49 protein-coding genes (2 of these 49 running past the window's edge) are annotated in these 57671 nt (G+C 40.2%); 41 read left to right on the forward strand and 8 right to left on the reverse strand.

The window, feature by feature from the left end; genetic code table 11:
- The 32 genes from QNM18_RS21310 to QNM18_RS21465 all read left to right on the forward strand — a co-directional run.
- A protein-coding gene (locus QNM18_RS21310) for an oxidoreductase (RefSeq protein ID WP_284138375.1) crosses the window boundary here: on the forward strand, nucleotides 1-243 show its end. Its footprint begins 528 nt before the window's first position; only the last 243 of its 771 coding nucleotides appear in the window; the start codon falls outside the window, past its left edge; it ends in the stop codon at nucleotides 241-243.
- Nucleotides 244-452: 209 nt separating this feature from the next.
- On the forward strand, nucleotides 453-1769 hold the full coding sequence (locus QNM18_RS21315; protein WP_284138376.1) for a hypothetical protein: 1317 nt from the start codon (nucleotides 453-455) through the stop codon (nucleotides 1767-1769).
- Nucleotides 1762-3072 carry a capsular polysaccharide export protein, LipB/KpsS family gene (locus tag QNM18_RS21320; RefSeq protein WP_284138377.1) on the forward strand — a complete coding sequence of 437 codons (1311 nt, stop codon included), beginning with the start codon at nucleotides 1762-1764 and terminating at the stop codon, nucleotides 3070-3072. Before QNM18_RS21315 ends, QNM18_RS21320 begins: the two co-directional genes overlap by 8 nt.
- Nucleotides 3069-4307, forward strand: a complete 1239-nt coding sequence (locus tag QNM18_RS21325; RefSeq protein ID WP_284138378.1) for an oligosaccharide flippase family protein — start codon at nucleotides 3069-3071, stop codon at nucleotides 4305-4307. Before QNM18_RS21320 ends, QNM18_RS21325 begins: the two co-directional genes overlap by 4 nt.
- Nucleotides 4308-4398: 91 nt before the next feature.
- Nucleotides 4399-5565, forward strand: a complete 1167-nt coding sequence (locus QNM18_RS21330; RefSeq protein WP_284138379.1) for a glycosyltransferase family 4 protein — start codon at nucleotides 4399-4401, stop codon at nucleotides 5563-5565.
- Between the two features lie 21 nt (nucleotides 5566-5586).
- Nucleotides 5587-6300: a WecB/TagA/CpsF family glycosyltransferase gene (locus QNM18_RS21335; protein WP_211011933.1), complete on the forward strand. Its 714-nt coding sequence runs from the start codon at nucleotides 5587-5589 to the stop codon at nucleotides 6298-6300.
- 308 nt (nucleotides 6301-6608) lie between these two features.
- Complete coding sequence (locus QNM18_RS21340) at nucleotides 6609-8015, forward strand: mannose-1-phosphate guanylyltransferase/mannose-6-phosphate isomerase (protein ID WP_211011934.1); 1407 nt, start codon at nucleotides 6609-6611, stop codon at nucleotides 8013-8015.
- Nucleotides 8015-9454, forward strand: coding sequence for a phosphomannomutase (locus QNM18_RS21345; protein WP_211011935.1), 1440 nt, complete (start codon nucleotides 8015-8017; stop codon nucleotides 9452-9454). The genes QNM18_RS21340 and QNM18_RS21345 overlap by 1 nt, the downstream gene beginning before the upstream one ends.
- A 667-nt stretch (nucleotides 9455-10121) precedes the next feature.
- Complete coding sequence (locus QNM18_RS21350) at nucleotides 10122-11288, forward strand: nucleotide sugar dehydrogenase (RefSeq protein WP_211011936.1); 1167 nt, start codon at nucleotides 10122-10124, stop codon at nucleotides 11286-11288.
- Nucleotides 11289-12211: 923 nt separating this feature from the next.
- Complete coding sequence (locus tag QNM18_RS21355; RefSeq protein WP_211011937.1) at nucleotides 12212-13336, forward strand: polysaccharide export protein; 1125 nt, start codon at nucleotides 12212-12214, stop codon at nucleotides 13334-13336.
- A 15-nt stretch (nucleotides 13337-13351) separates the two neighbouring features.
- On the forward strand, nucleotides 13352-13786 hold the full coding sequence (locus QNM18_RS21360) for a low molecular weight protein-tyrosine-phosphatase (RefSeq protein ID WP_211011938.1): 435 nt from the start codon (nucleotides 13352-13354) through the stop codon (nucleotides 13784-13786).
- Between the two features lie 14 nt (nucleotides 13787-13800).
- Entirely contained in the window at nucleotides 13801-16038 is a 2238-nt protein-coding gene (locus tag QNM18_RS21365; RefSeq protein ID WP_284138380.1) for a polysaccharide biosynthesis tyrosine autokinase, read from the forward strand.
- Nucleotides 16039-16065: 27 nt separating this feature from the next.
- On the forward strand, nucleotides 16066-17346 hold the full coding sequence (gene tviB / locus QNM18_RS21370; protein ID WP_211011940.1) for a Vi polysaccharide biosynthesis UDP-N-acetylglucosamine C-6 dehydrogenase TviB: 1281 nt from the start codon (nucleotides 16066-16068) through the stop codon (nucleotides 17344-17346).
- Nucleotides 17347-17439: 93 nt separating this feature from the next.
- The gene (locus tag QNM18_RS21375) at nucleotides 17440-18477 is read left to right on the forward strand and encodes an NAD-dependent epimerase/dehydratase family protein (RefSeq protein WP_211011941.1); all 1038 of its coding nucleotides are present in this window, start codon (nucleotides 17440-17442) and stop codon (nucleotides 18475-18477) included.
- The gene (gene rfbB / locus QNM18_RS21380) at nucleotides 18474-19556 is read left to right on the forward strand and encodes a dTDP-glucose 4,6-dehydratase (protein WP_284138381.1); all 1083 of its coding nucleotides are present in this window, start codon (nucleotides 18474-18476) and stop codon (nucleotides 19554-19556) included. The genes QNM18_RS21375 and rfbB overlap by 4 nt, the downstream gene beginning before the upstream one ends.
- On the forward strand, nucleotides 19556-20422 hold the full coding sequence (rfbA, locus tag QNM18_RS21385; RefSeq protein WP_284138382.1) for a glucose-1-phosphate thymidylyltransferase RfbA: 867 nt from the start codon (nucleotides 19556-19558) through the stop codon (nucleotides 20420-20422). Before rfbB ends, rfbA begins: the two co-directional genes overlap by 1 nt.
- 1 nt (nucleotide 20423) lies before the next feature.
- Nucleotides 20424-20822, forward strand: a complete 399-nt coding sequence (locus QNM18_RS21390; protein WP_284138383.1) for a sugar 3,4-ketoisomerase — start codon at nucleotides 20424-20426, stop codon at nucleotides 20820-20822.
- Entirely contained in the window at nucleotides 20819-22009 is a 1191-nt protein-coding gene (locus tag QNM18_RS21395) for a formyltransferase family protein (protein WP_211011945.1), read from the forward strand. Before QNM18_RS21390 ends, QNM18_RS21395 begins: the two co-directional genes overlap by 4 nt.
- Nucleotides 22006-23109 (forward strand): DegT/DnrJ/EryC1/StrS family aminotransferase, encoded by a 1104-nt coding sequence (locus QNM18_RS21400; protein ID WP_211011946.1) that lies wholly within the window; start codon nucleotides 22006-22008, stop codon nucleotides 23107-23109. The genes QNM18_RS21395 and QNM18_RS21400 overlap by 4 nt, the downstream gene beginning before the upstream one ends.
- A 3-nt stretch (nucleotides 23110-23112) precedes the next feature.
- Nucleotides 23113-24363 carry an O-antigen translocase gene (locus QNM18_RS21405; RefSeq protein ID WP_284138384.1) on the forward strand — a complete coding sequence of 417 codons (1251 nt, stop codon included), beginning with the start codon at nucleotides 23113-23115 and terminating at the stop codon, nucleotides 24361-24363.
- Complete coding sequence (locus QNM18_RS21410) at nucleotides 24360-25232, forward strand: glycosyltransferase (RefSeq protein WP_284138385.1); 873 nt, start codon at nucleotides 24360-24362, stop codon at nucleotides 25230-25232. Before QNM18_RS21405 ends, QNM18_RS21410 begins: the two co-directional genes overlap by 4 nt.
- A 244-nt stretch (nucleotides 25233-25476) precedes the next feature.
- Nucleotides 25477-26562, forward strand: a complete 1086-nt coding sequence (locus QNM18_RS21415; protein WP_284138386.1) for a hypothetical protein — start codon at nucleotides 25477-25479, stop codon at nucleotides 26560-26562.
- The gene (locus QNM18_RS21420; RefSeq protein ID WP_284138387.1) at nucleotides 26546-27619 is read left to right on the forward strand and encodes a glycosyltransferase; all 1074 of its coding nucleotides are present in this window, start codon (nucleotides 26546-26548) and stop codon (nucleotides 27617-27619) included. The genes QNM18_RS21415 and QNM18_RS21420 overlap by 17 nt, the downstream gene beginning before the upstream one ends.
- Before the next feature lie 257 nt (nucleotides 27620-27876).
- Nucleotides 27877-28842 carry a glycosyltransferase gene (locus tag QNM18_RS21425; protein WP_284138388.1) on the forward strand — a complete coding sequence of 322 codons (966 nt, stop codon included), beginning with the start codon at nucleotides 27877-27879 and terminating at the stop codon, nucleotides 28840-28842.
- The gene (asnB, locus tag QNM18_RS21430) at nucleotides 28842-30770 is read left to right on the forward strand and encodes an asparagine synthase (glutamine-hydrolyzing) (protein WP_284138389.1); all 1929 of its coding nucleotides are present in this window, start codon (nucleotides 28842-28844) and stop codon (nucleotides 30768-30770) included. The genes QNM18_RS21425 and asnB overlap by 1 nt, the downstream gene beginning before the upstream one ends.
- Nucleotides 30770-31882 (forward strand): glycosyltransferase family 4 protein, encoded by a 1113-nt coding sequence (locus QNM18_RS21435; protein WP_247687449.1) that lies wholly within the window; start codon nucleotides 30770-30772, stop codon nucleotides 31880-31882. The genes asnB and QNM18_RS21435 overlap by 1 nt, the downstream gene beginning before the upstream one ends.
- Nucleotides 31879-32472, forward strand: a complete 594-nt coding sequence (locus tag QNM18_RS21440) for a sugar transferase (RefSeq protein WP_211011953.1) — start codon at nucleotides 31879-31881, stop codon at nucleotides 32470-32472. Before QNM18_RS21435 ends, QNM18_RS21440 begins: the two co-directional genes overlap by 4 nt.
- On the forward strand, nucleotides 32469-33101 hold the full coding sequence (locus QNM18_RS21445) for an acetyltransferase (protein WP_211011954.1): 633 nt from the start codon (nucleotides 32469-32471) through the stop codon (nucleotides 33099-33101). Before QNM18_RS21440 ends, QNM18_RS21445 begins: the two co-directional genes overlap by 4 nt.
- Complete coding sequence (locus QNM18_RS21450) at nucleotides 33098-33943, forward strand: 3-hydroxyacyl-CoA dehydrogenase family protein (RefSeq protein WP_211011955.1); 846 nt, start codon at nucleotides 33098-33100, stop codon at nucleotides 33941-33943. Before QNM18_RS21445 ends, QNM18_RS21450 begins: the two co-directional genes overlap by 4 nt.
- Before the next feature lie 2 nt (nucleotides 33944-33945).
- Nucleotides 33946-35124: a DegT/DnrJ/EryC1/StrS family aminotransferase gene (locus tag QNM18_RS21455; protein WP_284138390.1), complete on the forward strand. Its 1179-nt coding sequence runs from the start codon at nucleotides 33946-33948 to the stop codon at nucleotides 35122-35124.
- Nucleotides 35125-35485: 361 nt separating this feature from the next.
- Nucleotides 35486-37435, forward strand: a complete 1950-nt coding sequence (locus QNM18_RS21460; RefSeq protein ID WP_211011957.1) for a polysaccharide biosynthesis protein — start codon at nucleotides 35486-35488, stop codon at nucleotides 37433-37435.
- 203 nt (nucleotides 37436-37638) lie between these two features.
- Complete coding sequence (locus QNM18_RS21465) at nucleotides 37639-39765, forward strand: YjbH domain-containing protein (RefSeq protein ID WP_284138391.1); 2127 nt, start codon at nucleotides 37639-37641, stop codon at nucleotides 39763-39765.
- A gap of 1082 nt (nucleotides 39766-40847) precedes the next feature.
- Here the strand turns inward: QNM18_RS21465 and QNM18_RS21470 are convergent.
- Nucleotides 40848-42776 (reverse strand): hypothetical protein, encoded by a 1929-nt coding sequence (locus QNM18_RS21470; protein WP_284138392.1) that lies wholly within the window; start codon nucleotides 42774-42776, stop codon nucleotides 40848-40850.
- Between the two features lie 236 nt (nucleotides 42777-43012).
- Nucleotides 43013-43669, reverse strand: coding sequence for a Crp/Fnr family transcriptional regulator (locus tag QNM18_RS21475; RefSeq protein ID WP_211011960.1), 657 nt, complete (start codon nucleotides 43667-43669; stop codon nucleotides 43013-43015).
- 315 nt (nucleotides 43670-43984) lie between these two features.
- Between QNM18_RS21475 and QNM18_RS21480 the strand changes: the two genes are divergently transcribed.
- Nucleotides 43985-44203 (forward strand): YgjV family protein, encoded by a 219-nt coding sequence (locus tag QNM18_RS21480; protein ID WP_023397384.1) that lies wholly within the window; start codon nucleotides 43985-43987, stop codon nucleotides 44201-44203.
- On the opposite strand, the gene QNM18_RS21485 is transcribed toward QNM18_RS21480, so the two are convergent.
- Both QNM18_RS21485 and QNM18_RS21490 read right to left on the reverse strand, forming a co-directional pair.
- Entirely contained in the window at nucleotides 44200-45843 is a 1644-nt protein-coding gene (locus QNM18_RS21485; RefSeq protein ID WP_284138393.1) for an amidohydrolase, read from the reverse strand. The two genes, QNM18_RS21480 and QNM18_RS21485, sit on opposite strands and share 4 nt — an antisense overlap.
- Before the next feature lie 130 nt (nucleotides 45844-45973).
- Nucleotides 45974-46183 (reverse strand): hypothetical protein, encoded by a 210-nt coding sequence (locus tag QNM18_RS21490; protein WP_211011961.1) that lies wholly within the window; start codon nucleotides 46181-46183, stop codon nucleotides 45974-45976.
- A 193-nt stretch (nucleotides 46184-46376) separates the two neighbouring features.
- Here QNM18_RS21490 and proB point away from each other — a divergent pair, with 193 nt between their 5' ends.
- From proB to gltX, 4 genes are all read left to right on the forward strand, one after another.
- Complete coding sequence (gene proB / locus QNM18_RS21495) at nucleotides 46377-47495, forward strand: glutamate 5-kinase (protein WP_284138394.1); 1119 nt, start codon at nucleotides 46377-46379, stop codon at nucleotides 47493-47495.
- A gap of 48 nt (nucleotides 47496-47543) precedes the next feature.
- Nucleotides 47544-48497 (forward strand): GGDEF domain-containing protein, encoded by a 954-nt coding sequence (locus tag QNM18_RS21500; protein WP_284138395.1) that lies wholly within the window; start codon nucleotides 47544-47546, stop codon nucleotides 48495-48497.
- A gap of 126 nt (nucleotides 48498-48623) precedes the next feature.
- Nucleotides 48624-48989 carry a glutaredoxin family protein gene (locus tag QNM18_RS21505; RefSeq protein WP_023397389.1) on the forward strand — a complete coding sequence of 122 codons (366 nt, stop codon included), beginning with the start codon at nucleotides 48624-48626 and terminating at the stop codon, nucleotides 48987-48989.
- A gap of 93 nt (nucleotides 48990-49082) precedes the next feature.
- Nucleotides 49083-50570: a glutamate--tRNA ligase gene (gene gltX, locus QNM18_RS21510; protein WP_284138396.1), complete on the forward strand. Its 1488-nt coding sequence runs from the start codon at nucleotides 49083-49085 to the stop codon at nucleotides 50568-50570.
- Between the two features lie 23 nt (nucleotides 50571-50593).
- Here gltX and QNM18_RS21515 read toward each other — a convergent pair whose 3' ends face one another.
- From QNM18_RS21515 to QNM18_RS21525, 3 genes are all read right to left on the reverse strand, one after another.
- Complete coding sequence (locus QNM18_RS21515) at nucleotides 50594-51040, reverse strand: MarR family winged helix-turn-helix transcriptional regulator (protein ID WP_284138397.1); 447 nt, start codon at nucleotides 51038-51040, stop codon at nucleotides 50594-50596.
- Nucleotides 51040-51519, reverse strand: coding sequence for a glutathione peroxidase (locus QNM18_RS21520; protein ID WP_211011966.1), 480 nt, complete (start codon nucleotides 51517-51519; stop codon nucleotides 51040-51042). Before QNM18_RS21520 ends, QNM18_RS21515 begins: the two co-directional genes overlap by 1 nt.
- Before the next feature lie 74 nt (nucleotides 51520-51593).
- Entirely contained in the window at nucleotides 51594-52457 is an 864-nt protein-coding gene (locus QNM18_RS21525) for a LysR family transcriptional regulator (RefSeq protein WP_284138398.1), read from the reverse strand.
- Nucleotides 52458-52608: 151 nt separating this feature from the next.
- On the opposite strand from QNM18_RS21525, the gene QNM18_RS21530 reads away from it, so the two are divergent.
- The 3 genes from QNM18_RS21530 to QNM18_RS21540 all read left to right on the forward strand — a co-directional run bounded on the left by QNM18_RS21530 (nucleotide 52609) and on the right by QNM18_RS21540 (nucleotide 55461).
- Complete coding sequence (locus QNM18_RS21530) at nucleotides 52609-53763, forward strand: iron-containing alcohol dehydrogenase (protein ID WP_284138399.1); 1155 nt, start codon at nucleotides 52609-52611, stop codon at nucleotides 53761-53763.
- A gap of 170 nt (nucleotides 53764-53933) precedes the next feature.
- Nucleotides 53934-54572, forward strand: coding sequence for a cytochrome b/b6 domain-containing protein (locus tag QNM18_RS21535; RefSeq protein ID WP_284138400.1), 639 nt, complete (start codon nucleotides 53934-53936; stop codon nucleotides 54570-54572).
- 193 nt (nucleotides 54573-54765) lie between these two features.
- Nucleotides 54766-55461 (forward strand): DUF3581 family protein, encoded by a 696-nt coding sequence (locus tag QNM18_RS21540; protein ID WP_211011970.1) that lies wholly within the window; start codon nucleotides 54766-54768, stop codon nucleotides 55459-55461.
- A gap of 14 nt (nucleotides 55462-55475) precedes the next feature.
- Here the strand turns inward: QNM18_RS21540 and argE are convergent, their stop codons facing one another.
- Entirely contained in the window at nucleotides 55476-56654 is a 1179-nt protein-coding gene (argE, locus tag QNM18_RS21545) for an acetylornithine deacetylase (protein ID WP_211011971.1), read from the reverse strand.
- A 168-nt stretch (nucleotides 56655-56822) separates the two neighbouring features.
- Between argE and argC the strand changes: the two genes are divergently transcribed.
- On the forward strand, nucleotides 56823-57671 hold the 5' portion of the coding sequence (gene argC / locus QNM18_RS21550) for an N-acetyl-gamma-glutamyl-phosphate reductase (protein ID WP_211011972.1). Its footprint extends 159 nt past the window's final position; 849 of the gene's 1008 nt are visible here — the first part of the coding sequence; its start codon is at nucleotides 56823-56825; its stop codon lies beyond the right edge, outside the window.

Raw genomic sequence — 57671 nt, forward strand, 5'->3', positions numbered from 1 at the left:
CATTTGAATAAATATGTAGTGTCGTACATTAAAGACAGTCGCTTTAGAGTCAACTGCATTAGCCCTGGTGGGATCTTTGATGGCCAACCAGATGCTTTTTTGTCGGCATACAAATCATACACTAATGGAGCTGGTATGTTAGATGTGGATGAAATGATGGGGTCAATTGCCTTTCTACTTTCTGACGAATCAAAGTTTGTTACTGGCCAGAACATCATCATTGACGATGGGTTTTCCATTTAACTGTCTGTTTCTGGAAATGGTTTTTTAATCTAAGACCTATTAGCTAGTTTCATCAACCGTAAAAGTAGAATATTAATTTGTTGGGGCTTATATAGCCCCTGCGTTTTTTATGTAAAAGGTATTAAGAAAATTAAAAAAGAATCTTAATGTCGTATACTGCCCATAATTACCATACCTATGAATAAAACTGTTGCAATATGTAGAGTACGATGAATATTTCCCAGCTTAATAAAGTAAATTACCAAGAAGTTATGCTGAAAGTGGTATTGTTTCTATTCTTTTTTACCCCTTTTTTATCATTACTGATGTACAGTGCTACGGACATGAAGTTGGTCGCGGCTTTACCTGCCTTGCTGCGGGATATGCTAGTGTTTTCTTTTGTGATATTTGGAGTGATTTATAAGTTCTTTCTAGATAAGAAAGTAAATATTACAATATTGTTTTTCTTTCTCCTGTTAACTTCTATCTCTATTTCTATTCTCGCAATTGAATTTGATACTGTAACTTTTGACGAATTTGTTCGTGTAGTAGCTAATAATATCAGAAGGTTTATATTTCCCTTTTTGGTTTTTTACTTTTTTTTATTTTATTTTAAATTTAAAAACATTGATTTGCTGGCGAAGTTTATAACCGCTTTCTGGATTTTTGGTATTTTTGAATGGCTGATGCCTCTGGCCTTCTGGGAAAAAATGGGCCTATTAGAGTATTGGAATGAATATGCTAATTCAGTTTCTTCTACAGGAAATACTCATGATCAGTTACAAGGTTACCCCAGACTATTTACTTTTGATACTTATTACTTAATCGGGCAAAAATCAAGACGATTGATATCCTTTTATATTGAACCAACAACAACTGCTGCGCTAGCTCAGGCATCAGTCATCTTTGGTTTGCTATTTAAAAGAAAAGCAATTGTGTGGTTGGCGACGATTGCTGGTTTTCTAACATACTCCAAAGGATTTATTATATTCTTTATCCTATTAACACCGATACTGATATTGTATAAATATGCGTCTCTTCGTTTACTCAAATTTTACTGCAACACAATTGCCTTTTTGCTTTTTGGTATGTTATTTGCCGGCTTTTTCATCTTTTTGGCATTTCCGCAGATTGTTCAGTTCGGGTTGTTTGCGCATTTGGAAGGTTTGTATGAATTTTTCATACATTTCAATATTCTTGGTTACGGGATTGGTAACGTAGGTAGTTTTAGGTTTGACTCTATGTGGGGGGGCGTATTCCATCGCGTCGGTGTTGAATCTTCATTAGCTAATTTAATATCTCAGCTTGGTTTGATGGGCTTTATTTCTATCTATGGCTTGTTTGTGTTTTTCTTAAATCGGGTTATAACTAAAAAAGAATCAGTGTATGTATATTTTGGCGTTATCCTCTATGTGTTTGTGTATTCAACAAGCAACTCTTCAACTGGTTACTCAGGTAACTTCCTGATTTATTTGCTTGTCGTAATTGTTTATAAGTATTCTTCTTTAGGCTCTTCAGATTCAAAAAAAGGGGCAGTAAATGGCTAAAGTTCTATATTTAGATAACTTTAATAACTTTGATTTTTTTCTAGAAGTCTCGAAATTTTCTAGTGATATTGACATGGACTTTATAGTTTTTAATGATGAGAAAAATCGTATAGTTAATAGTTTGCCTTTTAAGAGTTATAAACTTAAAGCCAGCTTTTTATCAACATCGGTGAATGAGCTTATTACTGAAGAAGAGTATCGTATTGCTATTAAGAATGATCGACTTCTTAAGTTATTGCCCTGTGGTCTGAGTATTAAGTTGATGCGTAACTATGTAGATCAGGTTGAAAAGATTATTGATTCTAAAAGCTATGATCTCGTGCTGGGAGAAATTTCTTGGGGGTTAGAGTATTTGGTATTTCTGCTGTGTAAGAGAAAGGGTATAAAATACCGTCATTTACTGTATTTACCACTTAAGACAGTGCGTGCAGTAACGTTTGATGCTGACCATAGTATGTCTAGCTTGGCAGAATGTGCTGATTGCCATACAGAAGCTGAGTTTAAAATTAGCTACAGTGACATTTGCCTACGTGTTAAAGAGTGCTTTGAAAAAGGAAATATACCAGCAAAGTACAAGACAATAATTTCAAGTGATTACAGGGAGTGGAAGCCTCTTTGGTGGCTGAGCGCTTTTTCGTATCATATAAACAAGCGCACATATGCACCTTTATATAAAAATAGTGCTGTGACCTTACAAGAAGCACTGAGTGCGCCCTTTAAGAAAGTACTTTACTTTCCTCTTCACGTTCAGCCTGAATCTACGCCAGATTACGTATCACCTTATTATAGTGATCAATTTGAGCTAATTGAAAGAGTGAGCAAGCAACTAGGTGATGAAGTTGTGATCCTCGTAAAAGAGCACCCAAATAAGTTTTCCCCGAGATCTGTTAGAGGATTTAAGCGGCTTAAAAAGAATAAGAATGTTGTGTTTTTGTCATTATCTGAGAATGCAAAGGATATAATGGAAAAAGCCGATTTGGTGCTAACTATAGCTGGTACTAGTTGTTTGGAGGCTGCGAATGTTCGTAAACCAGCAATCGCTTTTTCAAATATATATTACACCTCTTTTCCAGGGGTATTCGATGGCAGACAAGCTTTGGAAAACAACCAGCTTAAACTATTGGTTGAAACTGCACTAAAACATACTGAATTTAGCGACAATGCCAATGGTCTTGTGGAAGAGTTTGGCGTAACTGGCTTTGTACATGAGCCTATGCTGTTTCCGGAGCTATTTGAGGTTCAAAACCTTAAAGCCGTTGAAGATCTCATCATACACGTGTGTAAAAGTAAGGTTGATTCTTGAAAAAAGCAATAAGTGGTGTCCTTGGTATCAAGGTTTTAAATCAGTTATGTGCATTTTTGGTATCTATCGGAATTGCACGGTTTTACGGTGAATACCAGTTAGGCCAATTTGCTTTGTTTACGACACTGGCTATGGTGTTTTGTATTGTTTCTTCTCTTGGTAGCAATATTTATGTACAGCGAGAGCTTTCCGGGGAGTCTTTAGAAGATAATAAGTACTTACTTGCGCAGGCTTGTTTATTTCGAGCCTTTAACACCGGTATTCTTATTATTTTAGCGGGTATATTTAATGCTGTAACGGACTCTTTTGATTGGGGTGAGTTTGCCGTATTTTTTGCAGTTCTATTTTTCTTTCAATTTCTTAATTTTGCAGCTTATCTACTCAAATCTCAAAGTAAATTTGTGGTGTCAGAATTGCTTGAGTGGGGTGTATTCAGACTAGGCATTGTCATTGGCTTTGTTGGCTCTCTGATTTATCTAAATGCTGACATCATTTACATGTCCCTATTAGTCATCCTTGCGTTGACAAGCGGCTTTGTAATTTACAAAGGTCAGCCAAAGCTGGGGTTGGAATCGGCAAACTTTACTTTTGACCTCAGGAAAGTAAAAACCATTGCAGTCGGATCACTCCCATTTCTAGTAACGCAAATCTCCGCGTTATTGCTTATTTACACTGATACGTTATTTATCGCGGCTTTGCTTGGATATGAACAGCTGGCTTATTATGATGTATGTTATAAATTAGCAGCAGTGGTGCTATTCTTAAATGCTTCGATTACATCGGTCATCTCTACCAGAATTAGCCAGCTTTATAAGGCTGGGGAGCTAAGTTCTGTACACAACTTGGTTAAAAAAGTTTGTGTTTACGCGTCACTTGCTGCAATTGTTGGCTTTTTTGTAGCCATGTTGCTATCTAAATTTGCATTAGGCTTATGGGGAGAGGAGTTTATACAGTATAATGATCTGTTTATGCTGTTATTAGTAGGAATTCTCTTGCAATTTGCTCTGAGCGCAACTGCGACGTACCTTTCTATGTCAAGCAAAGCGAAGTTGTGTGCTAAAATTACGCTTTTGTTTGGTACGGTGAACTTATTGCTCAACCCATTGCTAATCTCAATGTATGGGCTTATAGGGGCTGCAACTGCAACGTTGTCAGCTCAGGTGGCAATAACGTTATCATGTGCATATTTCTATTTAAAACAGCGCAAAGCTGAGCTACTCATCGTGGGTAAATAAGCTCGTTTGCGAGAGAGTTTTGTTAAATAAATATTTTCGTAGCTACTGTAGATGTCAACATTGAAGGTAGCTACAAACCTATGGTTTCCTAATGAAAAAAATGCTGTTTATCAGTCCGCGAGAGCCAGTCAATGTAGCAGGCGGCGGGTTATATAAAACTAAAAGGCTGTTAGCTTATTTTTGCGAAAAGTTTCAGGTCAAAGAGTTCTATCTAACTGAATCGAACCCTGTTAGCCAAGAAAATATGTATCAAGTTAAAATCAATGATAAGAAGTATCAGCCTACGCTGGCAAACTTGATAGGCAGCTATATTGAGGGAGTCCCGCTATCCGTATATAGAAACACTCCTGAAGACTTTGATCGTGAGCGATTTAACGAGTTGGCGAGTTGGGCTGATATAATTTTTGTTGATCACTTCTTTATGTATCAATTTGTACCAGACTCTTTTGCTGGTAAAATTATATTTCATGAGCATAATGCAGAATTTAATATTTGGGAAAGGCGTGCTTCAATCGAGGGAAGTATTCTCAAGTCTTTATTGCTAAAGCGCGAGGCAAAGCGCGTTTTTCAATATGAGAAAAAAAGTGCATTGGCATCTGATCTGGTATTCGCTGCGCCAAATGATATTGCTTGCTTGAGAAATGCTGGTTGTGATTCTGCGAGCTTTGCAACAACCTATCACCTAGGTGAAGACAGCCTACTGGATACGGCACCAAATAATTTTAAAGACCTTGGGAATAACTTGGTATTCCTTGGTGGTTTAGACTGGGAGCCAAACTTTAATGGTGTGCTGTGGTTCTTAGAAAATTGCTGGGATACTCTGCGCAGTGAAACGAATGGTGAAGTTCAGCTGCACTTAATTGGTAAAATAAGTGAGCAGCAAAAAGACCAGTTGTCAGAGTATGAGGGTGTAGTGTGTTTAGGCTTTGTTGATGACCTCAATGATGCGTTGTCTCAAGCGAAAGTATTCATATGCCCGTTGCAGTTTGGCAGTGGTATGAAAGTAAAAAATATTACCGCCTGTTATAAAGGCCTGCCTATCGTAACTACTACTATCGGCGCTGAAAGCATTGAGTTTGTCGATGGTGAGAATTGTTTGATCGCTGATCAGCCCAAAGAGTTTGTTAACGCGATTAGTTCATTGTTAGGCAGCAATGAATTATGCGCAGAGATCGGGGCGAATGCTAGGGTAATGTCAGAGAAAGAGTATTCTTGGGATGAAATGCTAAACAGCATGTATCTTGAGATAATTAAATAAAAGGTTTATAGAGTTAATTTCATGTCTTTAAAAGTTTTTGGAATCGATTTTAAAGGGTTGTCTAAAAAAGAAGTAATGAACGTCGACGATGAGTTGAAGTTCGTAACAACGGTGAATGCTGAATTCATCGTTGAGGCCAATAAAAATAAAGACTTTCTTAAAATCCTAAACAACAGTGTGGCAACGTTCGATGGGCAAATTCCCTATATAATTGCCAAACTAAAGTCAGGTAAAAAGTTTGACAAAATCAGTGGCTCAGACCTGATTTACGATGTCATAAAAAAATCTAAAGATCGTCAAGAGCATGTTTTCCTGCTGGGGGATAGAGAAGAAGTCAATCAGCGCGCTGTAGATAAAGCAATAAATGAATATGGCGCTCGCTGCTCGGGGTTTTCGCCTCCATATGAAGCCAATGGGTTTTCTGAGCAATCCAATAACGCTATGTTGGAAAGAATTTCTGATGCTAAACCAACCTACTTGTTTGTTGCATTTGGAGCCAAAAAACAAGAACAGTGGATTTATGATAACTTAGAAGCCTTGAAAAAAATTGGCGTAAAGTGGGTTGTCGGGTGTGGCGGCAGCATCTCATTTTTCTCAGGAGAAATTAAGAGGGCGCCTTTATGGGTTCAGAAAGCGGGCTTTGAAGGGGTATATAGATTAGTCCAAGAGCCTAAACTATTTCGCTTAGTTCGACTAATTAAGAGCCTGAGGGTTTTCTTTTACGTCTGGAAGTAATCTTTTTACGATTGGATATAAGGTGCCTCTGCTGATACTAAGATAAGTTGGCGTTAACCTTAAAGGTTGATATAGCTTAAATTGGGCCTTAAGCCTGATTTTTGGCCTGTTTATAGGAAGGCATTTTCAGCCATTTGATGTGGTACACCTTTGCGATTGCATACTACAAGGCAGTGTTTGCAAAGGTTCACAATATTATTGTTTATTTGGTGTTTAGTTACCAATAAATAGGCAAGTAGTTTTAAGGGTAAGTCTGCAATTTAGTTGTAAGGGTTGGCCCATATTATATTTAAGAAGTTAGGTGACATATGATTTTACCAATTATAATGGCGGGTGGTTCGGGTACACGCCTATGGCCTTTATCACGCGGCAATTATCCTAAGCAATTTTTAAAACTACATGGTGAAAACACCATGTTGCAAGAGACTATTTCTCGTTTGAATGGTCTTGAACACAGCCCAGTTATGTTGATCTGTAATGAAGAGCATCGCTTTATCGCTGCAGAGCAAGTGCGTCAACTTGATGTTAAACACAGTGGGATATTTTTAGAGCCAGTAGGACGTAATACTGCGCCTGCTATCGCGCTGGCTGCTTTCAAAGCTATTGAAAATAATGAAGACCCTTTGTTGCTGGTATTAGCTGCAGACCATGTGATCGAACATCAAGCTGCATTTTTAGAGAGTGTTGAGAAAGCTAAATCTTTGGCGTTGCAAGGTAAATTAGTGACTTTCGGGATTGTTGGAAACACGCCTGAAACTGGCTATGGTTATATCAAAAGAGGCGAAGCTATTGAAAATGGCTTTGTGGTAAATAGCTTTGTAGAAAAGCCAGATTTAAGCACCGCAAAACAATATATTGCAAGTGGTGATTATTACTGGAATAGCGGCATGTTCTTATTCAAAGCCAGTCGATATCTAGAAGAGTTAAAGGCATTTCGTCCTGATATATATTCAGCTTGTGAAAAAGCAGTTGAAGTTCAAAATAGCGATATGGACTTTGTCCGTGTTGATAAAGCGGCTTTTGAAGCTTGTCCAGATGAATCGATCGACTACGCTGTAATGGAGCATACTAAAGATGCTGTGGTTGTTCCTATGGATGCGGGCTGGAATGACGTTGGTGGATTTGCTGCACTGTGGGAAGTTTCCGAGAAAGATGAAAATGGTAACGCATTTATTGGTGATGTTAAGTCTGTAGATACAAAAAATACATTAGTGTTTGGAGAAGATAAGCTTGTTTCAACAGTAGGTGTTGAAGATCTCGTTATTGTTAACACTAAAGATGCAGTACTGGTCGCACATAAAAACGAGTCGCAAAAAGTAAAAGAAGTTGTTAATCAGCTTAAACGTGATCAGCGCTCTGAAGTCACATTTCATAGAGAAGTATATCGCCCTTGGGGTAAGTATGACTCAGTAGACAATGGCGAGCGTTTCCAAGTTAAAAGAATCACAGTCAAACCAGGCGCGAAGCTGTCAGTACAGATGCATCATCACCGTGCCGAGCATTGGATTGTTGTATCAGGTACTGCCAAAGTACACCTAGATGGTGAGGAAAGATTTGTTACTGAGAATGAGTCTGTCTATATTCCCATTACATCTATTCATGCACTGGAAAACCCTGGCAAAGTAGATTTAGAGCTAATTGAAGTGCAGTCTGGATCTTACCTTGGAGAGGACGACATTGTCCGTTTTGAAGACCGATACGGAAGAGTTAAATAATGACAAACGCAAGCCATTTAATTAAGCAAAGCGGAATTGCATTTGGAACCAGTGGTGCACGAGGGCTGGTTGAGCAGTTTACACCAGCTGCGTGTTGTGCCTTCACGGTCGCATTTATCAAAGCATTAGAAGCAGACTTCTCATTTGGGAAGGTGGCTATTGCAATTGATAACCGACCAAGCAGTTCTGCTATGGCGAGATCTATTTCTGCAATGGTACAGGCATTAGGTTATGACGCTGAATTTTTTGGCGTATTGCCCACGCCAGCTCTTGCGCTGTATTCGATGCAAAACCGTATTCCGTGCATCATGGTTACAGGCAGCCACATTCCTTTCGATCGCAATGGTTTAAAGTTTTATCGACCAGATGGCGAAATCACTAAGGCTGATGAGCTTAAAATTATTAATAGTGATGCCGAGGTTGTTACGCCTGAGAATGAGCCTGAACTTGAGACTCTGAGCGCCGCAAAGGAATTGTATATTGAGAGATATACACAACACTTTCCGAATAAACCTTTTTCAGGTAAAAAGCTTGGCGTGTACGAACATTCAAGTGCTGGCCGTGATATCTATAAACAGATTTTTGAATCGCTAGGCGCACAGGTGATTTCACTAGGGCGGAGTGATCAGTTTGTTCCAATCGATACAGAGGCCGTTTCGGAAGAGGATAAGTCTAAAGCGCTTAATTGGTCTAAAGAATTGAAGTTAGATGCTATCTTTTCAACCGATGGCGATGGCGATAGACCTTTAATTGCTGATGAGTTAGGGCAGTGGTTACGCGGTGACATATTAGGCCTTGTGACTGCAAAGTATCTTGGTGCTAAGTTGTTGGCGACCCCTGTAAGTTGTAATAGTGCAATTGAATCCTCAGGTGCATTTAAACAAGTTGTGAGAACAAAGATTGGCTCTCCGTATGTTATTGAAGCATTTAGTGATCAAGAGGAAAGCTTAAAGCCATATGCTGGTTTCGAAGCAAATGGCGGTTTTCTTTTAGGCAGTGATTGTTATTATGCTGATGGCCTATATCATGCATTGCCTACAAGGGATGCGGTACTTCCTGCACTGGTTCTTTTCAATGAGGCGTGGTCAAAACAAAAAGCTATCAGCACAATTATTAGTGATCTTCCAAAGCGATTTACTGCCAGTGATCGAATAAAAGACATCCCGCGTGAAAGTAGTCTTTCTTTAATTGACAAATTAGCAAACTCTGAAGATGTGAGAAATGAGCTTAGACAGGCACTTGTCATTGAAGGTGTTTTGGAATTAACCAATGAAATAGATGGTTTTAGAATGTTTTTTACAAGCGGTGAAATCGTTCACTTTAGACCATCGGGCAATGCACCTGAGTTAAGGTGTTATGCTGAGGCAGATACGCAGAGTCGTGCAGAGGAACTAGTAGAACTTGCTTTGGCGTATATAAATCAAATCTCAAACATCTAAAGCAGAGCCATGGATAAGGTGAACTTGCTTGTTGTAGTTCACTTTATCTTTGCTTGAATTTGAGGGGCTTTAGCACCCATTTTCGGGCTTGGCACTGATGTGGTATGCTCGCAACCCCCTTTCAATTTGTCCAACATAACCTGCTTGGCCAATCGTCATCATGATGGTCAATATATTCAGCTCTATTCGTCAAGAGTCTAGTTTTAAAGGCGCTGTGTTGCAGAGTTACTAAGCTTCATCATTACAACATCAAACTATTCGTTTTGAATATATGCTAAGACCATACGGAATGATAATGCTCTGACCAACCATTTGTCACTCCATTGGCTTGTTGAAACTGTTCGTGTAGCCATAACTCCTTTATTTTTTAAGGACTTTAAGTGGCTATTTGGAATTGATGTGTACTCACAAGGAGTTGCTTTATTATCTCTATCCACGTTAATTATTCTTCACCAGATATCAATTGAGGTGAGGGCTATTTCGGTCTCACTTTATGAAACATGATATCTATTTTCACATTAAAAAAGAGTATCAACCGCTCACGCGTTAACATTTTTGACACTTTCCCCATGCATTATGGAGCTCAATCCTTGATTTATTGATCAAGCCCATTGAAAGCGCAGGCGAATGTAATTTAATTAACCAGTTGGTTGGCAGGGAAGGTGAAATGAAGATAGCTGTGGCAGGTATAGGTTATGTTGGACTTTCGAACGCAGTGCTTTTGGCACAACACAATGACGTTATTGCCTATGATATTGACCCAAGTAAAGCACAGGCGGTCAACAACAAGGTTTCCCCAATTCTTGATCCAGAAATTAGCAATTATCTTGCGGAAGGTAAGCTACAGTTAACTGCTACGACTAACAAAGAGGCCGCTTTTTCCCAGGCGGAATTTGTTATTGTTGCGACTCCAACAAATTATGACCCTACGAGCAATTGTTTCAACACCGCTTCAGTTGAAAGTGTGGTTGAAGACATTATTGACATTAACCCGCGTGCGACCATCATTGTAAAATCAACGGTTCCGGTTGGGTATACAGCGAGTCTAAGAGCAAAATACCAATTTGAACGCATTATCTTTTCTCCTGAATTTCTGCGTGAAGGTAAAGCGCTTTATGACAACTTATATCCGTCGCGCATTATTGTTGGAAGTCAGTGTCAAAAAGCACACCACTTTGCAGAATTAATGAGTCTTGGCGCAAAGAAACGAGATGTTGAAATCCTATTTACTGGCTCAACAGAAGCTGAAGCTGTTAAGTTATTTTCGAATACCTATCTTGCTATGCGAATTGCCTATTTCAATGAACTTGATAGTTACTCAGAAGCACATAAGTTAAATACCCGACAAATAATACAGGGAGTGTGCTTGGACCCCCGAATTGGAGACCATTACAATAATCCGTCGTTTGGCTACGGAGGCTACTGTCTGCCTAAAGACACCAAGCAACTGGTTGCCAATTATCAAGATGTGCCTAGTAATATTATTGGCGCAATTGTAGATGCCAATCGAACCAGAAAAGATTTCATAGCTGAGTCTATTATGAGTAAGAAGCCAAATGTTGTTGGCATATATCGATTGGCAATGAAATCTGGATCTGACAACTTCAGAGCTTCGGCAATTCAAGGTGTCATGAAACGCATAAAAGCGAAAGGGATTGAGGTTATTGTATATGAGCCAATGTATCAGGGAGAACGCTATTTTAATTCTAAAGTGACTGACAATTTGGCGTTGTTGAAACATGAAGCCGATATAATTATTGCAAACCGCATGTCACCTGAACTCATGGACGTTAACGATAAAGTGTATACGCGAGACTTATTTGGTAAGGATTGATGTGAGATGCAGCCTGCGTGAGGTGGAAAGTCGATTTTAAAACTTACTACCTAGCATCTTGAGGTTTAAGTGACACATCATCAATGGCTCTATTAGAATATTCACTGCTTTGGTTTTGCTACTAATGCAGATTTAAGCTCTGAACTTATATGCCGCTGACCAATATTTTTGCATAGTCAGTAGAGCCTCGCTACTTGGCTTAAAACCCGCCTTAACGTAACTTTTTATTGGCTTGCTCAGCAAAAAAGGTCACTCCATGAATGACTTGGAATAAAGTGTGATTTGTCTTGTTGTCAGTTCACATGAGCATGTACTCCAGCTGGCTTGTCTGAGTTGTTAACATACAATTGTCAATGTGACGTTTTTTATTTTGTTCCCACAGTTTTATAATTGGCGGTCGAAAAATTATTCTGTATAATGCCTCGCGTTGAGAGGGTATGTCCAATCAGATACAAGGAGTAGTATGAAACCGAACCCAATTTTTATTCAGTTATATTCGTATATGGCGGTCATTGAGCCTAAAATATTAGGTTGAGATTAAGCATAGGTGGGATATAAGTCTTTAGTCTAGTTGATGTGTTAAATTTCGAAGATTGAATAATTGCATTTTTTACAACTTTTGAGTGCGATTTAAGCTTTTTGGTAACACGTTCTGGGAAGGTTAAAACTTCTCAAAAATGCATGAAAATCGGCACAAGATTAATACTTTAATATATGAATTTCTCTTACCTTGAAAAAAATCTACTCGAATAGCTATTGCAATAAATCTTTAGTAAAGCTCATGTAACATTAACGCAATGTAAACTTGCGATTGGAATCGGTGCATGCTTTAATTAGCCATCTCGTAAGTGTAGCTTAATGCTCTTAAGTGACTGAGAACTTAGTAACAAAGAATAAGTATTAAAAATATTTAGGAAGAAAAAATGGCCCTATGTTGTAAAAAAACCATTGCCACTTCTATCGCGTCAGCATGTGTATTGGTAATGAGTGGCTGCACCTTGATCCCCGGTGGGCATTTTGAAGGAATTACGTCAGGTGATAAAACAACAAGCTTGGAGCAAGAGCTTTCAAAAGTTAATATTCAGCTAATTGATTCTAATTTAATAAACCAACAGAAGCGTCTCCAAGATAAAGCGCAAAATACTCTTTCCCAAGGATTAGACTTGTCCAGCTATGAGTATCGTCTAGGAGTAGGGGACGTAATTACTGTTGGCGTTTGGGACCATCCCGAATTAACTATACCAGCAGCAGTTCAAAGAACGGCAGAGTTTGATGGTTTTAGGGTTCAAGCAGATGGGACTATTACTTATGCCTATGCGCCAAAAGTTCAAGCGGCAGGTAAAACCGTCGTTGAAATTAGAGAGCAATTGGTAAAGCGCCTAGGGCGAGTAATCGAAGACCCTCAAATCGATGTTAAAGTTGTCGGGTTTAAAAGCCAAAAGGCGTATGTTACTGGTGAAGTGCGTAAGCCTGGCGTTTATCCAATAACAGAAACCCCCCTGACACTTATTGATGCGATCAGTCAAGCTGGTGGTTTGAGTGAGCGTGCTGACTGGAAAACGGTCACATTCACTCGCGGTGAGCATAAAGAGTCAATCAAGTTGGATGATTTTTATGCTAGCGGTGATATTTCGCAAAATAGGCTATTACAACATGGCGATGTAATACATGTGTCTCGTAACGACAAAAGAAATGTTTATGTTATGGGAGATGTGACTAAAGTTGGTACTGTAGAAGTGAAGCGCTATGGTCTAAGCTTAGCTGAAGCTTTGTCAGAGGTTGGCGGTATAAATGAACGCAGTGCGAACGCAAACGGTATCTTTGTATTAAGAAAGCGGAATTTTGAAACAGACGGTGTTATTGCCGATGTATATCAGCTTAGAGCAAATAATATTGCTGCACTAGTTTTTGCTGAGCAATTTGAGCTTGAACCTCAAGATATTGTTTATGTTACGAGTGCGCCAATTGCTAGATGGAATAAAGTTATAAGTCTACTTCTACCTTCACTCTCAACAGTTGATGCGTTACAAGATATAGATAATCAGTAGATAGGTATTTAAAGAATGTTTGATAGTATATTGGTTGTCTGCGCTGGAAATATTTGTAGAAGCCCTACCGCTGAGTATGTCTTAAAAAGCAAGTTAATTGACACAGATATCAAAGTGTCATCGGCAGGTTTGACAGCTCTTGAAGGCAAGCCTGCTGACGGCATGGCTAGCGAACTTGCCAATAAGCATGGTATCGATATGGCACCGCATCAAGGGCGTCAACTTAACTCTTCACTTGTCGCGCAGAACTCTCTGATTCTAGTGATGGAAAATAGGCATGTTCAAGATTTATGCAATCGTTACCCTGAGGCTCGAGGCAAAACGTTTTTGCTTGGTAAGTGGCTCGGTGATAAAGAGGTGCCAGATCCTTACCGACAAAGTCGAGAAGCTTTTGAACATGTTTTTGAGTTAATAGATAGCGCTTGTAGCGCTTGGCAGAAGTATTTATAAGGATGAAAGAGTCAATGAATGCTCAATCAAACCTAGTAAGTGGCTCGCAAAATAAGCAAACAGCCGAGCAAGCGCAAGAAATTGATTTAATGGCTCTATTTGGAGCACTATTAGACAGAAAGCTTTTCATTATTTGTGTAACAGCCATATTCATGTTAATTGGTGTTGCTGTTGCAGTATTTAGTACACCAATTTATCAAGCGACTGCAATGATACAGGTGGAAGAAAAAGGCGGATCTGTTCCTGGGTTTGATGAATTAGGAGGCATGTTTGAAAGTACTTCAGCTGCCGTGACTGAAATCGAACTGCTTAAATCTCGCAGTATCATCGGTGAAGCAGTTGATAGCTTAAAACTAGATATAGTGGCTGTCCCTAAATTATTCCCGATGATTGGTGGTCGTTCTTTTCGTAAATTTACTCCGTTGAGTGAAGGGGACTTAGCTGAACCGAGCTTTGGTGCCGATAGTTACGCATGGGGTGGAGAACAAATTGAAGTATTTAAATTCGAGGTCCCTCAAAATGCAATTGGTGTTAACTTCACTCTAATTGCGCTAGAAAATAACCAGTTTAGTTTATTGAATGGCAATGGCGACAGCCTGCTATCAGGTAAAGTTGGTGAAGAAGTCTCAAATGGCGTTTTTAAACTAACGCTAAAAACTTTGAACGCGAGACCAGGCACTGAATTTTCATTGCTTAAGCGTGACCGTTTGAATACGATTTTGGATTTGCAAACTGCCATAGGTGCTGGGGAAAAAGGTAAAGACTCCGGTATCATTAATTTAAGCCTTCAAAGTACAGATGCTGAATACGCAAAAGTAGTACTCAATAAAGTTGCTGAAATTTATGTCAGACAAAATGTTGAGCGTAACAGTGCTGAAGCTCAAAAATCGCTTGATTTTCTAGAATATCAATTGCCACTTGTTAAAAAGCAATTAGAGTATGCCGAGCAACTTTTCAATGATTATCAAGTTAAGCAACAATCTGTAGATATCACTTTAGAAACTGAAGGTGTATTAAGACAGTTAGTTAAACTTGAAACTCAGCTACAAGAACTTGAGCTGAAAAAACTAGAATTGGGTCGCAAATTTAAGCAAGGTCACCCTAGTTACCAAGCTGCGATTGAGCAGATCGACGCGGTTGAAAATCAGAAGCGTCGTTTGGCCGCAGAAGTGCAAGTATTACCTGAAACACAGCAAGAATTGTTGCGTTTGACTCGCGATGTAGAAGTAAATAATGAAATTTACACTTTGCTATTGGCGAAAACTCAAGAGTTAGATATTGTGCGAGCAGGTACCGTTGGTAATGTGCGTGTGATTGATCTCGCCGAGGTTAATATTTCAAAGCCGGTCAAACCTCAAAAAGCGTTGATAGCTATTATAGCTACCTTGCTTGGTGGTCTGATTGCCGTCGTAATTGTGATTATTCAAAAAGCGATTCATAGAGGGATCGAAGATCCAAGTGAAATTGAAGCTTTAGGACTTCCTGTGTACGCAAGTGTGCCTTACTCAGAATATCAAGTTAAGTTGACTGGTTTTGCAAGAGCAAGAAAAGGCAAAACAGCAAAAGCGAAGTCAATTCTTGCAATGGATAACCCAGCAGATCTATCAATTGAGGCATTACGTAGTTTAAGAACTAGTTTACATTTTGCGATGATGGAAGCAAAAAATAATGTCATTGCGATTTCAGGCCCAAGTCCAGGTGTTGGTAAATCATTTATTTCCGTTAACCTTGCAACAGTATTGGCTCAAAGTGATAAGAAAGTACTGATTATTGATGCCGATATGCGTAAAGGCTATTTGCAAACACAGTTCGGTATGCAATGGGATAACGGTTTAAGTGACTACCTATCGGGCAGAGCAGATCTTGAGACGGTGACTAAGCACAGTCAGGTTGAAGGTTTAGACGTTATGACTCGTGGTCAAATACCGCCAAATCCTTCAGAGCTATTGATGCACGAAAGCTTCTCAAAATTGGTAGAAGAAGTAAGTGCAAAATACGATTTAGTTATCATAGATACGCCACCTATTCTAGCGGTTACAGACCCTGCAATAGTCAGTGCACATGCAGGTGCAACGCTTCTTGTCACACGATTTGGTCAAAACCATGTGAAAGAATTGGAGTTAACTCGCAATCGTTTTGAACAAAACGGTATTGATGTCAAGGGTGTTGTATTTAACGGCGTAGTCAAAAAAGCGAGTAACGCATATGGCTATTATGGCTACTACAACTATGAATACAAATCAGATAAATAATTTTAAGTTTTAGAAAAGAGAATGAGTATGCAAGAGTTATTAAAAGGGAAGAAAATAGCCATTATCGGTTTGGGCTATGTAGGTTTACCATTAGCGGTTGAATTTGGTAAACAATATCAGACTCTTGGCTTCGATATAAATCAAGGCCGGATTTCAGAATTGTTGAATGGTCACGATACAACTCTAGAAGTTAGTGACCAAGAGCTTCAACAGGCTCCGTTACTTAGCTACTCATACAATGTAGAAGACTTAAAAACTTGTAATGTTTATATTGTAACGGTCCCGACTCCAATTGATCAGCACAACCAGCCTGACTTAACACCGTTGATAAAAGCAAGTGAGATGTTAGGTAAAGTGGTAAGTCAGGGTGATATCATTATCTATGAATCTACGGTATACCCTGGTGCTACTGAAGAAGACTGTATCCCAATTGTTGAGGCTGTTTCAGGTCTAGAGTTTAATAAAGACTTCTATGCTGGGTATTCACCTGAGCGTATCAACCCAGGTGATAAAGAGCATCGTGTAACAAATATTTTAAAGGTTACTTCAGGTTCTACACCTGAAATCGCCGATTTAGTTGATGGTTTATATAAATCAATTATCACCGCAGGTACACATAAAGCATCGAGCATTAAGGTTGCAGAAGCTGCAAAAGTGATTGAAAACACTCAGAGAGATGTCAATATTGCATTGATCAATGAGCTGTCTATTATTTTTAATCAGCTGAATATCGATACTTTAGAAGTACTTGAAGCCGCTGGTACTAAATGGAACTTTTTACCATTCCGCCCAGGTCTTGTTGGTGGTCACTGTATCGGTGTTGACCCTTATTATCTAACACATAAAGCTCAAACTGTAGGTTACCACCCTGAAATGATTTTGGCTGGACGTCGCCTCAATGATGGTATGGGTCAGTATGTTGTTTCTCAACTTGTCAAGAAAATGCTCCATAGACGCATTCACATTAAGGGTGCGAATGTGTTAGTTATGGGATTCACTTTTAAAGAAAACTGCCCAGATTTAAGAAATACTCGAGTAATTGATATCGTTGAAGAGTTAAAAGAATACAGCGTCAATGTGGATGTTGTAGATCCTTGGTGTTCAAGCGATGAAGCCAAACATGAATACGGTATTGAATTAGCGTCAGAAGCGAAACAAGGGCACTATGATGCAATTTTGTTGGCCGTTGGTCACAATGAATTCAAAGAGCTTGGTGCTGAGGAAATTCGCAAGTTAGGCAAACCTGAGCATGTACTTTATGACCTTAAATACGTTTTAGATAAAAACTCAGTAGACATGCGTCTGTAGTCGAACTTAGGTTTGAAGCAACCGCGTTTGATTTTTTACGGTGGTAATAAAAGCTTCAGCTGAAAGCTTTATCTTAAATAAAAAAGGACACTCATGACTCGTTTTGACGAAATTAAAAAAGAATTAAAGAACACGCCTAAAACTTGGTTAGTAACTGGTGTTGCAGGGTTTATTGGTTCCAACTTGTTAGAAACACTTCTAAAGTTGGACCAGAAAGTGGTTGGTTTAGATAACTTTGCCACAGGTCATCAACATAATCTTGATGAAGTGAAAGGGTTAGTAAACGAAGAACAGTGGAGTAACTTTCAATTTATTGAAGGTGATATTCGCGATTACAAAACATGCGAAGACGCAGTGAACGGTGTTGAATATGTGCTTCATCAGGCTGCACTTGGTTCTGTTCCTCGCTCTATTGCTGACCCCATTACGACAAACTCAGCAAACATTACTGGCTTTTTAAATATGTTGCAGGCTGCGAAAGAAGCAAAAGTAAAAAGCTTTACGTATGCTGCGAGTAGCTCAACTTATGGAGATCACCCTGCTTTACCTAAAGTAGAGGAAAATATCGGAAACCCACTATCTCCATATGCTGTCACTAAGTATGTCAATGAACTGTATGCGGGTGTATTTGCAAAGACTTATGGATTCAAAACGATAGGATTACGTTATTTTAATGTATTCGGTAAACGTCAGGATCCTAACGGTGCATATGCAGCGGTTATTCCTAAATGGACAGCGGCTATGATTCAAGGTGAAGATGTTTTTATCAACGGAGATGGTGAGACTAGCCGAGATTTCTGCTTCATTGAAAATACAGTCCAGATGAATATTCTTGCGGCGACCGCTCCGGATGAAGCCAAAGATAAAGTGTATAATGTGGCCGTAGGTGACAGAACAACATTGAATCAACTTTATGGTGCAATTCAAGAAGCTTTGAAGGAATGTGATGTAATCGTTACAGCACAACCGAACTATAGAGACTTTAGAGCCGGTGATGTTCGTCATTCACAAGCTGATGTGAGTAAAGCGCGAGATTACTTAGGCTATTCACCAGAGTACCGAATTTTAGAAGGTATAAGCAAAGCGATGCCTTGGTATAAAGCATTTCTAAGTGATACAAGTAGCATATGAAAATTTTAGTCACAGGTGGAGCCGGTTTTATCGGCTCTGCAGTTGTTAGATATATTATAAATAATACAAATTACTCGGTAGTTAACTTAGATAAGCTGACTTATGCAGGTAACCTTGAGTCCCTAAACAGTGTTGCTGAAAGTGAACGATATGCTTTTGAGCAGGTTGATATTTGTGACGCTGTCGCTGTCAATCGTGTATTAGAAGAGCACCAACCTACCGTAATAATGCATCTTGCAGCTGAAAGTCACGTAGATAGGTCAATTGATGGCCCTGGTGAGTTTATGCAAACCAATATTATTGGAACATATACTTTGCTAGAGCAGGCTCGTCTATATTGGTCAAAGCTAGGTGAAGATGTTAAATCTCATTTTAGATTCCATCATATTTCGACCGATGAAGTCTATGGTGATTTACCTCACCCAGATGAACATGACGGCGATTTACCACTGTTCCATGAACAGACACCATATGCACCAAGCTCGCCTTACTCTGCTAGTAAAGCGAGTTCAGATCATCTAGTACGTGCTTGGGCAAGAACATATGGCTTACCAGCAATAATCACCAATTGTTCAAATAACTATGGTCCGTATCACTTCCCAGAGAAGTTGATTCCATTAGTGATCTTGAATGCGTTAGCTGGCAAACCCTTACCTATATATGGCAAAGGTAATCAAATCCGAGATTGGTTATATGTAGAGGATCACGCTGAAGCACTTGTAACGGTTGCGACACAAGGAGTGGCCGGAGAAACTTACAATATTGGCGGATATAACGAAAAGCAAAATATTGAGGTTGTACAGACCATTTGCGCCATTCTAGACGAGATAAAACCAAAAGAGACTATGTATCGTGACCAGATAACCTTTGTGGAGGATAGACCTGGCCATGATATGCGTTACGCAATTGATGCCAATAAAATTAAAAAAGAGCTTGGTTGGGAGCCAAAGGAAACATTTGAATCAGGCTTAAGAAAAACAATTCTTTGGTATTTAGAGAATGAGCAGTGGTGGAAAAATGTTTTGTCAGGTGACTATAAACTTGAAAGGCTAGGTAAAGCCGAACAGGAGAATAAATAGTGAAAGGAATCATTCTAGCTGGGGGCTCAGGTACGCGTCTTTATCCAATAACTCGCGGAGTATCCAAGCAACTTTTGCCTGTATATGATAAGCCAATGATCTATTACCCGCTATCTGTATTGATGTTAGCTGGTATCCGAGAAGTATTGATTATAACGACGCCTGAAGACAAAAGCAGTTTTCAAAGGTTACTTGGCGACGGTTCAGACTTTGGAATAGAGCTATCATACGCAAGCCAGCCTAGCCCTGACGGTTTAGCGCAAGCTTTCATCATTGGTGAAGACTTTATTGGAAGTGACTCAGTGTGCCTTGTTCTAGGTGATAATATTTTTTATGGTCAGGGCTTTTCCCCTAAATTACAAAGTGCTGCAGCTTTAACTAAAGGTGCCACTGTATTTGGCTATAAAGTAAAAGATCCTGACAGATTCGGTGTCGTTGAGTTTGACAGCGATATGCGCGCAATTTCAATTGAAGAAAAGCCAGAAAATCCAAAATCACGTTATGCAGTTACGGGTTTATATTTTTACGATAATGATGTCGTTAAAATTGCAAAATCAATAAAGCCATCTCACCGAGGCGAGCTTGAAATCACAAGTATTAATCAGGCTTACTTAGAGAGAGGTGATTTGACAGTCGACATTTTAGGTCGAGGGTATGCGTGGTTGGATACTGGAACACATGGTAGCTTGCTTGAAGCAGCACATTTTGTTGAAACGATAGAAAAGCGTCAAGGGTATAAAGTTGCCTGTCTAGAAGAGATTGCTTTTAGAAATGGCTGGTTGAGCAAAGAGCAAATCATCAAGGCCGGTGATTCTTTATCGAAGAATGGTTATGGCCGATATTTATTAGAACTAGTGGAAGAGTGATATGTTATCCAAATCATTGATAAAATTTGATAATTTGGGAGATAAACGCGGATCGCTCATCTCTTTAGAACAGAATAATAATATCCCCTTTAATATAAAACGTATCTACTATATTTTCGATACTAAAGAAGGGGAAGCTCGTGGTTTTCATGCACATAAAAACTTGGAGCAAGTTGCTGTTTGCGTGAAAGGGAGCGTTACCTTTATTCTTGATGATGGTAACTCAAAAGAAGAGTTTCAACTCTCTTCCCCCGATGTTGGCTTGTACATCAGTGGTCTAAAGTGGCGAGAGATGCACAACTTTTCAGATGATTGTGTTGTTATGGTTATTGCCAGCGAGTTGTATGATGAGTCTGATTATATTCGTGATTATGATGAGTTCTTAAGGTGTGCTAAGTGAAAGTTATAATCGGCGGAAAGAATAATATTGCAATTGGCGTTGCTAAACATATAAAAGAAAACCTACCTGATGTTGAGTTAGTTGCCGTATTTAATCGTAATGATGATGGCGTTGATGGTCATCAACTTTCATTTAAAAAATATTGTTTAGAGAATGATTTAAGATCTGTAAGCTTAGATGAAGCGTATGTCGAAAAAGGTGATGTTTTCCTATCTTTAGAGTTTGATCGAATTATTAAGCCATCAAAGTTTAAGCATGAAAAAGTTTTTAACATACACTTTTCTAAACTTCCACAATATAAAGGTATGTATACCTCAGCACTTCCAATATTAAATAATGAAAGTGAGTCGGCGGTTACCTTCCACTATATTGATGATGGTATTGATACTGGTGATATTATATATCAGAAAGTGTTTAGTATCGATTTGAATGAAACTGCTAAATCTCTTTATTCTAAGTATATTAACTATGGTACTCAGTTGGTTATAGAGAATATAGAAAGTATTCTTTATGGTCAATGCTCTGGTAAAAAGCAAAGCGCTGTAGATTCCTCCTATTATAGTAGTTCATCAATAAATTACAGATGCTTAGAAATTGATCTCAACAAAACCGCTATTGAAGTAAAAAAACAAATAGACGCTTTTACTTTTAGGGATTATCAATTAGTGGAGCTATTTTCCACTAAGGTGTTAGGAGCTGAGATTCTAGATGAAGTTAGTGGTTTAAAACCAGGAAGCGTAATTTCAGAAAATGAGCAGTTTATTTTACTCTCAACAGTAGATTATAACCTGAAAGTCTATAAAGATTGTTTGGATAGCCTATTAGAGGCCTCTTCGTGTAATAATCTCACTGAAGTTAAATCACTAATCAACCCTTTTAATATCAACGAAAAAAATGAGAAAGGATGGTCTCCCATAATAGTTGCTGCATATCATGGCTCACTCGATGTCATAGCTTACCTAGTAGAAAATGGTGCTGATATAAATGACATAAATAACAATGGTACGAGTGTGTTTATGTACGCCAAAAACTTTGCTTTAAAAAGCTTTAACAGAGAATACCTTGAAAAGCTAATTGATTTAGGCGCAGATGTTAACTTGAAAGATTTTCATGGTTTAGATGTTTTTGATTATGTTGCAATGAATAAGCAACAAGAGCAAATAGAATTTATGGAGAAGTTCAGATGATCCATTTTTTAGAGCTAAAGAGGCTTAATGCGCCTTATGCTGAAGAATTAAAAGAAGCTTGTTCTCGTGTTATCGACTCAGGTTGGTACATTTTGGGGAGCGAAACAAAGCAGTTTGAAAGTCAGTTTGCACAGTTTTGCGGCACAAAGTTTTGTATTGGGGTCGCAAATGGTTTAGACGCCCTTACTTTGACGTTGAAGGCTTGGATCGAGCTAGGAAAAGTAGAAAAGGGTGACGAGGTTATCGTCCCTGCCAATACTTACATTGCTTCTGTGCTTGCTGTTACAGAAGCGGGATTAACCCCTGTATTTGTTGAGCCTGAAGAAAGATCTCACAATATATGTCCTCAAAAAATCAAAGATGCGGTTTCCAGTAAAACGAAGGTGATTCTGCCGGTGCACTTATATGGTCAATTGGCAGACATGAAACCAATCATGGAGATTGCTAAAGAGTTTGATTTACTAGTACTGGAAGACAGTGCTCAAGCACATGGTGCTGAATTAGACGGAAAGAAAGCAGGGTCTTGGGGTGATGCATCTGGATTTAGTTTCTACCCAGGAAAAAACTTAGGTGCGCTAGGTGATGGAGGAGCTATCACCACAGATGATGAGTCCTTGGCTAAAACTTTGGTGGCCTTAAGAAACTATGGCTCACATGTTAAATATGAAAACCTTTACCAAGGCCATAACAGCCGATTAGATGAGATCCAATCGGCGATGCTAGCGGTAAAGTTGAAATATTTACCAACAGAAATCGCCAATCGAAGAAAGGTTGCTGAATTCTATCGTTCAGAAATTAATAACCCTTTAATTTCTTTGCCAGAGGTTGACTTGCAAAGCGCACATGTTTGGCACTTATTTGTTGTGCGTACAGAGCATCGTGAAGCGTTAGCAAACCATTTGATAGAGCATGGTGTTCAAACACAAGTTCACTATCCTATCGTGCCTTATAAGCAAGAAGCTTATAGGGAATATCAGCATATTTCTCTACCATTGGCGGAACGTCTCCAAGATGAAGTTCTATCCATTCCAATATCACCATACATCGATATAGAAGAGCAGAAAAAAGTTATCACTGCAATGAATAGCTTCATGATTTAAGTTATGAAGTTAATCAAAACGTCGCTCTTAAGTTTTATAGCAACAATGACCAAGCTAGTATCTGGCTTGGTCATTAATAAAGTCGTTGCTGTTTATGCTGGTCCTAGCGGACTTGCTCTGATCGGCCAGTTTCAAAGTCTGATTCAAATATTAATGTCTTTTTCTCAAGGAGGAGTGAATCAAGGTGTTATAAAATACACTGCTGAAAAAAAAGAAGATGCAGAGCAGCTTACTTTATATACTTCAGCATCTTTAAGAATAACCTTATTTAGTTCTGTCCTGGTTTCTGTTTTCTGTATTATTTATGCTTCCATGCTATCAGAGGCTGTATTTGGCGAAGATAGCTATATTACATTAATCAGAGTTTTTGGAACTATGGTACTTCTTTATGCAGTTAACCAATGGTACCTGTGCACTTTAAACGGCAGAGGGTTGATTGGGGACTTTATAAAAGTACAAATAATTCAAAATATTTTCATGCTGTTTTTTTGCACAGCAATGGTTATTAATTTTGAAACCTTGGGTGCTCTTTATGCATTAGCTATTGGCCAATCAATGGTGCTTGTATATTTGATTGTGTTAAGAGGTGCTGACTTTTTTAATTCATTAAAGTCATTATTCATTACTCCTAGCAATACCTTATATATTAAGTTTTTTAAATTTTCTTTAATGACCTTAACGACAGCTGCGGTTGTTCCGTTAGTACAAATTCAAATAAGAAATATTATTGGTGATCAGCTTGGCGATGATAGTGTTGGGTATTGGCAGGGAGTTTGGTATATCTCAACGATGTACTTACTGGTTTTAACAACCGTATTGAGCACTTACTTGTTGCCTAAACTGTCATCTATACAAGAAGTTGAAAAGCTAGATACTGAGTTAATTCGGGTAATGAAACTGGTTATTCCAGTGTCTGTCTTATTTGCTCTATTTATATTCGTAACAAAAGGAATACTTGTTAATTTACTATTTGATGACAGCTTTCAAGGAATGCTTCCGCTTTTTAAGTGGCAGCTGATAGGTGACGTTGTTAAAATAGCATCGTGGGTATTTTCTTACCTTATGTTAGCCAAGTCGATGACTAAAGTGTATGTCTATTCTGAAGTTTTCTTTGGCGTACTATTACTTACATTAAGCCATATCCTGCTAGATAGTCATGGACTTGAAGGGATTACTTTAGCTTACCTAATAAACAGTGTGTTTTATTTTGTGTTTGCTTATTCTAATTATATCCGGTGGAGAAAAAGAAATTGAAATCGAGTCCATTAGTTAGTGTCGCAATTATAACTTATAACCAAAAGGACTTCCTGAAAGAGTGTATTGAATCAATACTGGCTCAATCTTATAGTAATGTTCAAATTGTGGTCGCAGATGATTGTTCAAGCGATGGTACACAAGAGATGCTGCGCGAGTATGATGAGCAGTATCCAGGCAAGTTCACTTTATGCTTATCAGAAAAAAATAGAGGTATAACAGCAAATTCAAATGCTGCGAACGATGCTTGTATTGGACAATACATTGCTTGGACTGGAGGCGATGATCTGATGCTTCCCAATAAGCTATCACGCCAAGTAGATTATATGGAGAAACACCCTGAAGTTGCTATTTGTTATCATGATTTAGATGTTTTTGAGTCAGATACAAATAAAACTATTCGTAAGTTTTCAGAAGGCGCAACTCCTCGTAGAGGCGGCATTGAAAAGCTTATGCGATATGGCTGCTTTTTAGGAGCCGCATCGGCAATGGTGAGGAATTCTGACAAGTTACCTTCCTATGATAATAGAATGCCAATCGCTTCTGATTGGATGTATTGGATTAGGTGCCTCGAAGATGGCGGGACTATTGAATATATTCCAGAAGTATTAGGCCGCTATAGAAGACATAGCAATAATGTCACAAGTGCCAGTAAAAAGGTTCACGGCTCAGCATTGCAGGATCATTTTATTACCTGCGCCATTTTGAAAAGTGAGTTTCCAAAATACATCTCTAGTATACTTAAAAGAGAGTCAGATCTTTTAAATCAGTGTGCGAACTACGATGTTGATGAAAAGAAAAGTTATCAAGTTTCTGCGTTAAAGAATAACTTTAGGCTCAAGGTTTTATATAGACTTTTGTTTAAATAAGATTTTTATGTCTGAACGACTGTGAAAACGCTATCTAGATAACGAGTATTAAAACTGTTATTCGAGCCTAGTGCTTTAAACTGGATTGCACTCTTCATGTTTGTATTTGGAATGTTGGTATTTATACTACTTGATAATTAACTGAATTTGGAAATTGAAATTTATGAAGCTTTTGTATAATGCTAACTTTTCGCTTCAGGTTTGTTGGCTTTTTTTATTTCTAAATAATATTAGCTTTGTCTTTATGCCGAGTGTAACTACTTCTAGGCTTGTATTACTGTTTACTTTTTTAGGTATGGTGTTACTAGGTAGGTTACGGTATTTTGATAAAAAGCAGTTGTCTTTTATATATTTATGCTTTGCTTTAAGCCTTGTTAATTTACTTGTTTCTATATACGCTGAAGGAGATAAAACGCAGTTTAGCCGCTTTGTTCACTTTGCATTATTTTCGTTATTTTCAGCTGGTATGTATGTCAAAATATTTAATGACGAAATTCAGTTTCACAAAGCAATTGTAGGAGCTACTCTCATTCAGGTAGCATTTGTTTTTATCACTTACTCTTCACCAGCAGCAAATAATTTTATTTTTAGTTACGTAAACGTATCCCACAACTTTTTGTCTAACCTAGGCCGAGCACCCGGGCTATCAAGCTCTGGTGGTGCTACTTTGTCCTTGATTATTTCATTTGGGGCATTTTCGATAGTGCGATTGGCTATTTTTGGAAAAAAACCTTGGCATTTACCGGTCATGCTATTGATATGTTTCTCTCAAGTATTAGTCGGTCGAACAGGACTACTGCTGTCGCTGGTTGCTTTATTGCTTTTATTTTACTATTCCAAAGTCAATTTAAAAACGGTCTTTTTAACAATCGTCGGTGTCGTTGTTGCTAACACACTACTGCTTGATTTTGTATTGAGTAATGAGCAATTTTTAGCATATACATTAAAATGGGCTGAAAGTACCCTCACCGGAGATGATCAAACAATCAAAACCTTACTGTCTATGGGGATCAAAGAAATGAACACTATGGACGTCATACTCGGCAGTGGACAAGTGGCTTTGCAAAACGGTTTGAATGCATCGGGTAGCGATATTGGCTATGTTCAAACTTTTTATGCCGCTGGGTTACTCGGTGTTCTATTTTATTTGGTTCTCTTTGGTTTTCTTTATTCTTATTATAAAAACATCAGAAACAGTGGATTCTTTTTAATCCTATTGTTACTACCTTTTATAGCTGAACTCAAAGAACCATTTATCTTCAAATACATGGTAGTTTTCTTCGTATTCACATCTTTACTCTATGGCTGTAAAAATGCAAACACTCAATAAAAACAATAAGGTTTTATTTGTTCTGGCTAGCCTAAACGGCGGTGGAGCTGAGAGACTATCTGTAGACTTGGCAAATAACGCTAGCGAAATGGGGATGGATGTAAGCTTATTTGTTGGAAATTATACAGGCCCTTATGTTGAACAAATATCTCACTCGGTTCAAGTTAAGCGTGGTTCAGGTGCTGGACTATCTAAATCTTTATTTTCCCTAGCTCAGCTAATAAGAAAAGGTGAGTTTGATTATATATTTTGTTCTCAAGAATATGTTATTTGCATCACTTATTTTGCGTTACTTTTATCTGGAAAAGCTGGTAGTTGTAAATTAATAGCACGTGAAGCTAGCACCCCTTCAGTTAATGTGATTAAGAACTTCAAAGGAAAATTATTTAAGAGGTTAATTAAACAGGTTTATGCTTCGGTTGACACGCTCATTGCTCCTACGGCAAGTGTTAAAGAAGACATAGTACAGTTTTATGGTATTAACCGAAGAGTTGAAGTTTTAGCAAACCCTATCGACGAATATAAAATTAAACGAGAGGCGCTAGAGAATGCTTGTTCGGAGTCTCTTCCTGAGCCTTATATTGTGACGGTTGGCAGGCTAATTGAATCTAAAGGTGTTCAAACAATTCTAGCAGCAATGAGCAAAGCCAAATCAAGCAAGTTTTCATTAGTGGTGTTAGGCGAGGGGGAGTTTAAGAGCGACTTAGAAAATCTAACTCGCCAATACGGGCTGGAGGATAGAGTTGTTTATTTAGGATTTAAGAGCAACCCATTCCCCTATATTGCTAAGGCAGGCTTGTTTGTTCTGGCATCACGATATGAAGGTATGCCTAACGCACTCATTCAGGCTAGCATTTTAGGTGTTCCGTGTTGTTCGTCTTTGAGTACCGGTGTAGTAAAAGAATTGGTAGATGATAGTTGCATATTCCAGTATGGTAACGACAAAGAATTGACCACAATACTTGATCGAGTTTTTGAAGACAAAGAGCTGCCTGTTAATAAAAATTATAGCTTTTTGTCACCGAAACAGTTCATTGAAAATGTTTTTGAATTTTAGTGTAAGTGGTAAGGGCGTTATCTTAACGTGAATATTAGAGAGTGGTGAGCACCTCAAGATTTAATAGGTCGACAACGGCACCTTCTCGAAAAGCAAAACAAAACAAAAATTATTGGAAGCGTTTAATGGAATGTAATTACGTTCATGTCATAACTAATTTTAGTGAGGTAGGCGGTGCTGAAAGTATGATGATTAGGGCAATAAACGCCTCTGACAGTTCTCATACAGTCATATCGCTAATGACGATTTCAGAGAAAATGTCTAATCGGATTATTAATCAGAATGTAAAGTTTATTGCGCTAAACACTACGAATGCCCTTAATTTAGTCGCTTCGGCTTGGAAGTTAAGAAAGATCTTATCAAATTTAGGTGAGATCAATGCGATTTATTCTTGGATGTATCATGCTAATTTCGTTTCGGCGTTGAGCAGCTTGCTCAGTCGCAGTAAAATACCACTGATTTGGGGCGTGAGGCATTCTTTGGATGATTATCAGGGAGAGAAGTTAAGCACCAAACTCGCAATTCAAGGTGGGAAGTTATTGAGCCGAATACCTAAACACATTGTGCATTGTTCAAAAAAAGCGATGCATCAACATATAGAGTTTGGTTATGGCAAACTATCACAATGTGTATACGTTCCTAATGGTTACCAATTTGAGCAACTAAAACAAAGGCGCTTTGAAGCTGATAGTATGGTAATAGGGGCCGCTGGTCGCTTTCACGAGGCCAAAGATTATCAGACTTTATTCCGCGCTGTTGCTCCAATATTAAGTCAAAATAAAAACGCTTCACTTAGAGTCGCCGGTAGAGATATGACTATGGACAATCCTGTACTGGTTGAATATTTGACGGAGTTTGGAATAGATTCAAAGCAGGTAGAATTGATAGGACAACAGGACGATATGGTGGGCTTCTACCATTCTGTCGATTTTTTCATTTTGAGTTCGAAAACCGAGGGGTTTCCAAATGTATTGGCTGAAGCATCAGGCTATGGTTGCATTGCTTTTTCGACAAGAGTTGGAGATGCACCAGAGATTATTGATTCAGAGCGGATTGTTGAAATAGCAGATGCATCAGCTTTGACTCAATTACTGCAAAAATATATTGCTAAAACACCCATTGAACTCATAGAGACATCACAATCATCAGCAGACTATATTCGAAATAGTTATGCAATTGATGTAATAGCTAACAAATTATTTTCTTTAGGACATACTCAATAATGTGTGGGATTGCAGGATTTTATAACCGCCATTTAAGCCAGGACGAAGCGCAGCAAAAGCTAGGCGCAATGTTGGATGCAATTGTGCATCGTGGGCCCGATGATTTTGGCATGTGGCAAAATAATGGATTACATCTTGGTCATCGAAGGCTAGCCATTCACGACCTAAGTGCTGCCGGTCATCAACCGATGCCTAGTGCATCAGGTCGTTACCATATAGCATTCAATGGTGAAATATATAACTTCGAGGAACTAAGGCAAGCTTTGCCTGCTCAATCTTGGCGTGGCAGCTCTGATACCGAAGTAATGTTAGCCGCGTTTGAGCACTGGGGCATCGAGCAGGCGATTGACAAATTTAATGGTATGTTTGGTTTTGCCGTATGGGATATGCAAGAGCAGACCTTAACGCTTGCAAGAGATCGTTTTGGAGAAAAACCTGTATATTATTTTTCTCAAGGGGATTATTTTGGATTTTCCTCAGAACTCAGTGCAATTGAGGCCCTACATGACATTTCTTTAACGGTGGACCGTGCAGCAGTGAGCCGCCAGTTGGAGACGTCCTATATACCAGCTCCATTGACAATCTATAAAGAAGTTAAAAAGTTACCGCCAGGGTCGGTTGTGACGTTTAAAAATGGACAGGTGTCAGATGTTAAAGCTTATTGGACTTTGGCAGATACTATTGGGCGTGCGCAAAGCCAGCAATTCAGCGACGAACAAGAAGCTATAGACTGTCTAGAGTCTGAACTATTGAAAGCTGTGAAGCTGCGTATGGCGTCAGATGTGCCTCTGGGGGCATTTTTGTCAGGCGGAGTGGACTCCAGCTTAGTGGTTGCTTTGATGCAGGCACAGTCTAATTCACCAGTTAATACCTTCTCGATTGGTTTTAACGTAGAAGGATATAATGAAGCTGTTTTTGCTAAAGAAGTTGCTGAGCATCTGGGAACTAATCATACAGAGCGATATTTAAACCCAACGGATGCACTCGATATTGTGCCAAAGATGGGTCATATATTTGATGAACCTTTTTCTGACGCATCTCAGTTACCTACCTATTTGGTGAGCGCAATAGCCAAAGAAAAAGTGACAGTATGTTTGAGTGGTGATGGAGGTGACGAATTATTTTCGGGTTATAAGCGATACCAAGCAACACCGGATATTTGGAAAAAGATAAATAAGTTTCCATGTAGAAGTGTATTTGCGAAAGTAATTCAAAGTGCACCAACCAGCGTGTTAGATAAAGTTTTTGCATTTCTATCTCCTTTGGCTGCAAAATACGGCAGAAAGGGAGCTATGGGTGCCAAATTAAAAACCTTATCAGGTTGGCTAAAAGCGCAAAGCATTGAAGAGCTCTACGAACTTAGTATGATGCACTGGAAAGACGTCAATGGTATTGTAATTGGTTGTGAGTCGTCGGATATTTGGTCTCCTAGTGCGCCTGACTTTTCAGAAGCCATTGAGCGCATGATGTATCAGGATTCTATTGCATACTTACCCGGTGATATTCTGACTAAAGTTGATAGAACTGCGATGTCAGTGAGTTTAGAAGGACGCATCCCGTTACTTGATCCTCGTGTTGCTGAAACTGCATGGAGATTACCCATGAATATGAAGCAGCGTGGAAATTGTGGTAAATGGGCGTTGAAGCAGGTGCTTTATAAATACTTACCGCAGGAAATGATGGAACGTCCTAAAATGGGCTTTGGAGTCCCTATCCACGACTGGTTGAGAGGGGAGTTAAAGGGCTGGGCACAGGATCTTTTGTCACCCGAACGATTGACTTCTCAAGGGCTACTCAACCCTGAGCCGATAGGACAAGCATTGCAAAAGCATATTGTTGGTGAAGAAAATAACGCAGCTATGTTATGGGATGTATTAATGTTACAAGCTTGGTTAGATGCCAACCCAGCTCGAAAAGGTAGATTATAATGAAAGTTGTCGTTATTGGGGCTTTACCAATGTCCCTGATTCGTTTTCGAGGCTTGTTGTTAAAAGAGTTGGGAGATAATGGGGCAACTGTAACAGCTATGGCTTCAGAGGCTGATGCTGAGTTTCAAAAAAATATCACGAATTTTGCGCATGACTATGTGGATTATCCAGTAGCTAGAAATGGATTGAACCCTCTTAAAGACTTTAAAACGGTTTCTTCCCTAGTAAGGCATTTCAAAAGAATTAAGCCTGATATCATTTTAGCGTATACAATTAAGCCCATTATTTGGGGCGGCATTGCAGCTAGGTTTGCCAAATCACCCAAGTTTTATCCTTTGGTGACTGGGCTAGGGTATGCTTTTCAGCCGGGAGGTTTTTTAAAAAGTCTGCTCATATTGTTAGTTAGAAACTTGTATAAATTGGCTTTAAAAGAGGCCAAAGGGGTCATTTTTCAGAACCCAGATAATATGAGAGTATTCATTGAGCAAGGTATTGTGTCTGAAGACAAGTGCCATTTGGTGAACGGTTCTGGCGTTGACCTTGCACATTTTGAAGCTGAGCCTTTGCCAAACAAGCCTCGTTTTTTACTCATTGCGCGCTTGCTTGCTGATAAAGGCATTCGCGAATATTATCAGGCTGCCGAAATTGTTAAGCGCCGTTACCCTGAAGCTGAGTTTCATCTTGTTGGACCAGAGGATCCCTCTCCTGATGGGATAAATATTAGTGAGGTGAATAAGTGGCATGACAGCGGTATTATTCACTACCATGGCTCCACGAATGACGTTCGACCGCATATTAAAGCGTGTAATGTGTTTGTTTTACCTTCTTATCATGAAGGGATGCCGAGAACCGTTTTAGAGGCTATGGCAACAGGAAGGCCGATATTAACGACGAATGTCCCAGGCTGCAAAGAAACTGTAGTCAATTCTGAAAATGGTTGGTTAGTTAAAAAAGCAAGTGTCGATGAGCTAGCAGATCGTATGATCTGGTTTATAGAAAACCTTGAAAACTTGGATGTTATGGCACAAAAGAGCAGAAAAATGGCAATGGATAAATTTGACGTACACAAAGTTAATGCCGAGCTCCTAAAAATTATGGAGGTAGTAAAATGAAACGTGTATTTGACTTAGTAGTTTCTTTGGGCGCTTTTGTGTTACTACTTCCAGTGTTCGTACTAACAATGATCTTAATTCGTATAAAACTGGGTGCGCCGATTTTCTTTGTCCAAGAGCGCCCTGGTTTGCATGGTAAAGTATTTAAAATGTTAAAATTTAGAACCATGCTCGATAGTACTGATAAAGATGGCAACCCGTTGCCCGACGAGCAAAGAATGACAAAGTTTGGTGCATTTTTACGCTCCACTAGTTTGGATGAGCTGCCGGGGCTATTCAATGTAATAAAAGGCGATATGAGCCTAGTAGGCCCCAGACCTCTATTAGTGAGGTACTTGCCACTTTACAACGAGGAGCAATCTCGCCGACATAATGTTCGTCCAGGCATTACTGGCTGGGCTCAAGTAAATGGCCGGAATGCAATAAGTTGGGAAGGCAAATTCGAACTTGATGTATGGTACGTAGATAACCAAAGCTTCATCTTAGATATTAAAATTTTACTTCTTACGGTGAAGAAAGTGTTCGTTAGAGAGGGGATCACTGCCAGTGATTCTGCGACAATGCATGAATTTAAAGGGAGTAAAAAATGAAACCAATTTTAGTTATAGGCGGTGGTGGTTTCGCTAAAGAAATCGTTTGGCTTGCTCAGGACTGCGGGCGTACAGTTATCGGGGTTTTGGATGACAACCCTGATACGCATGGTACTGATGTACAGGGAGTTTCTGTTGTCGGCTCGATAGAAAAGTGGCAAGAATTTGATGCGGAAATTGTTATTGCTATTGGCAACCCTCGTACTAGGGCTATCGTCAAAGAAAGAATAGAACAGCAAGGTACACCTGAGTATGCTTGCCTAATTCATCCATCTGTTAAATATTCAAATACCGTGGTATTTTCTGAGGGTTGTATGGTGTGTGCTGGCACTATTTTAACCACAGACATAAAAGTTGGCCAGCATGTTATTCTAAATTTAAATGTTACAGTCGGACATGAAACCAACATTGGTGATTTTTCTACTGTCGCACCGATGGCTGCTATCTCTGGAAATGTAAATATCGAATGTTTCAGTGAAGTAGGAACAGGGGCTAGCATTCGTCAAGGCGTCAATATTGGGCGTGGGGCAATGTTGGGCATGGGAGGTGTTTTGACCAAAAATATCCCAGATTTTACAATATTCGCTGGCAATCCAGCAAAAAAATTAAAGGAGTTACCAGAAGTATGATAATTACACTCATAGGTTCAGGTGTTATGTCTGCAGGTATTTGCCAAGTTTTAGTGAGCGCGAATATTTCAGTTCAGGTGAATATTGTTGCTCGTAGCATTGAGAAGGGTGAAGCCCTAAAATCTCAAGTTATTAAACAGCTACGCAGGTTAGTGAGTAAGGGCAAGCTAGAGCAAGTTGACGCTGATAAAGCAGCTGAGTCTATCCATCTATACGACACGTATGAGGCTTGTAAAAATTCAGATATCGTTATTGAAGCTATTTCCGAAGATTTTACAGCTAAATTAGAGTTATTTGGTCAATTAGCTGAGCACATTGGAAAAGATACCATTGTCGCTACTAATACATCTTCTTTGCCAATCACAGCTTTTGCGAGCGTCTTACCGAATCCAAACAATGTTATTGGGCTGCACTTTTTTAATCCAGCTCCTTTAATGGAACTAGTTGAGATTGTATCAGGTCATGAGACTGATGCTGAGTTAGTTACTAAAATGTGCGAATTTACACAGTCTTTAGGTAAAAAGCCGGTAATCGTAAATGAAGCGCCTGGTTTTGTAGTAAATCGAATGTTGATACCTATGATCAATGAGGCTGTGTGCATTTTGGCTGAAGGTGTTGCTACTGCTGAAGATATCGATAAAGCAATGAAGTATGGGGCACATCACCCGATGGGACCATTGGCACTGGCTGATCTAATTGGTAATGATGTGAATTTATCAATCATGGATACCTTATATAAAGAGACTGGTGATCCAAAATACAGAGCACACCCTCTACTTAGAAAGATGGTACGCGCTAATTATTTAGGTCGAAAAACTAAACAAGGTTTTTATAAGTACTAATCATGTTAAATACTCCTTTTTCTCCTTGGCCTAGCTTTACCCAGCAAGAGGCTGATGCGGTCACTCGTGTTGTTTTATCTAATAAAGTTAATTATTGGACAGGAACTGAAGGCCGTGAATTTGAAAACGAATTTGCTACGTGGGCTGACAGTGAATATGCAGTTGCGTTGGGAAATGGCACGCTTGCATTAGATATTGCATTAAAGGCCCTTGATGTTGGAGCTGGTGATGAAGTCATCACCACACCTCGTACATTTTTAGCCTCTGCAAGCAGCATAGTAACAGCAGGCGCATCGCCTGTTTTTGCTGATGTTGATTTAAATAGTCAAGCGATTACTGCCGACTCAATCAAAGCCGTGCTAACGGCAAAAACAAAAGCGGTTATAGTGGTTCACTTGGCAGGTATGACTGCAGAAATGGACGAAATAATGGCTCTAAGTAAAGAGCATGGCTTTTACGTAATAGAAGATTGTGCTCAAGCTCATGGCGCAAAGTATAAAGGGCGTTCAGTAGGCTCGATTGGACATATTGGCGCTTGGAGTTTTTGCCAAGATAAAATCATGACTACAGGTGGCGAAGGCGGCATGGTGACGACTAACTCAAAAGAGTTGTGGTCCAAAATGTGGAGTTACAAAGACCATGGTAAAAGCTTTGACGCGATATATAATCGTGAGCACCCACCTGGTTTTCGTTGGTTACATGAAAGTTTCGGCACAAACTGGCGCATGACAGAAATGCAGGCTGCAATCGGTCGTATTCAACTACAACGAATGGCTGAATGGAGCGGTAAGCGTCAATTGCATGGCCGTTTAATTGATGAAGCTGCAGGAAAGTTTGAGCTTATTCGTCTAGTCGATGTTCCCGACTATATTGAGCATGCTGAATATAAGCACTATGTGTTTATCAAACCTGATTTACTGGCTGATGGCTGGGATCGAGATCGCATTGTAAATGAAATTGTAGAGCGAGGTGTGCCTTGTTTTCAGGGTAGTTGCTCTGAAGTCTACTTGGAAAAGGCTTTTGATGGTACACCTTGGAGACCAAGTGAGCGGCTGAAGAATGCTGTAGAATTAGGTGAGACCTCAGTTATGTTTTTGGTTCACCCGACTTTAACAGAAGAAAACATGGCTAAAACGACTTCAGTTATCTCTGAAGTGTTTAATCTAGCTCAGAAGGCGTAATTTTATGGTGTTAAATAAGGTGAACGAATGAGTCACCTTATTTCATTCTATATTTAACTCCGCCCTTTTTTGGATAAATTATGTTTTGACAGGCGGAAATGCATGTCGTTAGCTATAATTTAACTAAATGTAACGACGTTTCCTAGCTTAGAAATTAGACTTTACTTTCGAGATACAAATACATGATTTCGACCTCAGCTTATAAAGCCTCTTTTTCTAATATTGACCCATAGAAACTACACGTTACTTTGTAATTTAATAATTCTGAAATGACAGGCGTTGAAAAGTTGTGTATATTTAAGGCCTGTAATTGAAGAATTACTTTGTACGCATAAAAATTTGTTAGCCTCAAGGATTTACAGTGGATAGTTGGTTCCGAACTCTTCTCACAGCATCTCGAAGAAAAAAACGCATACTTACACTTTTTATAGATTCAGCATTTATATTCAGCGCGTTCTGGCTAGCTCTAATTGTAAGACTCGATAGCTTTGACCCCTTTTTTGAGGTAACCAACTGGTTCTTATTAACACTGGTTTTACCTATTAGCTTGTTTACATTTGTTAATTTGGGCTTGTATCGGGCTGTGCTTCGGTATGTCGGTGCCCATGCGCTTGGTGCCATTGTTGCTGGAGCCATAATTAGCACTGTTGTATTGATGTTGGCCTCATTTTTCACCCACATTACCATACCTCGAACAATGCCAATCATTTATGCTTGGTTGTTGATCTTGGCTGTGGGTGGATCTCGCATCGTTGTTCGGGCCATGATGTTTCGCTTGGCGACAATTAATAAAACGCCAGTCGTTATATATGGTGCTGGCTCCGCGGGAAGGCAACTAGCGCCAGCGATAGCTGCGGGAGATGAGTATTTTGTTAGTGCTTTTATTGATGATGATAAATCAAAGCAGGGTGCGATATTACAAAATATTCCGGTTATAGCTTTTGAAGGTATATATAGTCTGCTTGAGCGTAAGAGGGTCAGAAAAATTCTTCTTGCGATGCCAAGCGAAAGCCGAGCTCGACGCCGAGAGATTTTGGCACAACTTGAAAACTTGCCTGTTGAGGTTATGACTATCCCAGGTATGGCTGATGTTGTTGAGGGCCGTGCAACACTTGATGAAATTAAAGATGTTGAAATTGAAGACTTATTAGGTAGAGATCCAGTTACGCCTAAACAAGAGCTGATGGACGCTAATATTAAAGGGAAGTCAGTCATCGTAACAGGGGCTGGGGGCTCAATTGGCTCTGAATTGTGTCGACAAATTATAAAGTACGCCCCTTCGAAACTAATTTTATTTGAGTTAACCGAGTTTGCACTTTATTCAATTGAGAAAGAGCTAAGTGAGGTTATTAAATCAAATGGACTTGCGATAGAGCTAGTTCCAATTATGGGATCTGTTCAACATGTCAATCGCTTAGAAACCTGCATGATTGCATTTGGTGTAAATACCGTATATCACGCAGCGGCTTATAAACATGTTCCTTTGGTTGAACACAATGTTGTCGAAGGTGTACGGAACAATGTGTTTGGTACTTATTACGCGGCGAAAGCGGCTATAAATGCAAAAGTAGAGACTTTTGTCCTAGTCAGTACAGATAAAGCTGTCCGCCCAACTAATGTTATGGGTACTACAAAGCGAATGGCCGAGTTATGCTTGCAAGGATTAGCTCAAAATAAAGAGAGTGGTAAGCATAATACGCGTTTTTGTATGGTACGTTTTGGGAACGTACTTGGCTCATCTGGTTCTGTCGTTCCTTTATTTCGTAGACAAATTAAGGAAGGTGGTCCAATTACTCTGACCCACCCAGATATTACTCGCTTTTTCATGACAATACCGGAAGCTGCACAGCTTGTTATTCAGGCAGGAGCAATGGGGAAAGGCGGAGATGTATTTGTGCTCGATATGGGAGAGTCTATAAAGATTATGGACTTAGCCACCAAAATGGTCCACCTCTCTGGTTTGGAGATCAAAAGTGAAACAAACCCCCATGGAGACATACAAATTCAATGCACAGGTTTAAGGCCTGGTGAAAAATTGTATGAGGAATTGCTGATTGGTGACAATGTTGAACAGACAAGCCATCCTCGTATCATGACTGCAAAAGAATCAATGTTGCCGTTAGCTGAATTAAATGTGTTCTTAGAATCTTTAGATATTGCTTGTCACAACTTTGAGCATGAAAAAATACGTCAACTTCTTTTAGATGCGCCCACAGGATTCAACCCTACAGATGGCATCTGCGATCTGGTTTGGAATGCAAAAAAAGAATCTGCCAACTTTGGTGATGGTAAAGTCGTAAGCTTTAAATAAACACAAAGTATTTTACAGACACAAGATAAGTCTTTGCCTACAAGTCATTTGTTGGCAAAGCATATGTTTTACGCTCGTTTAGTTGTTTGAAGTGATAAACTCGTTTTAAAGTAGTTATGGATATAACAACTTAACCTTTATCAAGTATTTGAATCTATTAAGAATCGAAAAACTTAAAAATAATAATCTGTCGGATCCTGAAAATGTCTAAATTTGTTCCTGTTTTATTGTCTGGTTTGACCATTGTTTCTGCACCGAGCTATTCAGAAAGTGAACTTGATACATATCGTTCCTTTACCGGCTTTACAGGATTAGTAAATACATCAAATGCTGAAGTGCTTGAAACTGGTTATTGGGATATTGGTTATAATAATATGCTCGATAACTACACTAAGAGTTATGTTGACGGCCATAACTTCGTATTTTCAGCCGGTTTATTTGAAGGATTGGAAGTTAGTGGTCTCATAGCATCTAGCACGATGCACGACAATACGTTTATACCACCTGCGGAGGGTGAAGAACTCCAAACGAGAGATTTATCATTCAATGCAAAGTATCAAATACCATTTATTCCTAAAGATTGGTTTAACCTGAGTGTAGGCAGTAAAGACATTGGCGGGGCTGCTAATAATTATGAAACTCACTTTGTGGTTGCTTCTAAAGAGTGGCGTAATTTTAGATTCTCGCTTGGTGCTTCTCGTAGTAAACATGAAACAGGAATGATGAATGGCGCGTTTGGCGGGATTGAATGGATGCCTTTGGATTGGCTTGCATTTCAGGTCGAGTATGATGCTGAGGCAATTAATAGTGCGGCAAGAGTTGTTATCCCTAAGGAATGGTTATTTGATTTAGGTGAGCTTTCATTGACGAGTCGATTTTACTCCAGTACTGACTTTACGGACGATGATATTTTCTGGGGAATAAACTTTAAAGCGCCGTTTTCTAAACTCGCTCAATCAAGCAAATCAAAAATTGAAGCTGCACCAAAGCCCATTGTTTCCTCAAGACCAGAGCAGAGAAACTTTAAACCTGTAGAAAAGGCTGCGACTGATACGCAAGCAGACCGCAATAGCCATGACAAAACAGCTAAAGCTAGTGGTCATGAACTCGAGAGAAAAGATTTAAATAAATTAGCGAGAGAGCTGAGAAACACGCTTATAGCAGATGGTTTTGAGTCTGTGAGAGTTGGTTTTAATTCACAACCAACGATTATCGTATCTCTTGAGAATGCAACTTTTAATAATAATGAAATAGACGCGTTAGGGTTAGCTATTGGCCGAGTGACAGAGGTATTTTCAGGCACCTCTGCGAAGTTTATTTTAGAACTGCAAAATCACGGTATTTCCATGATGGCGTTATCTGGCGATGTGGCCAGTTATGAGCGTTTTTTAAAGGATAATGTTGAGCCCAATATCAATGTGAAAATGGGCAGCAGAGCAAGTATTGCAGGAGTTACTTGGGTTGGTTTAGAAAATGCAAACCAGCGTTTTTTAAAGCCTAGGGTAACAATCAGCCCAGAGGTCAATTCTACGCATGCGACTGAGTTTGGCGTATTGGATTATTCTTTGGCTTTGAAAGCAGATGTTAACTTGCCTTTATGGAAAGGTGCAGGTTTTAACCTTACTGCGCAAACAGTCGTGTCTGAAAGCGATGATTTTAAAGAGAAAAAGATTTTTGATGATTTGTCAGAAGATAATGGGGTAAGAAGTGCTTTTCTTTACCAAACTTATCAGCTGCCATGGGGAATTTACAATCAAACGAAAGTCGGCTTCTTCAGAGAGTTTCATAAATATAAAGGTATTATCAATGAGACTGCATGGGTGAGCCCTAATGGTAGTCACAAATTCACAAATACATACGGTTACTTTGAATACCAAGATTTTAACTCTGATAGGGATTACCATACTTTAGACTATCAATATTATTGGGCTGAACGAGATCTGAGTTTTCATGTAACTGGTGGTAAATTTTGGCGTAAAGATAAAGGTGTAAAAGTTGAAACCAGGTTTTGGTTCGGCGATAGCTACGTAGCTGTGTATGGTGAAAATACAAATGCTAAAGTTGCCGGGGTAGCGATAAATATTCCATTATCAAAACGAAAAAATATGAATGTCACTAAGTATGGACAAATTAAAGGCACTAGCTCTTGGCGCCATCAAATTGGTACGCGTATTGGCGATAGCCACAATAAATTAGTGTATCAGCAAGCGTATCAACCAAGATTGCCGGTGACTTTGAATAAGACCTTCTTTAATCAAGGGCGTAACTCAGTAGACTATGTTTATAGTAATCTGTCTAGATTACGAAATGCTTATTTGACATATAAATAGGCTATTGACCTCAACAGATAAGGATAGCCTCATGCGGTCGAAATGAGGCTATTTATATCGATATCAGTTCATCAACGCAGTTTTATACCTTTTAAGCAGCTCTGATAAATTCTCGATTGTCGAATTGTGGCGTTTCCAATTAGCTCTCAGAAGGCTTACCTCCCAGAGTATAAAACAGGTTTTTGTAATCATTAATGGCCCTGAACGCCCTCTTTGCTGTTAGGAATGCATCGAAAACTAGAGTTTCTGATTTAGATCGATAAGCACCTAGTGGAATATCACAAAGCTACTTTTTTACTGCAATCTATCCACCGGAATTACAGCTTGGCGTTCTTACAAGTAAGCATCTATGGGTGGACCTCTAAATGAACTATTAGCTCATCTTCCACTTTTTTGGGCAATATACCTGCTCAATTTTATGCTTTTATAACGGTCGGTAAGGCGGATATGCTCCAGTCTGTGTTACGGTCAACTTGCTTTTTCGCAGCGTAACATTGCCTCCCTATATTAATAGAAATTTCACTTACAAACATGAACAGTAATAGCTGCTAGCTGCTAGCTGCTAGCTGGTATATGTTAATTTACCCACAGAAAGCCCCAGTGCTTTCATTAAGTGGAAGCTTCCACTTAATCCCTAACCGGGAGGAGCACACCGTACGAAAGTGTATAAATAAAGCCGGGAAGGGCAATGTTAGTTGTTTTTAATTTGAGTAGCTTTACATCTATAAGCTGGTTTCTGTTCAATGTGTAGTGAGGCAATGAGATTGTATTTAACCGCTTTTTAAAGAGAAAAGAGTGGGGGAATGGAGCTCGTTTGGTGTTCTATTGCATTTTCAAGCAAGCTGATATGGGGATTTACATAGCGTGAAGTTTGATCCAATTTGAATTGGTAAAGGAGACTGTAAAACCAATTTGGTCCACCAATTGGAAGCATGAAATACTGTCGATATGTAATGAGAATAAATTAGTTGTGTAGTGAGGGTATATGCATTGACCATCGCACCACTAGGTCAGTATTTTGTCATCTAAAAATAAAAAAGCCGTGATATCTCACGGCTTTAAGTTCAGTTTACTTAATAAAATTAGTTACCACCAGTAGCACCGGTAGAAGTTGTAGTATCACACTCTGTTAGCATGTTTAGAGACAATGCATCAGTGCTGCCTGTAGCAGCTTGTGTTTCCCACGTATTAGTAAAGGTATTGAAGAATCTGAATGTATAATCAACACCTGAGTCCAAGTTGATATTGAACTCACTTCCGTAGAAGCTATCTTGTAGGTTATTTGCTAGAACTTCACCGCGATATAGCTGTACTGTTGTAGGGCTTAGTACAGGGTCAGCAGCTTGGTCTACAGCGTCATTGTTGCTACATACAGCAAATGTAGATACAGGCATAGTTACCACTTCTACATTATCAACAGGTGTTAGCTGTAGTGTTGCACCGTTTAGGTCACAAAGTGAACCATCATAAATTGAAGCTGTATTATCAACAGCAGGACCTGTGTCACCTTGAACACCGTCAAGTACGTTTACGTTGTTTTCTAGTACACGCACTTCTACGTCGAAGCTAGGTGGATTACGGAATGTTGCAGAGTTTAGCGCTGCACGGTTCCATGGCTGAGCGTCAAATCTGTAGCTGTTAGTTAACAGTTGTACAGAAGTAAAGCGTGAGCTTGGCTGGCCGTCACTATCAACAATGTTGAATGAAGAAACGTTACAACCACGCTGTGCGAAGAAGTCTAAGTTCCAGTAAGAAAGGTGGTCAACCTCAACTTCTACGTTGAAAGTTGGGCCAGTTGGGTTTGTAGCATCTTCTGCTACTACACCAAAGCTTTCAAATGACCATTGACCATTCGACTCTTCATAACTCCAAACTGGGAAGATATGACCAGGTGCAATAGCAACTGGGTCATTTACAAGCGCTGATTCTTTACACACACCAGATGTAGTGTCGAAACCTCTTGCAGCTGCATCAGCTACGCTTTCACCATCCTGTTGCATGATTGGACAAGGAGTACGAGTTGACTTATCAACCTGCATTGCAACAGTGATTGATTTACCTTCACCGAATGTTTTTACTTTTTCGCCTTGCTCGTTCACAAGTTCAATCGCAACAAAACCACCAGTTGTGAAGTTACCTTCAACCGTTTCTGTGCCGCTTGAAACAGCTAGGTTTAAACCACCAGGGAACGCATCTAGTGAAGAAGTCTGGTCTGCTGAAGCGTCATCTGAGCTTGCTTCAACAGCTGCTGCTTCGTTAGCGAAGTAAGCAACGGTTAGTGAAGGAGCTGACTGAAGTGCTTCGCCGTTTGCTTGAACGAACTCAGTGCCGTTAGGTAGAGTAACCGCAGCACCACCTGCTGCTTTAGCAGCTTGTGCGTCATCAACTTTTACAGGTAGAGTGATTGATGCTGCATCACCTAAATCTAGACCGCCTGTAGCGCTATACTCTACAGTCACGTCTGTATTTAATTCTGCAAGTGCTTTAGTTTCAGCAACTACAGGGATGTCTGCACTAGTAAAGTTACGTGCAGTTAAACGCACAACTTCAGTGATTGTCTCGCCAGAGCCAATAGTTACTTCAGCAGTATTAGAAAGGAAATTGTCTGACTGAACAGTAAATGCATAAGTTTTACTTTCGCCTGACGCAATCCCATCAACAGTATACGAGAATGAACCCGCAGTATTCGTGTTGTATGCGTCGTTTGCTGTTTCAGTCACAGTGATTGCTGTGCCCGAAGCAGTTTGTAAACCATCTACTGATGAATTGAATACAACTTCTACCGATGTACCTTCGGCTAATGGTGCACCAAGTGAATCAGTTACTGTGATAACGAAACCACCGTCAGACAGTTCTACCGCAGTTGGTGGAACCGCTACTGTTTGATCGCCGCCCGGATCTGGCGGAGTGATTGTAACATCGTTGTCATTGTCGCTGAAGCAGCCAGTTAAACCTACTGTTAACCCTAGTGCGAGGGCAAGTTTAGTTAGCTTCAAATTTTTATTTCCCATGATTTTTACCTTTTCCTTTAAATACAAGTAAACTGAGAGTTTTAACCAATTAAGTGCAGATGTAAGACAGCCTTGCCCTGCATACAAATTAGTGAATAAGAGAATAAGCGTACATTAAATGTTCGTCAAGTGAACAGGTCTAACTTTATCCAAAAATTCACGTTTAATAATAACACATTGATCTAGAATTGGGATCTGAACTGTGCAATGTTAATAAAATAATAATATACAGCTCATTACAGTCGAGAAAAAGCATCGACAAAATCGTTCAATGCATCCAAATCTATGGGCTTTAACCCCGAACTGGTCCGTTCTATCAGACCTTTTTCAACAAGTTCACTCACTACGCGCCGATATGCTCGTTCCGTTGTCGCAAAACGCTCTGCCTCTGCGCTCACTGTCGAGTATGCTCTAAGTAGTGTCGAATGTTTGTCTTCGGCTCTCAACAAACAGTCTTTAGCGATATTGTAACTTAAGGGCAATAGCAGCTTATCGAGGTTTATTTTTTGATTTTCAGTAAATTTAGCCGCAATTGTCTGCGCTGTGTAAAGGCTTAATTCCGGTTGCTCTAGTAGTAACTGGCGCCAGTGTTTTAACTCTATGAGGTTATACTGAACATCGCTTAAACATGTAACCGTGTAAATACATGGTTGGTTATTGAGCGCTTCAATTTCTCCAATAAGCGTGTTGTGGCAGTCCAATTGACCAAGTAACAGTCTTCTGCCATTGCCGACATCATAGCTAAATGAAACCGTACCACTTCTAACCAAGATCAATTTGCTCAGCGGCTCATCCTGATGGATCAAGATTTCTTTTTTACGATGCTGAAAACTATTGCCGGCAAAACTTAATAATTGTTCGACCAATGTAGTTGAAAAGTGATATTGGAACATCTGGTTAGCTCTCGGACAATTGTCCTATTTATTAAATTATTATAAAGATAGCATGAACTGAATTATTCAAGGCTATACGCGTTATATCTTTTTAAGACTTTATTCTTGCTTATCCTTAAATTAGTGAGTTTGAGACTCAGTGTTCCGTGCAAGAACTAAACTGTTCACAATGCGACTGATTAACTGAGCAATAGTGCAGAGAATCTAAGCGTAATTTGGGCTCTAGAAGCGCTATATGATCTGCTATTATCCTTAAAAAGTGACTTGAATATCGTTTTAATTGTCAATGCTAACCCAACTGAGAGGAGAGAACAAATGACTTGGGAATATTTAGGCTATCTGGCCTCAGTCTTTTTGGTGGTTTCTCTTATGATGACCAATGTTACTAAATTGCGTTGGTTTAATTTAGCAGGCTGTATCTGTTTTACTATATATGGCGCAATGATAAGTGCGTGGCCAGTGGTATTGACCAATGGTTTGCTTGCACTGGTCAATATTTATCACCTTTTTAAACTGGTCAGATCTAAGGACTAGTTACGTTTGTACTTGGGTTTGCCCGCAATCCAAGTTTGTTGCACTTGTATATTGTGCAACTGTGCCTCTTCTACTTGGAAATAATCGCGATCAATTAGAATAAAGTCTGCCCATTTGCCATGCTCTAAGCTACCTATTTTGAACTCTTGAAAGGCCGCGTATGCAGCATCTAAAGTAAAAGCAGTGAGTGCTTGCTCTCTGCTCAACTTCTCAGTATTGCGCCATCCACCTTTTGGTTTTTGCGCTTTATCCATTCTTGTTATCGCTGCGTATAGGCCGTCAAATGGATTGGCCAATTCAACAGGGAAATCAGATCCAGCAGCGACCTTAATACCGTGTTTTAGAAACGTTTGCCATGCATAAGCACCAGTCAGTTGGGACTCTCTTAAGCGCTGTTGCGCCATATGCATATCTGAAGTTGCGTGAACAGGTTGCATTGATGGGATTATTTTCAAGCTTTTAAATCTAGGAATATCATCTGTATCGACAATTTGCGCATGCTCTACACGGTTGCGAAGTAACTTACCACCTGTTTCCTTGAACACAGTTTGATAGCTGTCTAAAACAATGCGATTAGCTCGATCGCCAATGGCATGGGTGTGTGCGCTAAAACCGTGCTTAACACTGAGGCGTATAAGTGCTTCGAGTGCAGGCTGCTGTTCGAGCATCAGTCCCCTGTGTCCAGGCCTATCTTTATAATCTTTCAAGAGGGCTGCACCTCTGCTGCCAAGTGCACCATCAGCATATATTTTGACACTGCGTATCGTGAGGTAGTCTGTTTGTTCTTTTACAATACCGGATTTGAGCATGTTTTTGAGATTGGGATCAGACGCGCTTAACATGGCGTAAACTCTTAGTGGCATAGACTGCTGAGCAGATCTGTTTTTATACAGACGCCAAGTTGCTTCATCAATTCCTGCATCATGCACGGAAGTGATCCCTAAACTGAGGAGGTGGCTAGCCGCTTTATCAAGCGCATTGTTCAGCTGGGTTGATGTTCGTTCAGGCACATGGTTCAAGATCAGTGGCTCTGCTTTGTCTATAAATAGGCCACTGGGGGCGCCATCGGCTAAACGCAAGATCTCACCTCCTTCTGGTGTTGTGACATCATTGGATATATTGGCTAATGCCATGGCTTTGGAGTTAACCCAAATAGCGTGACCATCGACACGAGTAAGTACCACGGGTCTGTCTGAAACGTATTTATCAAGATCTTGTGCTGTTGGGAACTGACTAGGGGTCCATTTTGTTTGGTCCCAGCCCCGTCCTATTATCCAGCCAGTTGGGTTATTTTTGGCATATTGTTTTAGACGTTGACCCACTTCAGACACAGATTTTGTATGTCTTAAGTCAAGTCTGGAGAGGTTTTCACCCAAGCCAATAACATGACCATGTGCGTCTATCAAGCCCGGCAACATAGTAAGCCCTTGACCGTCAATAACCGTTGATTGTGGGTATTGTTTTAGCGTGTCTGCATTGCCTGTTTTAACGACCTTACCATCTTTGATCACTAAAGTAGAAAACTGTGCAATTTCCCCGGAACGTGTCGGTGTATACCCTTTGACATTATGAACGACTGTAAAATGTGCATGGCTGACATAACTTGCCAAGCACAAACAGAGCAAAAATAATCTTTTCACGATATCGCCTTTTTGTTGTTATTTTTCCAAATAATATAAATGTATTATTTGTAAGTGTATATCAAGCTTTGGAATTTATTATTTTGGCATGCTTCAAGCCAATACCTTGATCTGGGACTAACGAGAGACGTTATTCGTCTTTATCTGCTTTAACTGCCAGTTTAATCGCAATGATCACAATCGCAAACATTAAAAATGGTAAGGCAGCGAGGCTGTACTCGGCCCAAGGAGTGTCTTGATAGCTTGGTTGTAATATAAAGTGCCCGCCTATACACAGCCCGATACTGATAAAAAGTAATGGCAGCATGATCAATTCTTTTTTGTAGTTTGACTTTTTCATGTTTACCTCCAATTTTGAGTATACACACTTTGGTGGCTGTTAGGATTGACATCGATCAGAAGAACTCGGCTCAGTAAATATCAAGTCCCTCCACACCTTGAAATAATCTATATTTGTTTGCTTGCTTTGTATCCAATTAATGTAGCCCATGATATAAAAATAGCCATGTATTGGATTTGTGGAAGTAAAATAGATGGCTAGTCGCAAAGTGGTTGTGGTTAAGCTTGGAACTAGCGTGCTAACTGCTGGTGGAACATTGTTGAATAAGCCTCGCTTGGTCGAGCTGGCTAGTCAGTGTGTAGAGCTACGCTCTGCTGGTTGGCAAGTAATATTGGTGTCGAGTGGTGCCGTTGCTGCCGGGCGTGCAGCTTTGGGTAAGGAAATAGGAAGTTCTATAGCTGAAAAGCAAATGCTGGCTGCCATTGGCCAAGGGCAGTTAATTCATTTATGGCAAAGTTTATTTTCAATCTATGACGTTTCGGTAGCACAGCTGTTATTGACCAGAGCTGATGTGGAGAACAGAGCCCGTTATCTCAATGCCAGAGATACGCTAAATCAGCTTCTGAGTCATGATGTTGTGCCAATTATAAATGAGAATGATGCGGTTGCGACGTCTGAGATAAAAGTAGGCGACAATGACAATTTATCCGCGATGGTCGCAATTTTAGCAAATGCCGATAGGTTACTGCTATTGACAGATCAGTCAGGTTTATTTACCGCCGATCCTAGGCAAAACCCAGACGCGCGTCTGATTGAAACGGTTGATGAAATTGATGAGGATATCATTGCTCTTGCGGGTGGTTCTGGTACGGCTTTAGGTACTGGTGGTATGGCAACCAAGTTGCAGGCGGCTCAAATTGCGCAAAGGGCTGGTATTGAAACGGTGATCGCAAAAGGGAGTGAGTCCAATGTGATCGTAAACATTCAATCGGGGCAGGCTAAAAGTACTAAGTTTATTCGTTTTGATGCGCCGTTGGATGGACGAAAAAAGTGGCTGCTATCGGGCCCGAGATGTAACGGTGCTCTGATCTGTGATGATGGCGCTGTCGACGCCGTAAGCACACAGGGAGCCAGCTTGCTAGCCAAAGGTATCACGGATGTAAGTGGACAATTCTCCAGAGGGGATTTAATCGAACTCAAAAGCTTACAAGGTAAAGTGATTGCCAAGGGGTTAGTGGCATTTGATCATCACGAGCTACAACAAATCAAAGGATTGCACAGTGCTCAAATCAGTGAGGTACTCGGTTATCAAACTGCAAACGTGGTTATTCACAGAGACGACCTTGTCGTATTGGAGCACGTTGCAACCTAACTAAGAGGGGCTAAGCTATACAATGTGAGGGGATTGGGAGGCTTAAGTGTGGATATATCGCCATGCGGACATGATTTTGCGATTAGCTTACTGCAAATGCGCAGTGAAAATGATCTTTATAAACGCGTCCAACAAATCCTGGCCGAACTACTTCCCAATATTCCTATGGCAATGTATTTGGCGCCAAGTTTATCTGAGAAAGAACGTCTTAAGCTGCTGACGTTATCGTCAGCAGTTTCTCCCCCTGACCTAGAATATTTGCTTGCAAGAGCAGAAACCCTAAAGCACCAACATATATTGCGTGGAGAAAACCACCTGTGTATTGTGCTGAGGAATAACAAGGCTGTCATGGGGTTACTGTGGATTGGAGAGAAGCTGCCGACAGCGCGAAGTCACCTAATTGCACACTTGATAAACGTGTTTTATCACCAGTTAAATACCCTAGCATTGAGCCGTATTGATCCCCTCACTCAACTGCTCAACCGCCAGACCTTTGATGATAAAGTCATCGAAATCACAACTGGGGAGGGGTTTGTGATTGAGCGTGAGCAACAAGGTGTGCGAAAGTGGTATTTGGCACTGTTTGATATTGATCATTTTAAAATAGTCAATGACGATTTTGGTCATGTAATAGGTGATGAAGTTTTATTGTTAGTTGCACAGCAACTTAAGGATAACTTTCGAGCGGAAGACTTTGTCTTTCGATATGGGGGGGAAGAGTTTGCAGTGCTATTCCAGTCACATGATAGAGCCGAAGCTAAGTCATTGCTCGATCGTGTTCGCAAGGTCATCGCTAATTTTAACTTTCCACAGGTACAGCGCTTGACGATTAGCATTGGTTATACTGTGTTGGAGGAGATAGCTCAGGTTTCTGAGCTGGTTCATGAAGCCGACTTAGCTTTGTACCATGCCAAGAAACATGGCCGAGATCAGGTGGTCGACTTTGAAGAGTTAGGCATAGCAGGTCAAGCTAAAGCGGACACTGATATCGAACTCTTTTAATCTGTTTTGACGATAATATTATCGTGCTTTTGAGCGTATAAATAGCCAGCGTTTTTTGGGAACTTTTGCGCGTATGTTGTGCAACAATGTGATATTCTAGCCGGAAATTTGATTGGGAGAATATTCATGAAACTGATCCGTTGGTTGCTTGGTCGTCTTATCTTGCTATTTGATTTTATCTTTACACCAAGAAGCAAAAAGCGCTCAACTCAAGCGCAACAACAACTGGACAATATTACGCAAAACCTCAAACTCTATCAGTTTAAGGCTTGTCCGTTTTGTGTCAAAGTCAGACGCGCGGCAAAACGAGAGGGGCTGAAGCTTGAAACTCGTGATGCAAAGGACAATACAACTTATCGTCAAGAGCTGCTGGAGCAAGGTGGTAAAGTTAAAGTACCGTGCTTAAGAATTGAAGAACAAGGTCAGGTGACGTGGCTCTATGAATCAAGTGATATTGTGAGCTATTTACAGCGATTAGAGCAACCAGCTTAATATTCGGTTCTTTATGCTGGCTATTTTCCCTGTATTGAGGCTGTGCTAGCATTCCACTTATTATTTTAAAGTAACAAATTTAAGAGATTTATCATGACAATCCGTACACGTGTTGCGCCTTCTCCAACGGGTGATCCGCATTTAGGTACTGCATATATTGCCTTGTTTAACTACTGTTTTGCCAAGCAGCAGGGCGGTGAGTTTGTACTTCGAATTGAAGACACCGATCAGGTTAGAAGCACCCCAGAGTCAGAGCAAGCTATTATGGATAGCTTACGTTGGTTGGGTCTTAATTGGGATCATGGTCCGGACGTGGGCGGCGAGTTTGGTCCTTATCGTCAATCTGAGCGCACTGAGTTATATCAAAAATTTGCGCATCAGTTGGTAGAAGAAGGCAAAGCATTTTATTGCTTTGCAACAGCGGAAGAGCTTGACCAAATGCGCGAAGAGCAAATGGCTGAAGGCCTTCGCCCTAAATATGATGGTCGTGGTTTGCGTTTGAGCAAAGAAGAGATCCAGGCCAATTTGGATGCTGGTAAACCCTATGTGATCCGGATGACGATCCCGGAAGAAGGCACATTTAAGTTTAACGATTACCTACGTGGCGAAATTGAAATCCCGTGGGAAAATGTCGATATGCAAGTGTTATTAAAGGCTGATGGTTTCCCAACTTATTTTATGGCGAACGTGGTTGATGATCACCATATGCAGATCAGTCATATTTTCCGCGGTGAAGAGTGGATCAACTCTGCGCCTAAGTTATTAAAGCTGTATCAAGATCTGGGCTGGGAAGCGCCAGTACTTGGTCATTTGCCACTGCTTCGTAACCCAGATAAATCTAAGCTTTCTAAGCGTAAAAACCCAACCTCAATCAATTATTATAAAGAAATGGGCTTCCTACCTGAGGCTGTGCTCAACTATCTTGGTCGTATGGGTTGGTCAATGCCTGATGAGCGTGAAAAGTTTACCTTGGCAGAGATGATCGAGCACTTCGATATGAAACGTGTTTCACTTGGTGGGCCTGTTTTTGATGTAGATAAACTAAGCTGGTTGAATGGCTTGTGGATCCGCGAAAATTTGAGCGATGAAGAGCTGATCCAACGTTTTGTCGATTGGAAGTTTAATGCGCAAACACTGGCTCGAGTATTACCAGAAGCAAAAGCGCGTATAAATACGCTGTCAGATCTGGTTGACCTTGCAGGCCATTTTGTCGGTGGCATTCCTGATTACGATCCTACATTACTGACTGCGGGTAAAGCAGATGATGCGGTGATCACACAAGCACTGCAGTTCTTTATTTGGGAGCTTGAGAAGCTGCGTAGTTGGAATAAATCGGAAATTTTTGCAATTGCAAAAAGTGTCGCAACTTTCCATGAGTTGAAGATTAAAGAGTTTTTAGAGCCGATTTTTGTGGCGATCACAGGTAAAACCTCTTCAACATCAGTAGTTGATGCGATGGAGGTGCTTGGATCTGACCTTTCTCGTGCACGTCTACGTGTGGCACTTAACCACGTCGGTGTGTCTAAGAAACTGGCTAAAAAGCTAGAAAAGGCTTATAGAGAGTACCCAACTATCGGTTAACCGACAACGCATGGCAAGTGGGCTTACTTGCCATGCGGTTCTTGAAGTTGTATCAATTGATCTAATAGTTGTTTAAGCTCAAGGATTTTTTCCAACGACATATCGGTTTGCTTGAGCATTTGTGATGGAATGCAAGCACACTGAGTTTCTAGGCTTTTTCCCTTTTCTGTCAGATATACATAACATTGTCTTTCGTCTTCAGTGTCTCGCTCACGCTTCAGCAAGTTGCCTTGTTCTAAACGCTTTAACAGCGGTGTGAGTGTATTACTTTTAAGCTGTGCGCGTTTACCAATTTCTTTGACAAGAAGTCCATCTTGTTGCCATAAAATCAGCAACACAATGTATTGTGGGTAAGTTAATTCATACTTTTTTAATATAGGTTGATAAAGCCTTGTCACGTGTCTAGATGCTGCGTATAGACTGAAGCAAAGCTGGTTATCCAAGTTGAGTTCAGGAAACTTATCACTCATCAGCTGCTCTGTAATGCCTGTATAATATCCGCTTTAATTTTCTCTGGTTTTGTCGTCGGTGCATAACGTTTAAGTGGTTGCCCGTCTTTACCGATAAGGAATTTGGTAAAGTTCCATTTGATGTTATTGGTCAATAGCCCAGGCAGCGCTGTTTTTAAATATTGATAGATTGGATGTGCACGCTCACCGTTGACGTCAATCTTTTCCATCATCGTAAAGTCTACGCCATAGTTTATTAGGCAGCCTTGTTGGATATCTGATGCATTGCCTGGCTCTTGCTGTCCAAATTGATTGCAGGGAAAGCCAATAACTTCCAACCCGTCACTATGTAATTCTTGGTGAAGTTGCTGCAAGCCTTCATATTGTGGGGTTAAACCGCATTTGCTGGCAGTATTCACGACAAGAACAACTTTCCCTTTGAGGTTAGAAAAAGCATATGGTTTGCCTTGCAGTGTATTTGCTGTGAACTCGTAAAACATATTTGGTCTCTTATGATTTAATCGTGTGCGATTTAAATGTTAGAGCAAATTCATTGGACGTGCAAGATTAAAAATTAACTTACGTATTTAAGCAAGAAGTCAATTAGCAGCCTAACCCGCAGGGGCATAAGGTCCTTTCTCGGATAAACCAGCCAAGTCGCATTGTCCGTAACTTGATGGTCATCCAATAGTGAAATTAGCTCACCACTGGCAATACTGTGTTCAGCGATATCTTGAGCAAGGTGAGCGATGCCGAGGCCGGACTTGCAGGCATGTAGGATTGCTTGAGGGTTATTACTACGCCAACTTCCGGCAACTTTAACTTCATCGATCCCATTGTCGCCTAGAAAGCGCCAGCGATTTGAGATAGCAATTAAACAGTTGTGTTGGGATAAGTCCCGCGGTTTTTCCAGTGGTGGGGCATCATTTAGGTACTCAGGGCTGGCTAATAGCTTCATATAGCGCGTGCTGAGCTTTCTCGCAATCAGACGTGAATCTTGTAGGCGACCAAAGCGAATGGCTAAGTCAAAACCATCTTCTACCAAATCGACGTTTCGGGCATTAAAATCAATATGTACACGCACCTCGGGGTATAGCTTGCAAAACTTGGCAATAACGGGTGCTACGCGGTTAGCCATAAAGTCTCCGGCACCGGTTATTTTAATGGGCCCTTTGGGAGTATGTTGAACGCCTTGCAGTTCGTTGTTGGCATCGAGTAACTCCTGTTGGATCACTTTTAACTTATTGGCATATGCGAGCCCTTCTTCAGTGAGCTTAATACTGCGTGTCGTTCTTTGTAATAACACTGTACCCAAACGAGTTTCCAGTTGTTGGATTTGGCGGCTAACATGTGATGTCGATACATCAAGTGCGCTGGCAGCCTTGCTAAAACTACTATGCTCTACGACTGCTAAAAATATATCCAAGCCCTGCCACATTTTTAATTCTACCTGTGCAAATATCTATCGCTATATTAATTGATTATTGCTGCTGTGCAAAAGTGTATTGCGTTATGAATAATGATTTTCTGCGTTGTAGTTATTAGACTGTGTGCGAATTAACAAACCGACCGTCATTGCAGGAGCATGCATGCTGAACTTTAATTTTTACAATCCAACAGAGATTTTTTTTGGCGAAGGCCAGATAAGTCAAGTGGCTAACGCAATACCAAACAATGCCAAAGTATTAGTTGTTTACGGTGGCGGAAGTATTCATAAAAACGGTATTTACGATCAAGTAAGTGATGCCTTAAGTGGCTTTAGCTGGGAAGAGTTTGCCGGCATAGAACCTAATCCGACATACCAAACATGCATGCAAGCTGTGGCAAAAATTAAGGCTGAAGGGTTTAACTTTATTCTCGCTGTCGGTGGCGGCTCAGTAATTGACGGCAGCAAGTTTATTGCAGCTGCTGCTGAGTTTAGTGGTGAACCTTGGGATATTTTGAGCAAGGGGGGTGAAGTGGAATCAGCGTTGCCAATAGGTGTGGTGTTAACACTGCCTGCGACGGGATCTGAATCGAATAGTTTCAGCGTTGTATCAAATAGTGAGACTCAAGATAAACTTCCGTTTGCCTCAGCTTATGTTCAACCTAAGTTTGCAGTGCTTGACCCACATGTGATGAAAACATTACCTCAGCGTCAACTGACCAATGGTGTGGTCGATGCATTTGTCCACACCATGGAGCAGTATCTAACATACCCAGTTGATGCAAAAGTGCAAGATCGTTTCGCAGAAGGGCTACTGATGACGTTGATGGAAGAAGGCCCAAAGCTGTTATCTGACGAGGTCGATTATAAAGTGCGTGCTAATGTGATGTGGTCAGCGACTATGGCATTAAACGGCCTAATAGGCGCGGGCGTACCACAGGATTGGTCAACACATATGATTGGACACGAAATCACTGCCGTATATGGTTTAGATCACGCCCAAACACTTGCTGTGATATTACCGAGAATGATGTTTGCACAGCAAGAATCAAAACGAGCCAAATTACTACAATATGCAGAGCGTGTTTTAGGTCTAGATATTTCAGATGAAGAGCAAGCGATAGCATCTGCTATTGAGCTAACGGAACAATTCTTCCATTGCGTTAATATGAAGACCCGGCTGAGTGACTACGGTGTGGGTGAAGAAGCTGTTGAAGTTATTACCAGCCAACTTGAGCGCCATGGGATGACAGCCCTTGGTGAACAGCAAGCCGTAACACTGGATAAGAGCCGTCAGATTATAGCGGCTAGTTTATAATATAGTCAGCTCATATGCGGGCCATATCAGTTGGCCCGTATTTTTTTGACATCTAACTGCCTCATTATTGTCTTGTCACAATAATTTTGCGCTTTATAACGCAAAAGCATCGTTTTTGATTTATTCCTCAGGTAACCTCTGCTGTCTCACAATCAATAATAGGGGCATTTATGATCAAAGTGTGGGATGGGTTTATTCGCGGTTTTCACTGGTTGTTAGTGATCGGAATTGCGGTTTTATATGTGTCAGGTGACGAGGGGTGGCTTGATCTCCACTTTGTCACGGGTTACTTATTATTGGCTCTTATGGTGACAAGAATTATCTGGGGAGTGATCGGCAGTGATACTGCAAAACTCAGCGCACTGTGTCATCACCCTAGAGCGATATTAAGCGCGCTCAAAAGTAAAGCCCCCCATGTTGGCCACAATCCAGCTGGAAGTTTGATGGTATTGTTTTTCTTTGTGGTTATTTTTGTACAGCTGGTTTCAGGCTTACTAACTTCAGACGATATTCTAATGGATGGGCCGCTGGTGCAATATGTTAGCTATGACTGGGTAGAGCTGGCAGGAAATATTCATCAAACCAATATCGATATATTATTGCTGGGTATTGCTATCCACATCATCGCCATTGCTCTTTATCGTTTTAAAGGAGTTAAACTGTTACGCACTCTATTGACGGGAAAAATGGCAGCATCTGAACACTCACCAAAATTAAAAAATGGGATGTGGGGCTATATTATTTTTGCTGTGCTTGCTGTTGCTCTTATCGTTTTTTGGGGCCTAGAGTCGCTTGGTGCCATTCTGTAGTTTTTAGGCTGTTATACGTCTACGTAACTATTGTTGCACTTTGCGGTCAATTCACGGGTCAACTCGAATCAGGTGCAGTACCATTTCTGCAAGGTTTGGGTTGAAAGTTAATGTATATTATCCAGTGATATGACCTCTCTGTGCTTATTTTCTGCTAATATAGCGCGATTTTCATGCAAGAAAGAAGTTAACTATGCTTACACCTTACTATCAACAAGAAACCAATAAACTCGTGATCAGCCGTGAACAAGGTAGCCAATTTGCCAAGCAAGTGGCAGATGACTTTAACCCTTTGCACGATATAGACGCAAAAAAGTTCTGTGTTCCTGGTGATTTACTATTTTCATTGGTACTTGATAAGTACGGTGTGAGTGAAAATATGCACTTTACATTTGCCGGAATGGTAGACGAAACCTCTGAGTTAGAGTTTCCTGAGGGCAGTGATGCGTTTGATATTATTTCTAATGAAAAAACCATGCTTTCCGTAAAGCGTTCAGGCCAAAATAAACAATGTGCTCAATTGGTCGAGAGTTTAATCAAGAACTATGTGGCTTTTTCTGGTAAGGCATTCCCACATGTCATCATTCCTTTAATGGGTCAACAAGAGGTAATGATAAACCCGGCACGTCCTATGGTTATCTATGAGTCTATGTCTATCCACTTAGATACACTAGATATTGAAGAAGTGACACTAGAAGCAGCTGATCCTGAGTTTAGCTATGAAGGTAAGCGTGGGAAAATCATTTTACGTTTTGAACTACTAAGCAATGGCGAGAAAGTCGGCTTTGGTGAAAAGCACATGCTAGTTTCTGGTATCAAAGAGTATTGTCAGCAGGCAATAGATGACCTTATCGATTACTACAATGAGCGTAAAGTAACGTTAAAATAAGAAAAAGCCAGCTACTAGCTGGCTTCTTCTTTATTGAAGCAACATGTTTGGATCAAATTCAAAATGATCTCTTGGCTCGGTTTGATCTTGTCCATTGCTAAATGCTCGTCAGGCTGGTGGGCTTGTGCAATGGAGCCGGGGCCCATCACTATAGTTTCACATCCCAGTTGCTGCAAAAAGGGCGCTTCCGTACAGTAATTGACAGCAATAGCTTTTTGTTTTGAGAGCTTCTCTGCTAGTTTTACTAGTCCCGAGTCCGTTCTACCGCTAAATGCGGGAATTGGATCATGAAGATCAATGACATCTACGCTGCCCGGATATTGTTCGTTAATGGGTTTGAGCGCTGTAAGTAACATCTGCTCTAATTCAACAATACTGAGTCCAGGCAGCGGGCGAATGTCAATGTGCAATTCACAGCAGCCACAAATTCGATTGGCGTTGTCCCCACCATGGATGTGGCCTAGGTTTAGAGTTGGGTGTGGTACAGCAAAATGCTCAACTGAATATTTATTCTTTAATTCTTCTTTTAATTGCAACACTTGTGTAATCACTTGCTGCATAATTTCAATGGCATTCAATCCTCTTTCTGGATCTGAGCTATGGCCAGATCGCCCGGTAATGCGGATTGCACTGCTCATATGTCCTTTGTGTGTAAATACCGGCACCATATCGGTTGGTTCTCCGATGACGCAATACTTCGGTTTTAGAGAAGCGTGCTGTGCAACTTGTTGGGCGCCCGCCATTGTGGTTTCTTCATCTGCTGTGGCAAGGATCATCAATGGGGTGCTTTGTTGGCTGTGCTCTAACTGGCGAATAGCATTAAGTACAAATGCGAAAAACCCCTTCATATCAATACTTCCAAGGCCAAATAGCTTGTTATCTTTTTCTGTTAATTCAAAAGGGTCTGAGTTCCATCGAGTATCATCGAAAGGTACTGTGTCGGTGTGGCCTGCCAGCATCAAACCGCCTTCAGTTAAATTTTTATCTAGCGGCTCTCGCCTTGCTAGCAAATTGAATTTGCCGGGAGAATGGGTTAATTCCGTGATCTCCACCTCAAAGTCCAGTTCACGGCACCAGTTGGCTAGCTCGTCTATAACGGCTTTATTGCTGAGATCTAAAGACCTATCGATGGCACTAACCGATGGATTGGCGATCAGCTTTTTATACATATCGAGAAAATTGGGCAGAGACATAATACTCCAAAATATTTATTCAAAGATGTTGCATAAAAATTTATATGTGTTTAGTATGAATATCAATTCATTTTTAAAGAATAATTATCTTAGGGGTGGGCGATGCGAAGAACATTTCATCTATAGCAAGTTTGACTCCCCAATCAATCAACTACAAAAGAGTTATCGATGTTAAATGTTTCTATTATCGGCGCCAGTGGATATAGTGGTGCAGAATTAGCCAAATTACTAGCAAATCATCCTGAATTTAATTTGATTGGCTGCTATGTTTCAGAGCAAAGCTTAGACAAAGGTAAATTGCTCAGCGACCTTTATCCAGAGCATACTGGACTATTGAATATAGAATTGGCTCCATTGACAGAACAAGCTTTTGTGCAGATTGCGGCACAATCTGAGTATGTGTGTTTGTGCACTGACCACAAGGTGAGTGTTTCTCTTGCTCCCAAACTGCTCGATCTAGGCCTTAAAGTTTTCGATTTATCGGGAGGGTTTCGTTTAGCGGATGCGTCCCAATACCAACAGTTTTATGGCTTTGAGCACCCACATCAACCCTTACTAGATGAAGCTCAATATGGTTTGGCTGAATGGAACACGCATGCGATTAAAGATGCACAGCTGATTGCCGTAGCAGGATGTTATCCTACCGCGGCGCTGAACGCACTAAAACCACTCAAAAATGCTGGTTTATTAACTGATTCGCAAATTATCATCAATGCAGTTTCAGGTGTAACTGGGGCAGGAAGAAAGGCATCCTTGACCACGCATTTTTGCGAAGTGTCTCTCTCGCCCTATGGGTTATTCAATCATCGGCACGGCCCTGAAATTTCGCAGTATTTGGGGCACCCAGTTTTATTTACCCCCCATTTAGGCAATTTTTCAAGGGGGATCCTCGAAACTATTTATGTTCAGTTAAAAGAGGGTACCACGCCACACGACGTCGAAGCCGCTTACCAGTGTGTTGCGGATGAGCCTTTGATCAGACTCAAAGGAGACAAACTGCCATCTATTAAAGGTGTT

This window comes from Pseudoalteromonas obscura, assembly GCF_030135505.1.
GTDB lineage: Bacteria > Pseudomonadota > Gammaproteobacteria > Enterobacterales > Alteromonadaceae > Pseudoalteromonas > Pseudoalteromonas obscura.

What these genes read in the sequence shown, in the direction of transcription:
- QNM18_RS21315 (WP_284138376.1), top strand. Translation starts at nt 453, where the DNA reads ATGAATATTTCCCAGCTTAATAAAGTAAATTACCAAGAAGTTATGCTG.
- QNM18_RS21320 (WP_284138377.1), top strand. Translation starts at nt 1,762, where the DNA reads ATGGCTAAAGTTCTATATTTAGATAACTTTAATAACTTTGATTTTTTT.
- QNM18_RS21330 (WP_284138379.1), top strand. Translation starts at nt 4,399, where the DNA reads ATGAAAAAAATGCTGTTTATCAGTCCGCGAGAGCCAGTCAATGTAGCA.
- QNM18_RS21335 (WP_211011933.1), top strand. Translation starts at nt 5,587, where the DNA reads ATGTCTTTAAAAGTTTTTGGAATCGATTTTAAAGGGTTGTCTAAAAAA.
- QNM18_RS21340 (WP_211011934.1), top strand. Translation starts at nt 6,609, where the DNA reads ATGATTTTACCAATTATAATGGCGGGTGGTTCGGGTACACGCCTATGG.
- QNM18_RS21345 (WP_211011935.1), top strand. Translation starts at nt 8,015, where the DNA reads ATGACAAACGCAAGCCATTTAATTAAGCAAAGCGGAATTGCATTTGGA.
- QNM18_RS21350 (WP_211011936.1), top strand. Translation starts at nt 10,122, where the DNA reads ATGAAGATAGCTGTGGCAGGTATAGGTTATGTTGGACTTTCGAACGCA.
- QNM18_RS21355 (WP_211011937.1), top strand. Translation starts at nt 12,212, where the DNA reads ATGGCCCTATGTTGTAAAAAAACCATTGCCACTTCTATCGCGTCAGCA.
- QNM18_RS21360 (WP_211011938.1), top strand. Translation starts at nt 13,352, where the DNA reads ATGTTTGATAGTATATTGGTTGTCTGCGCTGGAAATATTTGTAGAAGC.
- QNM18_RS21365 (WP_284138380.1), top strand. Translation starts at nt 13,801, where the DNA reads ATGAATGCTCAATCAAACCTAGTAAGTGGCTCGCAAAATAAGCAAACA.
- tviB (WP_211011940.1), top strand. Translation starts at nt 16,066, where the DNA reads ATGCAAGAGTTATTAAAAGGGAAGAAAATAGCCATTATCGGTTTGGGC.
- QNM18_RS21375 (WP_211011941.1), top strand. Translation starts at nt 17,440, where the DNA reads ATGACTCGTTTTGACGAAATTAAAAAAGAATTAAAGAACACGCCTAAA.
- rfbB (WP_284138381.1), top strand. Translation starts at nt 18,474, where the DNA reads ATGAAAATTTTAGTCACAGGTGGAGCCGGTTTTATCGGCTCTGCAGTT.
- QNM18_RS21390 (WP_284138383.1), top strand. Translation starts at nt 20,424, where the DNA reads ATGTTATCCAAATCATTGATAAAATTTGATAATTTGGGAGATAAACGC.
- QNM18_RS21400 (WP_211011946.1), top strand. Translation starts at nt 22,006, where the DNA reads ATGATCCATTTTTTAGAGCTAAAGAGGCTTAATGCGCCTTATGCTGAA.
- QNM18_RS21405 (WP_284138384.1), top strand. Translation starts at nt 23,113, where the DNA reads ATGAAGTTAATCAAAACGTCGCTCTTAAGTTTTATAGCAACAATGACC.
- QNM18_RS21415 (WP_284138386.1), top strand. Translation starts at nt 25,477, where the DNA reads ATGCCGAGTGTAACTACTTCTAGGCTTGTATTACTGTTTACTTTTTTA.
- QNM18_RS21420 (WP_284138387.1), top strand. Translation starts at nt 26,546, where the DNA reads ATGCAAACACTCAATAAAAACAATAAGGTTTTATTTGTTCTGGCTAGC.
- QNM18_RS21425 (WP_284138388.1), top strand. Translation starts at nt 27,877, where the DNA reads ATGTCTAATCGGATTATTAATCAGAATGTAAAGTTTATTGCGCTAAAC.
- asnB (WP_284138389.1), top strand. Translation starts at nt 28,842, where the DNA reads ATGTGTGGGATTGCAGGATTTTATAACCGCCATTTAAGCCAGGACGAA.
- QNM18_RS21435 (WP_247687449.1), top strand. Translation starts at nt 30,770, where the DNA reads ATGAAAGTTGTCGTTATTGGGGCTTTACCAATGTCCCTGATTCGTTTT.
- QNM18_RS21440 (WP_211011953.1), top strand. Translation starts at nt 31,879, where the DNA reads ATGAAACGTGTATTTGACTTAGTAGTTTCTTTGGGCGCTTTTGTGTTA.
- QNM18_RS21445 (WP_211011954.1), top strand. Translation starts at nt 32,469, where the DNA reads ATGAAACCAATTTTAGTTATAGGCGGTGGTGGTTTCGCTAAAGAAATC.
- QNM18_RS21450 (WP_211011955.1), top strand. Translation starts at nt 33,098, where the DNA reads ATGATAATTACACTCATAGGTTCAGGTGTTATGTCTGCAGGTATTTGC.
- QNM18_RS21455 (WP_284138390.1), top strand. Translation starts at nt 33,946, where the DNA reads ATGTTAAATACTCCTTTTTCTCCTTGGCCTAGCTTTACCCAGCAAGAG.
- QNM18_RS21465 (WP_284138391.1), top strand. Translation starts at nt 37,639, where the DNA reads ATGTCTAAATTTGTTCCTGTTTTATTGTCTGGTTTGACCATTGTTTCT.
- QNM18_RS21470 (WP_284138392.1), bottom strand. Translation starts at nt 42,776, where the DNA reads ATGGGAAATAAAAATTTGAAGCTAACTAAACTTGCCCTCGCACTAGGG.
- QNM18_RS21475 (WP_211011960.1), bottom strand. Translation starts at nt 43,669, where the DNA reads ATGTTCCAATATCACTTTTCAACTACATTGGTCGAACAATTATTAAGT.
- QNM18_RS21480 (WP_023397384.1), top strand. Translation starts at nt 43,985, where the DNA reads ATGACTTGGGAATATTTAGGCTATCTGGCCTCAGTCTTTTTGGTGGTT.
- QNM18_RS21490 (WP_211011961.1), bottom strand. Translation starts at nt 46,183, where the DNA reads ATGAAAAAGTCAAACTACAAAAAAGAATTGATCATGCTGCCATTACTT.
- proB (WP_284138394.1), top strand. Translation starts at nt 46,377, where the DNA reads ATGGCTAGTCGCAAAGTGGTTGTGGTTAAGCTTGGAACTAGCGTGCTA.
- QNM18_RS21505 (WP_023397389.1), top strand. Translation starts at nt 48,624, where the DNA reads ATGAAACTGATCCGTTGGTTGCTTGGTCGTCTTATCTTGCTATTTGAT.
- gltX (WP_284138396.1), top strand. Translation starts at nt 49,083, where the DNA reads ATGACAATCCGTACACGTGTTGCGCCTTCTCCAACGGGTGATCCGCAT.
- QNM18_RS21515 (WP_284138397.1), bottom strand. Translation starts at nt 51,040, where the DNA reads ATGAGTGATAAGTTTCCTGAACTCAACTTGGATAACCAGCTTTGCTTC.
- QNM18_RS21520 (WP_211011966.1), bottom strand. Translation starts at nt 51,519, where the DNA reads ATGTTTTACGAGTTCACAGCAAATACACTGCAAGGCAAACCATATGCT.
- QNM18_RS21525 (WP_284138398.1), bottom strand. Translation starts at nt 52,457, where the DNA reads ATGTGGCAGGGCTTGGATATATTTTTAGCAGTCGTAGAGCATAGTAGT.
- QNM18_RS21530 (WP_284138399.1), top strand. Translation starts at nt 52,609, where the DNA reads ATGCTGAACTTTAATTTTTACAATCCAACAGAGATTTTTTTTGGCGAA.
- QNM18_RS21535 (WP_284138400.1), top strand. Translation starts at nt 53,934, where the DNA reads ATGATCAAAGTGTGGGATGGGTTTATTCGCGGTTTTCACTGGTTGTTA.
- QNM18_RS21540 (WP_211011970.1), top strand. Translation starts at nt 54,766, where the DNA reads ATGCTTACACCTTACTATCAACAAGAAACCAATAAACTCGTGATCAGC.
- argE (WP_211011971.1), bottom strand. Translation starts at nt 56,654, where the DNA reads ATGTCTCTGCCCAATTTTCTCGATATGTATAAAAAGCTGATCGCCAAT.